At 67.5% G+C, this 57,671-nt stretch carries 47 protein-coding genes (2 of these 47 only partly in view); 18 read left to right on the top strand and 29 right to left on the bottom strand.

Annotation, left to right across the window (positions count from 1 at the left end; all coding sequences use genetic code 11):
* The 6 genes in view from ACX12F_RS08355 to ACX12F_RS08330 are tightly spaced (at most 40 nt apart) and all read right to left on the bottom strand, a layout consistent with a single transcriptional unit that may run on beyond the window.
* Nucleotides 1-3,043, bottom strand: the 5' portion of a protein-coding gene (locus ACX12F_RS08355) for a non-ribosomal peptide synthetase (protein WP_459369132.1). 1,334 nt of this gene lie to the left of the window's left edge; 3,043 of the gene's 4,377 nt are visible here — the first part of the coding sequence; its start codon is at nt 3,041-3,043; the stop codon falls past the left edge of the window.
* Nucleotides 3,040-8,100 carry a non-ribosomal peptide synthetase gene (locus tag ACX12F_RS08350; RefSeq protein ID WP_459370277.1) on the bottom strand — a complete coding sequence of 1,687 codons (5,061 nt, stop codon included), beginning with the start codon at nt 8,098-8,100 and terminating at the stop codon, nt 3,040-3,042. Before ACX12F_RS08350 ends, ACX12F_RS08355 begins: the two co-directional genes overlap by 4 nt.
* 40 nt (nt 8,101-8,140) lie before the next feature.
* Nucleotides 8,141-11,062, bottom strand: coding sequence for a mycobactin polyketide synthase MbtD (gene mbtD / locus ACX12F_RS08345; protein ID WP_459369131.1), 2,922 nt, complete (start codon nt 11,060-11,062; stop codon nt 8,141-8,143).
* A complete protein-coding gene (locus ACX12F_RS08340; RefSeq protein WP_459369130.1) occupies nt 11,062-12,366 on the bottom strand; it encodes a beta-ketoacyl [acyl carrier protein] synthase domain-containing protein in 1,305 nt (434 codons plus the stop codon). The genes mbtD and ACX12F_RS08340 overlap by 1 nt, the downstream gene beginning before the upstream one ends.
* Before the next feature lie 4 nt (nt 12,367-12,370).
* Nucleotides 12,371-13,129, bottom strand: a complete 759-nt coding sequence (locus tag ACX12F_RS08335; protein ID WP_459369129.1) for a thioesterase II family protein — start codon at nt 13,127-13,129, stop codon at nt 12,371-12,373.
* Complete coding sequence (locus tag ACX12F_RS08330) at nt 13,126-16,653, bottom strand: non-ribosomal peptide synthetase (protein ID WP_459369128.1); 3,528 nt, start codon at nt 16,651-16,653, stop codon at nt 13,126-13,128. The genes ACX12F_RS08335 and ACX12F_RS08330 overlap by 4 nt, the downstream gene beginning before the upstream one ends.
* A 104-nt stretch (nt 16,654-16,757) precedes the next feature.
* Here ACX12F_RS08330 and ACX12F_RS08325 point away from each other — a divergent pair, with 104 nt between their 5' ends.
* The 3 genes from ACX12F_RS08325 to ACX12F_RS08315 are packed head-to-tail and all read left to right on the top strand — an operon-like array spanning nt 16,758 to nt 20,501.
* Nucleotides 16,758-18,404 carry a (2,3-dihydroxybenzoyl)adenylate synthase gene (locus tag ACX12F_RS08325; protein WP_459369127.1) on the top strand — a complete coding sequence of 549 codons (1,647 nt, stop codon included), beginning with the start codon at nt 16,758-16,760 and terminating at the stop codon, nt 18,402-18,404.
* A 50-nt stretch (nt 18,405-18,454) separates the two neighbouring features.
* The gene (locus ACX12F_RS08320) at nt 18,455-19,117 is read left to right on the top strand and encodes a VC0807 family protein (protein ID WP_459369126.1); all 663 of its coding nucleotides are present in this window, start codon (nt 18,455-18,457) and stop codon (nt 19,115-19,117) included.
* Nucleotides 19,118-19,160: 43 nt separating this feature from the next.
* Nucleotides 19,161-20,501: an acyltransferase family protein gene (locus ACX12F_RS08315; RefSeq protein WP_459369125.1), complete on the top strand. Its 1,341-nt coding sequence runs from the start codon at nt 19,161-19,163 to the stop codon at nt 20,499-20,501.
* Here the strand turns inward: ACX12F_RS08315 and ACX12F_RS08310 are convergent.
* Entirely contained in the window at nt 20,488-21,060 is a 573-nt protein-coding gene (locus ACX12F_RS08310) for a VldE C-terminal domain-containing protein (RefSeq protein WP_459369124.1), read from the bottom strand. The two genes, ACX12F_RS08315 and ACX12F_RS08310, sit on opposite strands and share 14 nt — an antisense overlap.
* Before the next feature lie 233 nt (nt 21,061-21,293).
* Between ACX12F_RS08310 and ACX12F_RS08305 the strand changes: the two genes are divergently transcribed.
* The gene (locus tag ACX12F_RS08305; protein WP_459369123.1) at nt 21,294-21,782 is read left to right on the top strand and encodes a MarR family winged helix-turn-helix transcriptional regulator; all 489 of its coding nucleotides are present in this window, start codon (nt 21,294-21,296) and stop codon (nt 21,780-21,782) included.
* A 1-nt stretch (nt 21,783) separates the two neighbouring features.
* On the opposite strand, the gene ACX12F_RS08300 is transcribed toward ACX12F_RS08305, so the two are convergent.
* Complete coding sequence (locus ACX12F_RS08300) at nt 21,784-23,127, bottom strand: salicylate synthase (protein WP_459369122.1); 1,344 nt, start codon at nt 23,125-23,127, stop codon at nt 21,784-21,786.
* Between the two features lie 94 nt (nt 23,128-23,221).
* A complete protein-coding gene (gene hemW / locus ACX12F_RS08295) occupies nt 23,222-24,364 on the bottom strand; it encodes a radical SAM family heme chaperone HemW (RefSeq protein WP_459369121.1) in 1,143 nt (380 codons plus the stop codon).
* Nucleotides 24,365-24,397: 33 nt separating this feature from the next.
* On the opposite strand from hemW, the gene ACX12F_RS08290 reads away from it, so the two are divergent.
* The 7 genes from ACX12F_RS08290 (at nt 24,398) to epsC (ending at nt 31,835) form a co-directional block, all read left to right on the top strand.
* Complete coding sequence (locus ACX12F_RS08290; RefSeq protein WP_459369120.1) at nt 24,398-24,616, top strand: Ms4527A family Cys-rich leader peptide; 219 nt, start codon at nt 24,398-24,400, stop codon at nt 24,614-24,616.
* Between the two features lie 110 nt (nt 24,617-24,726).
* Nucleotides 24,727-26,391 (top strand): nitrite/sulfite reductase, encoded by a 1,665-nt coding sequence (locus ACX12F_RS08285; protein ID WP_459369119.1) that lies wholly within the window; start codon nt 24,727-24,729, stop codon nt 26,389-26,391.
* Nucleotides 26,392-26,408: 17 nt separating this feature from the next.
* The gene (locus tag ACX12F_RS08280; RefSeq protein ID WP_459369118.1) at nt 26,409-27,101 is read left to right on the top strand and encodes a phosphoadenylyl-sulfate reductase; all 693 of its coding nucleotides are present in this window, start codon (nt 26,409-26,411) and stop codon (nt 27,099-27,101) included.
* Nucleotides 27,102-27,139: 38 nt separating this feature from the next.
* Entirely contained in the window at nt 27,140-27,841 is a 702-nt protein-coding gene (locus ACX12F_RS08275) for a sirohydrochlorin chelatase (protein ID WP_459369117.1), read from the top strand.
* 302 nt (nt 27,842-28,143) lie between these two features.
* A complete protein-coding gene (locus ACX12F_RS08270; RefSeq protein WP_459369116.1) occupies nt 28,144-30,060 on the top strand; it encodes a potassium transporter Kup in 1,917 nt (638 codons plus the stop codon).
* A gap of 221 nt (nt 30,061-30,281) precedes the next feature.
* Entirely contained in the window at nt 30,282-31,217 is a 936-nt protein-coding gene (gene cysK / locus ACX12F_RS08265; RefSeq protein ID WP_459369115.1) for a cysteine synthase A, read from the top strand.
* A gap of 33 nt (nt 31,218-31,250) precedes the next feature.
* Nucleotides 31,251-31,835 carry a serine O-acetyltransferase EpsC gene (epsC, locus tag ACX12F_RS08260; RefSeq protein WP_459369114.1) on the top strand — a complete coding sequence of 195 codons (585 nt, stop codon included), beginning with the start codon at nt 31,251-31,253 and terminating at the stop codon, nt 31,833-31,835.
* A 96-nt stretch (nt 31,836-31,931) separates the two neighbouring features.
* Here epsC and ACX12F_RS08255 read toward each other — a convergent pair whose 3' ends face one another.
* The 6 genes from ACX12F_RS08255 to ACX12F_RS08230 all read right to left on the bottom strand — a co-directional run bounded on the left by ACX12F_RS08255 (nt 31,932) and on the right by ACX12F_RS08230 (nt 36,309).
* Complete coding sequence (locus tag ACX12F_RS08255; protein WP_459369113.1) at nt 31,932-32,993, bottom strand: sulfate/molybdate ABC transporter ATP-binding protein; 1,062 nt, start codon at nt 32,991-32,993, stop codon at nt 31,932-31,934.
* A 22-nt stretch (nt 32,994-33,015) separates the two neighbouring features.
* Nucleotides 33,016-33,828, bottom strand: a complete 813-nt coding sequence (gene cysW / locus ACX12F_RS08250; RefSeq protein WP_459369112.1) for a sulfate ABC transporter permease subunit CysW — start codon at nt 33,826-33,828, stop codon at nt 33,016-33,018.
* Nucleotides 33,829-33,859: 31 nt separating this feature from the next.
* Complete coding sequence (gene cysT / locus ACX12F_RS08245; protein WP_459369111.1) at nt 33,860-34,744, bottom strand: sulfate ABC transporter permease subunit CysT; 885 nt, start codon at nt 34,742-34,744, stop codon at nt 33,860-33,862.
* Nucleotides 34,741-35,781, bottom strand: a complete 1,041-nt coding sequence (locus ACX12F_RS08240) for a sulfate ABC transporter substrate-binding protein (protein WP_459369110.1) — start codon at nt 35,779-35,781, stop codon at nt 34,741-34,743. The genes cysT and ACX12F_RS08240 overlap by 4 nt, the downstream gene beginning before the upstream one ends.
* Before the next feature lie 119 nt (nt 35,782-35,900).
* Complete coding sequence (locus ACX12F_RS08235; RefSeq protein ID WP_353651654.1) at nt 35,901-35,993, bottom strand: Ms4533A family Cys-rich leader peptide; 93 nt, start codon at nt 35,991-35,993, stop codon at nt 35,901-35,903.
* A 121-nt stretch (nt 35,994-36,114) separates the two neighbouring features.
* On the bottom strand, nt 36,115-36,309 hold the full coding sequence (locus ACX12F_RS08230) for a hypothetical protein (protein WP_459369109.1): 195 nt from the start codon (nt 36,307-36,309) through the stop codon (nt 36,115-36,117).
* Between the two features lie 110 nt (nt 36,310-36,419).
* Between ACX12F_RS08230 and ACX12F_RS08225 the strand changes: the two genes are divergently transcribed.
* The 4 genes from ACX12F_RS08225 to ACX12F_RS08210 all read left to right on the top strand — a co-directional run bounded on the left by ACX12F_RS08225 (nt 36,420) and on the right by ACX12F_RS08210 (nt 40,809).
* A complete protein-coding gene (locus ACX12F_RS08225; protein WP_459369108.1) occupies nt 36,420-38,471 on the top strand; it encodes a glycoside hydrolase family 15 protein in 2,052 nt (683 codons plus the stop codon).
* A gap of 80 nt (nt 38,472-38,551) precedes the next feature.
* Entirely contained in the window at nt 38,552-38,686 is a 135-nt protein-coding gene (locus ACX12F_RS08220) for a hypothetical protein (RefSeq protein ID WP_459370582.1), read from the top strand.
* A 314-nt stretch (nt 38,687-39,000) separates the two neighbouring features.
* A complete protein-coding gene (gene mddA / locus ACX12F_RS08215) occupies nt 39,001-39,765 on the top strand; it encodes a methanethiol S-methyltransferase (RefSeq protein WP_459369107.1) in 765 nt (254 codons plus the stop codon).
* A gap of 129 nt (nt 39,766-39,894) precedes the next feature.
* Entirely contained in the window at nt 39,895-40,809 is a 915-nt protein-coding gene (locus ACX12F_RS08210) for a zinc-binding dehydrogenase (RefSeq protein WP_459369106.1), read from the top strand.
* A gap of 55 nt (nt 40,810-40,864) precedes the next feature.
* Here the strand turns inward: ACX12F_RS08210 and lepA are convergent, their stop codons facing one another.
* Nucleotides 40,865-42,712, bottom strand: coding sequence for a translation elongation factor 4 (gene lepA / locus ACX12F_RS08205; RefSeq protein WP_459370276.1), 1,848 nt, complete (start codon nt 42,710-42,712; stop codon nt 40,865-40,867).
* Nucleotides 42,713-42,806: 94 nt separating this feature from the next.
* Between lepA and ACX12F_RS08200 the strand changes: the two genes are divergently transcribed.
* The gene (locus ACX12F_RS08200; protein ID WP_459369105.1) at nt 42,807-43,421 is read left to right on the top strand and encodes a type II toxin-antitoxin system PemK/MazF family toxin; all 615 of its coding nucleotides are present in this window, start codon (nt 42,807-42,809) and stop codon (nt 43,419-43,421) included.
* Nucleotides 43,422-43,526: 105 nt separating this feature from the next.
* Here the strand turns inward: ACX12F_RS08200 and ACX12F_RS08195 are convergent, their stop codons facing one another.
* From ACX12F_RS08195 to ACX12F_RS08170, 6 genes are all read right to left on the bottom strand, one after another.
* Nucleotides 43,527-44,135 carry a GNAT family N-acetyltransferase gene (locus tag ACX12F_RS08195; protein WP_459369104.1) on the bottom strand — a complete coding sequence of 203 codons (609 nt, stop codon included), beginning with the start codon at nt 44,133-44,135 and terminating at the stop codon, nt 43,527-43,529.
* Between the two features lie 39 nt (nt 44,136-44,174).
* Nucleotides 44,175-44,606, bottom strand: coding sequence for a CBS domain-containing protein (locus tag ACX12F_RS08190; RefSeq protein ID WP_459369103.1), 432 nt, complete (start codon nt 44,604-44,606; stop codon nt 44,175-44,177).
* A 25-nt stretch (nt 44,607-44,631) separates the two neighbouring features.
* A complete protein-coding gene (locus ACX12F_RS08185; protein WP_459369102.1) occupies nt 44,632-45,255 on the bottom strand; it encodes an MFS transporter in 624 nt (207 codons plus the stop codon).
* Between the two features lie 117 nt (nt 45,256-45,372).
* Entirely contained in the window at nt 45,373-46,212 is an 840-nt protein-coding gene (locus ACX12F_RS08180; protein ID WP_459369101.1) for a transglutaminase family protein, read from the bottom strand.
* Between the two features lies 1 nt (nt 46,213).
* Nucleotides 46,214-47,188, bottom strand: a complete 975-nt coding sequence (locus ACX12F_RS08175) for an alpha-E domain-containing protein (RefSeq protein ID WP_459369100.1) — start codon at nt 47,186-47,188, stop codon at nt 46,214-46,216.
* The gene (locus tag ACX12F_RS08170; protein ID WP_459370275.1) at nt 47,188-48,720 is read right to left on the bottom strand and encodes a circularly permuted type 2 ATP-grasp protein; all 1,533 of its coding nucleotides are present in this window, start codon (nt 48,718-48,720) and stop codon (nt 47,188-47,190) included. Before ACX12F_RS08170 ends, ACX12F_RS08175 begins: the two co-directional genes overlap by 1 nt.
* Nucleotides 48,721-49,070: 350 nt before the next feature.
* On the opposite strand from ACX12F_RS08170, the gene rpsT reads away from it, so the two are divergent.
* Nucleotides 49,071-49,331 carry a 30S ribosomal protein S20 gene (gene rpsT / locus ACX12F_RS08165; RefSeq protein ID WP_459369099.1) on the top strand — a complete coding sequence of 87 codons (261 nt, stop codon included), beginning with the start codon at nt 49,071-49,073 and terminating at the stop codon, nt 49,329-49,331.
* Between the two features lie 92 nt (nt 49,332-49,423).
* On the opposite strand, the gene holA is transcribed toward rpsT, so the two are convergent.
* The 5 genes from holA to ACX12F_RS08140 form a co-directional block, all read right to left on the bottom strand.
* A complete protein-coding gene (holA, locus tag ACX12F_RS08160; RefSeq protein ID WP_459369098.1) occupies nt 49,424-50,401 on the bottom strand; it encodes a DNA polymerase III subunit delta in 978 nt (325 codons plus the stop codon).
* A gap of 43 nt (nt 50,402-50,444) precedes the next feature.
* Nucleotides 50,445-51,803 carry a type I glutamate--ammonia ligase gene (locus ACX12F_RS08155; protein ID WP_459369097.1) on the bottom strand — a complete coding sequence of 453 codons (1,359 nt, stop codon included), beginning with the start codon at nt 51,801-51,803 and terminating at the stop codon, nt 50,445-50,447.
* 30 nt (nt 51,804-51,833) lie between these two features.
* Nucleotides 51,834-53,303 carry a ComEC/Rec2 family competence protein gene (locus ACX12F_RS08150; RefSeq protein WP_459369096.1) on the bottom strand — a complete coding sequence of 490 codons (1,470 nt, stop codon included), beginning with the start codon at nt 53,301-53,303 and terminating at the stop codon, nt 51,834-51,836.
* Nucleotides 53,300-54,118: a ComEA family DNA-binding protein gene (locus ACX12F_RS08145; protein ID WP_459369095.1), complete on the bottom strand. Its 819-nt coding sequence runs from the start codon at nt 54,116-54,118 to the stop codon at nt 53,300-53,302. Before ACX12F_RS08145 ends, ACX12F_RS08150 begins: the two co-directional genes overlap by 4 nt.
* A 301-nt stretch (nt 54,119-54,419) precedes the next feature.
* The gene (locus ACX12F_RS08140; protein ID WP_459369094.1) at nt 54,420-54,734 is read right to left on the bottom strand and encodes a hypothetical protein; all 315 of its coding nucleotides are present in this window, start codon (nt 54,732-54,734) and stop codon (nt 54,420-54,422) included.
* 312 nt (nt 54,735-55,046) lie between these two features.
* Between ACX12F_RS08140 and ACX12F_RS08135 the strand changes: the two genes are divergently transcribed.
* Nucleotides 55,047-56,096 carry an NAD(P)H-dependent amine dehydrogenase family protein gene (locus tag ACX12F_RS08135; protein WP_459369093.1) on the top strand — a complete coding sequence of 350 codons (1,050 nt, stop codon included), beginning with the start codon at nt 55,047-55,049 and terminating at the stop codon, nt 56,094-56,096.
* Nucleotides 56,097-56,153: 57 nt separating this feature from the next.
* On the opposite strand, the gene ACX12F_RS08130 is transcribed toward ACX12F_RS08135, so the two are convergent.
* Both ACX12F_RS08130 and octT read right to left on the bottom strand, forming a co-directional pair.
* Entirely contained in the window at nt 56,154-57,008 is an 855-nt protein-coding gene (locus ACX12F_RS08130; RefSeq protein WP_459369092.1) for a DegV family protein, read from the bottom strand.
* A gap of 2 nt (nt 57,009-57,010) precedes the next feature.
* Nucleotides 57,011-57,671, bottom strand: the 3' portion of a protein-coding gene (gene octT, locus ACX12F_RS08125) for a diglucosylglycerate octanoyltransferase (RefSeq protein WP_459369091.1). Its footprint extends 74 nt past the window's final position; 661 of the gene's 735 nt are visible here — the last part of the coding sequence; its start codon lies beyond the right edge, outside the window; the stop codon is at nt 57,011-57,013.

The raw sequence follows: 57,671 nt of genomic DNA, 5'->3' as shown, positions 1-57,671 counted from the left end.
CGTCGGCCAGTTCGCGAATGCTGGCGCAGTCCAGCATCATCCGGGCGCGCAATGCGAGTCCGCGGCGGCGTGCGGCCTGTACCACCGACAGCGCGACGATGCTGTCCAGCCCGAGGTCCAGGAAGTCAGCGGTGACGTCGAGTGCCGACGACTCGGCCACCTCGAGGACGTCGGCGAACAACTGTGCCACCGCCCGTTCAGTGGCGGTGGCCGGAGCCGCCGCCTGTCCGGCGCCGGATACGGCGTCGATGGTCGCCAACGCCGCGTCGTCCACCTTGCCGTTGACGGTCAGCAGAATCTCATCGACGGCGATGATGTGGTGCGGCACAAGATATCTGGGTAGCCGGGAGGCCAGCATCCGCCTCAGCTCGGCGGCAGCTGCCGCCCCGGCGACATACGCGACCAGCCGCGGCCCGCTGACATGCCGCCGGACGGTGACATGTGCCTGCCGCACGCCGGGATGAGCGTGCAACACCGCGGCGACCTCACCGGGTTCCACGCGGAAACCCCGAATTTTCACCTGATCGTCGGAGCGCCCTTGGAACTGCAGGCCACCAGTGGCGGGATCGCGGCGCACCACGTCGCCGGTGCGGTACATCCGTGCGCCGGCCGCGAACGGGTCGGCGACGAACCGTGCGGCGGTCTCCCCGGCACGGCCCAGGTAACCGCGGGTGAGCTGGCCACCGGACAGGTACAACTCGCCGGTGACGCCGTCCGGCACCGGCCGCAGCCACGCATCCAGGACATAGGCACGAGTCGTGGTGGTCGGGTGCCCGATGGAAGGCATGCGGTGTTCGGTGAACGCCGCTACGACGGCTTCCACCGTGGTTTCCGTTGGGCCGTAACAGTTGTACGCAGACATGCCGGTGCGGTCGCATTCGTCGCGGATGGCCGCCCACGCGTTCGGGTCGACGGCCTCGCCGCCCAGCGCCAGCGCGGTCAGCGGCACCGTGGTCAGCAGGCCTTCGGCTTGCAGCTGGGTGAACATCGACGGCGTGGTGTCGATGAGGTCGATGCCGTACCGGCCGATGGTCGCCACCAGTGCCTCGGCGTCACGCTGCACCTCGTCGCTGACGATGTGCAGACCGTGGCCGTCGAGCAGCGCCGCCAGGGGCTGCCAGGCCGCGTCGAAGGTGAACGACCAGGCATGCGCAACCCGAAGTGGGCGACCGGCTTTCGCGACCGCCGGGTGCAGCACCCGAGCGGCGTGGTCGGCAGCGTACGACAGCACCGCGGCATGCGTGCCGATCACGCCCTTGGGCTTGCCGGTGGTACCGGAGGTGAACACGATGTAGGCACCCTGGCCGGGATGTGTTGGCTCCGGTGTGAAATCGCCGACTGGGGTGTTGCTCGCGGCGGTCACGAGGGCGTCATCCACGATGATCGATGCGTCGGTCTGGCCGAGGATCTCCTCGACCCGATCAACGGGCATCGACGGATCCAGCGGCACGATCATTCCACCGGCCTTGAGCACGCCAAGCATCGCGACCACATAGTCAGGGCCGCGGCGAAGCAGCACCGGCACCGGCATCTCGGTCTCCACGCCGCGCCGCCGCAGTTCTGCGGCGACGTGGTCGGATGCCTCGTCGAGACCGCGGAACGTCAGTGCGCCGCCGTCATACGTCAGGGCCACCGACCCGGGATTGCGGCGCGCAGTGGCGGTGAATTTCTCGTGGATGCCGCCGGTTTCGGTGGCAACGGGCGGGCCCGGTAACGCGGGTGCGGCCAGATGGATTCCGACGTCGCGCAACGGCCGGTCCCAGCAGTCGACGAGGCGTTGCATCACCGCGAGCACCTGCCGGCCGAGACTGTCTGGTGAGAGCAGCCCGGTGGCGCCGTCTTTCGTCTCGACCAGAATGGTCAGCTCGCCGTCGGTCAGGTGCGCCGCGACGGTGATCGGGAAATGCGCCAGGCTCTGCAGTGCCCGGGGACGGAAAGCGGCTCCGCGGACCTCGAATTCGCCGCTGCCGACCAGGCCGCCCGGCGGGAAGTTCTCGTACACCAGGAGGCTGTCGAACAGTTCGCCGACTCCGCCGAGGGACCGGAGTTCGGTGTGCGACAGGTAGCTGTGCTCCCGTAATTCGGCGGCGTCCCGCTGCACCGCCAGGCACTGCTCGCCGACACGCCGCTGCGGGTCCAGTCGGATCCGCAGCGGCACAGTGTTGATGAACAACCCGACCATCGATTCGACGCCGGCCAATTCCCCCGGCCGGCCTGAGACCGTGACGCCGAAGACGACGTCACGCCGGTCCGTGAGCACCGACAGTATTGCCGCCCAGGCCATCTGGGCGAGAGTGCTGACCGTGACGCCGCGGGCCCGCGCCGCCTCGACCAGACGATGCGTCGTGTCGCGGGACGCCTTGATCTCGGTGGTGTGCGGCAGATCGTCGCCGAGTTCACCGGACCCGAGGGCCGGAGCCAGCATGGTCGGGCCGTCCAGCCCCGCCAGGTGCCGCTGCCATAGCCGGCGACTGACCTCGGGGTCGCGGGCCGCGAGCCAGCCGATGTAGTCGCGGTACGGGCGCGGTGCGGCGGGCAGCACCGTGAGGTCGCCGCCTGCGGTGTACAGGGCGAGTAGTTCGCCGACGAACAGTGGCAGCGACCAGCCGTCGATCACGATGTGATGCGCGATGACCGCGAACCGCCAGCACTGGTCCGGCATTTCGATGAGTAGGAATCGGATGGCCGGGCCCTGCTCGAGACTGAACGGCCGGCGCCGTTCGTGTGCTTCGAGGTTGTCGGCGTCGTCGGGCGACTCGGCGGTGAGCTGCCGCCAGGGCAGGTCGACGGCGCTCGGGATCACCTGCACGGTCCGGCTCCCGGCCGGCACGAAGCTGGCCCGCAGGTTCGGGTGGCGCACCAGCAACGCTGCCGCACACTCCCGCAGGAGCGACGCATTGAGGTCGCCCTCGATATCGGCCGACATCGCGATCAGGTAGGGGTCGTCCGCCTGATCGAGTTGGGCCATCGAGTACAGCCCCTGCTGCAGCGGGCTCAGGGCCAGGACGTCTTCGATGACCGGCGCCGGTGGCAGTGTGGTCACTGCGGCTCCTGCGATGCGGTCCACGATGTCGCGAACGACGCGGTCAGCTCGGCCAGTTCGTCGGCGGACAGGCCCGACACCGTCATCGGTGCATGCTCGCGATCTGCACCCTGTGCCCCTTCGGTTTCCGCCGATGACCGGGCATCGATCGCGGCAGCCAACTCGTGGACCGTCGGGTACTCGAAGACCATCCGGGCGGTCAACTTCATCCCGGCGTCACGGCCGCGGGCCGCGAGCTGCACCGCCTTGATGCTGTCGCCGCCCAGGCTGAAGTAGTCGTCGCCGCGGTTGATCTCGGCGTCGACGTCAAGGACCTCGGCCAGCAGTGCGATGAGTGCCCGTTCAGTATCGGTACGGGCGGGCTCCACCACCGTCGACCCGGTTCGCGCTGTGCGCAGCTGGACGGCCTCGATGCGCTCGAGCTGTCCGGTGGCCAACCACCTGCCGCGTTCGCCGGTGGGCGCCGACTCCCGGTAGATGTCGCCGACGACGCCGATGCCCACAGGCTGGCGCCACTCGTCGAGTACCAGCACCCCATCTTGGCCTTCGACGGCTTCGTCCACCCGCAAATCCCGCAGTCGCTGGTCGGCGTTCTCGGCGATGCCGGTGATCACCCGGACCAGCCGGTCCGCGAGACTGCGGGCGGTCTCCGGCGTGTACAGATCGGTGCGGTAGATCAGGTGTCCGCGGTAACTGTCCTGCGTGGCAAAGAAATTCACCGACAGGTCGGCGTGTGCCACGTCGAACGTCGGCTCCAGCGCGGTGAACGTGGTGTCGCCGTCGGCGCGCGCATCGATGAGATGGTCGGTCGGCAGGTCCTCCCGCACGTGCACGACGACGCCGAACAGCGGGTTGCGCGACAACGACCGGGCCGGGCTGACCGCATCGACGACGTGGTCGAACGGCAGGTCTTGGTGTGCGTAGGCCGCCAGCGCGATGTCCCGTGAGCGGACCAGAATCTCGCGCAGGGTCGGATTTCCGGTCAGGTCGTTGCGCAGAACCAGGATATTGATGAAGAAGCCCACCAGAGAGTCGAGTTCGGCCTCGGTGCGGCCGGCCACCGGGGTGCCGAGCGGAATGTCGAGTCCCTCCCCCGATTTCGCGAGCGCAATCGCGACCGCCGACTGCAGCAGCATGAAGTCGGTGATACCGAGTTCGCGGGTCAGCGCGGTCAGTTTGCTGCGAACGTCGGGGTCGATGACGAACGGTACCGACGCGCCCTCACCGGAGAGCACCGGCGGCCGGCTGAAGTCGGGCCGCAGCCCGGGTTCGGCGGGCGGTTCGGCCAACTGACCCCGCCAGTAGTCGCGTTGCGCGGCAAGCATTCCCGACTCATCGGATAGCAGGGTGGCCTGCCAGGCCGCGTAATCCGAGTATTGGATCGGCAGCGGCGCGAATTCGGGTGCACGCTGCTCGAGGCGGGCCCGGTACGCGGTGACGAGGTCGGTGAACAGCACGCCGGCCGACCAGTGGTCGGCGGCGATGTGGTGCACCATGATCGACAGCACGTGCTGCCCGGGGATGGACAGCACCGCGGCCCGGATGGGCCACTGTGCTTCCAGATCGAACACGTAGCGCCGTTCCTGGTCGAGTTCGGCGTGCAGCCACTCTTCGTCGGCACCACGGGCGCGGCGGACCGGCAGCGGAGCCGGATCGCTCACCACCTGGTATGGCACACCGTCGATTTCGGTGTAGGTGGTACGGAGCACCTCGTGCCGCTCGACCAGATCGCCGAGCGCGGCGACGAAGGCGTCGACGTCGCAGGGACCGGTGATCCGGGCCGCGAACGGAATGTTGTTGACCGGGCCGGGGCCGTCGATGCGGTACTGGAACCATTGGCGCAGTTGCGATGCCGACATCTGGCGCGTGCCGGTGTGCTCGATGGCGCGCAGCGGCGGATGGCTGCGCGGCGCCCCGGTGTCGATGCGGGCCGCAATCTCCGAGACGGTGCCCAGCTCGAACACCTCGCGTACGCCGATCTCGGCGTTGCAGCGCGCCCGGATCGCGGCGACCAGCTTGGTGGCCAGCAGCGAGTGTCCCCCGAGTTCGAAGAAGGAATCGTCGGCCCCGGCGTGGTCGACGCCGAGCAGGTCGGCGAACAGCTCGGCGACCTTGCGCTCGGTGTCGGTGGTCAGTTCCCGGAACGCGTTGCGGGACTGGATATCCGGATCGGGCAGCGCGCGGCGGTCGATCTTGCCGTGTGCGGTGATCGGGATTTCGTCGAGGACGACGTAGCCGGCCGGCACCATGTACTCGGGCAGCGCGGCCGCCACCCGGGCCTTGATCCGCTGCACCTCCACCGATTCCAGGTCTCCGCGCTCGGCCGGCGTGAGGTAGCCGACGAGGCTCTTCCCGAGGCCGGGCAGGTCACTGGCCACGACGACGGCCTGGCCGACGCTGGGGTCCACCGCGATGGCCGCGGCGATCTCGCCGAGTTCGATCCGGAAGCCACGGATCTTGACCTGCTCGTCGGCCCGGCCGACGAATTCGATGTCGCCCTCCGCGTTGAGGCGGGCCAGGTCACCCGAGCGGTACAGCCGGCCGCCCGCGGTGAACGGGTCGGCGACGAATCGCTCGGCGGTCAGGCCGGGGCGCCGGTGATAGCCGTGCGCGACATGCGTTCCGCCGATGTAGATCTCGCCGATGACGCCGACCGGCACCGGACGCAAAGCAGCGTCGAGCAGATGCATCTGCGTGTTGATCTTCGGCTTGCCGATCGGCACGATGCGCGTGCCCTGCTTGCCCTCGACGCGGTACCGGCTGGCGTTGATGACCGTCTCGGTCGGCCCGTAGAAGTTGTGCAGCAGCGCGTCGAAGGTGGCGTGGAACTTGTCGGCGACCTCGCCCGGCAGCGCTTCGCCACCGATCGGCACGCGCTTGAGGCTGCGCCATTCGTTGACGCCCGGCAGCGACAGGAACAGGCCCAGCAGCGAAGGCACGAAGTGCATGGACGTGATGCCCTCGGTGCGGAGCAGTTCGGTCAGGTACCCGATGTCATTGAGGCCGCCCGGGCGTGGAATGACCAGCCGCGCACCGCAGGCCAGCATGCCGAACACCTCGGCGATGGACACGTCGAAGCTCGGCGAGGCCACCTGCAGCAGTCGCTCGTCGGCGTCGATCTGATACTCGTCGACGAACCACACGAAGTACTCGGCGACCGGACGGTGCGGTACCGGAACGCCCTTGGGCAGACCGGTCGAGCCCGAGGTGTAAATCAGGTAGGCGGTATTGCCCGCAGTGAGCGGCCGCACGCGGTCGGCGTCGGTGGGGTTGTCGTCCCGCTGGCCCACCAGGTCGGTGATCGGTTCGCGGATCACAAGTTTCGGGTCGCAGTCGCCCAGGATGAAGGCCAGGCGGTCCTCGGGGTAGGTCGGGTCGACCGGCAGATACACGCCGCCGGCCTTCACGACGGCCAGCGCGGTGATCACCAGTTCGGGTGACTTGTCGAGCAGCACGGCGACCCGGTCCTCGGTGCCGATGCCCTGGCTGATCAGCCGGTGCGCCAACCGGTTCGCCTCGGCGTTGAGTTCGAGGTAGGTGTAGTAGCGGCCCTCGTAGGCCACGGCGACCGCGTCCGGGGTGCGCGCGGCCTGGGCCTCGATCAGCGCGGCCAGCGTCGTGTCCGGCGTGCTGAACTGTTCGCCCGTTGCCATTTGGCGCAGCCAGTCAGTGTCGTGGTCATCCATCAGCTCCAGCTCGGCCAGTGCTCGGCTGGGGTCGGCCAGCGCGGACTCCAGCAGCACCACGTAATGCCGTAGCAGTTGGTCGGCCAGTGTGGCGTCGAGGACTTCGGTCAGGTACTCGGCCTCGACCAGCGCTCCGTCGTCGTCGAATTCGACCATGAAGCCCAGCGGCAGCTGCGTCTGCTGGCCGCGGTACCCGGCCCGGCGGCACGTGATGCCGGGCGGGCAGAAGCCTCGGCTGTCAGCTTCGCGGGCGCCGAACGAGACCCGTGCCAGCCGCTCGACGCCGTGGCGGCGGTCCGGGTTGAGTTCGCGCACCACCCGGTCCAGGTTGATCTGCTGATGTGCGAACGCACCATGGGTGGTGTCCTTGGCCTGCGTGACGAAATCGCCGAAATTCTTGCGCGATTCGGGCCGCAACCGCAGCGCCACCGTGTTGCCGTAGTAACCCAGCGCGTCCTCGGTGCCGCCGCTGCGGTTGAGGACCGGGGTCGCGACGAGGAGGTCATGGGCATGGGTGTAGCGGTGCAGCAGAGTGCCGAAGGCCGCCAGCAGCACGGTGTACGGAGTGGCACCGGTCTGGCGGGCCAGCTCGGAAACCCGGGCCACGGTGTCTGCATCGAGACGCCGGGTGACGCGCTGTGAGCGATGACCGGCGGGCACCACAGAGCCGTGCGGGCCCGGAAGTTCCAGCGGCTCAGGCAGATCGGCGAGCACGGACCGCCAGTACTCCAGCGCCTCGGTGTGATCATCGGCGGGCACCGAGGCCGGGATCACCTCGGCCAGCCCTTCGCCGGCCAATTCTCCCTCGTAGGCCCGCGTGAGGTCCCTGAAGAACACCTGCCAGGAGGCGTCGTCCCAGGCAATGTGGTGGGCGGTGAGCAGCATGACGCGCTCGTGCGCCGCGGTGCGAATCAAGCTGATCCGCAACGGTGATTCCGTGTCGAGCTGGAACGGCGTGCCGAATTCCCGCTGCGCCAGTACCTCGAGCCGCAGGGTGCGCGACGCGTCGGAGAGCGCGCTCAGATCATGGGTGCTCCAGCCGGGAGCCAGCTGGTCATGCACCGTCAGGCCGGGTTCGCCGGTGCTATCTGCCCGGTAAGTGGTGCGCAGCACCGGATGACGCGCGGCAACGGCATTCACCGCATCCTGCAGCCGCTGGTGGTCCAGGTCGCCGGTGATGGCAAAAGACACACAGACATTGAGCAGCGCACCCGAGGGTTCGGCGGTCTGCACGAACCACATCCGGCGCTGGCCGTCGGACAGCACCGGCCCGGCGGCCACGCCGTCGTGCGCCTGGTTCTGAGACTGCAGGCCGCGCTCGGCAAGCTTGCGCCGCAACAGCTCCAGGCGCGCGTCGTCCGGCCCGTTCATTCCTCGCGTGCGCAGCTCCCGGATGTCGGTCTCGGTCACGCTAGCTCTCCACCTTTTCTGATCTATCGGTTAGCAAATCCACCAGTTCGATACCGGTGATGCCGCTGAGCAGTCCGGCCAGCGGCACGGACCGGCCGGTGCCCCGGCGCAGTCGCTTGCGCAGGTCCAGTGCCAGCAGCGAATCCAGGCCCAGGTCGAACAGGGCCGCGGTCAGGTCTATGCCGGCGGGGTCGCCCAGTTTGAGCACCACCGACAGTTCATGACGGACGACGTCTTCGGCGTCGGCGCCGCCTTCCACGGAGACCGGAACCTGCTGCGGTGCCGGCGATTCCGCGGCCACCGGAGCCGCGCCGAGCAGCGTCGCCAACCGCTCGGCATCGGCGCTGAAGATCAGCGGGGCGGGTGCGCGGGTGCCCAGGGCCGCCTCGATGGCGACGTCCGGGTCCATTTCACGCAGCCCGGCGCGCTCGATCCGCGCCACCTCCTCGGTACCGACGATGCCGCCACCCGGCCACAGCCCCCACCGCACGGCCACACAGTCGATCCCCTCGGCACGGAACTGCCCGGCCATCACATCCTGCATGCGGTTCACGGCCGCATAGGCGACATGGCCGAGCCCGCCCCATAGTCCGGACACCGATGAGCACACCAGGATTCGGGCATCGGATCGCAGCGGCCAGTGCTCGGCCAGCCGGGCCAGCCCGGCCACCTTGGCGGCCGCGGTGTCGATGAATTCGTCAGCGCCGACCGTCGAGTCGAACACCGCCGCGCCGGCGGCATGGACCACGAGCGTCGCACCGTCACCGGCATGGGCGGCCGCCGCGGCAGAAATCTGCTCGGACGACGTGATGTCGCATTGCACCGACACCACCTCTGTGCTCTGCGCGAACTCAGCCAATTGCTGCGCATCGGTACCGCTGCGGCTCACCAGCACGATGCGCCGGGCACCCGCGGCGGCGAGGGTCCGCGCGAAATGCAGCCCGACGGCGCCGTTGCCGCCGGTGACCACCACGTTGTCGAGGAGCCCGGGCGCCGGTGCTTCAGCGTCCGGCAGGGCCTGGAGACCGCGTCGGTACTGCCGCGAATCACGCAGCGCTACTTCGGTTCCCGTACCCAGCATGGTGTCGATGACGGCGGTCGCCGACGGGGCGTCGAGTTCCCAGGATGCCAGGTCGAGGTGGCGGAAAGACTGATCCGGATGGTCGAAACCGATGCTGCGGTGCATGGCGGCCAGCGCCGCCTGGGCCGGCAGCGCCACCGGCTCGTCGTCGCGCACGTGCTCGCCCCCGACGGTCACCAGCCACACATCGTTGCACTGCGGCCCAATGGCATTCGGGTAGTCGCACAGCCCACCGCGGATCAATTCGGCCATGTCCCTGATCGCCGCCTCGGTATCGGGGTGATCGAGCATCGGTGCGACGACGATCAGCAGATCAGCCTCGGCCGGCTCCACCAAGAGCGTGCCGAGATTGGCCCGCACCCCGTCGCGGAGGCGGTCGCCGAGCGCAGCGCGCGGTCCCGCGAGCTCCAGCACCGCGGCGCGCCGGATGATCAGAGGCACGGTCTCTTCCGGCTGCGGCTGCCAGTGTTCGGCAGCGACCGTGAGGGCCGTCACCGGCGGCAGTGGTTCCGGGGCGGCCCAGAGGTGCATCGCCGCCATCGGCGCATGTGGAAATCCGCGCAACATGGGTTGGTTCGGCTCGACGTGCCCGGCCCAGTCGTAGTCCGGGTCGGCCACGGCCACCGTGGCGATGTTGTCGGAGAGCACGTCGGCCAGCGCCTCGTCGCGGCGTCCCGAGCCGACGATCAGCGGTGCATCGGTGTCGGCGAGTGCGTGCAGCAACGCGGGATGCGCCGATATCTCGATGAATGCCTCGACGCCGCTGTCCCGCGTCGTCACGGCGGCCCGGTCGAACCGCACGGTGTTCCGCAGGTTGCGGTACCAGTAGTCACCGAACTCGGTACCCGCATCGACAGCCTGCCCGGTCACCGATCCGATGAACGGTACTGTCCCCGAACGGAACTCGGCCTCCGGCGCCCGGGTCGACAGGCTGGCCAGCAGTTGAGTCCGCAGCGGGTCCAGCGCACTGGTGTGGGCGGGGAAGCTCATGGCGATGACGCGCGCGAAGCGGCCGCGGGACTGCATGTCCGACACCAGGTCTGCGACGGAGCTCCGGTCCCCGGACACCACGACCGAGGCCGCCGAGTTGACCACCGACAATTCCATCCAGCCGGCGGCGGCCGAAACCGCTTGCTGTGCTTCGTCGATACTCACGCCCAGGCTCGCGGCGCCGAAGTCGCCGGCCAGGCCGTCCAATGCCCCGGCCCGAGCGATGACCACTGCGACCGCCTCGCCCAGCGTCATGGCACCGGCGACGTATGCCGCGGCGATTTCACCGAGGCTGTGGCCCAGCGTGCAATCGGGCGCGATGCCCAGTGCCTGCCAGACCGAGGTCAGCGCGACGGCATGCGTGAACTGCGCGCTCTGGCTGTGGATTTGGGCCCACTCCCGGTCGACGGGATCGACCAGGAAGTTCAGCGGTGAGTCGATCCCCGCGGCGTCGAACATCTCGGCACAGCGGTCGGCCGCGGCCCGGTACACCGGAAGCTGCCGATATGCGTCGGTACCCATCGACGGCCACTGGCCGCCGTTGCCCGGGAACACGAACGCCGTCCGGGGAGCCGCGGTCCGAGAGGAAACCGCCACCAGCGGGTGCTCCTCCCCCGCTGCCAGCGCCCGCAGTGCGGCTGCCAATTCGGTGGCGTCATGGGCGCGCACGACGGCCCGGAACCGGCGACGACGGCGCAGCCGCAACAGCGTCGCCGCCACCGCGCCGATGCCTATGGCGCCGATTCGATCCAGGTAGTCGGCGACACCGGTCGCCTCGGCCGCCAGCAATTCATGGGTATGGGCGCTGAGCAGGACGGGTACGCGACCGTCGGGAAAGTGCGACAGGCTCATCACGCCACGTCCTCCTCGGGCATCGCGACGATGACGTGTGCGTTGGTGCCGCTCATCCCGAAGGCCGAGACCGCGGCGAGACGCTCGCCGCCGCGCGCCGGCCACGGCGTGTGGTCGGTGGCGAGCGTCAGTCCCTGCGCACTCCAGTCGATTTCAGCACTCGCCTGCGCGGTGTGCAGGCTGGCCGGGATGGTGGCGTGCGCGGCCGCAACCAAAACCTTGGCCAGGCCGAGGGCGCCGGCGGCGGCCTGGCTGTGTCCGACGTTGGACTTCACCGAGCCGAGGACCGCGCCCTGCCCGGGTGCGGTGGCACCGTACGTCTGGGCCAGCGAGTTCAGCTCGGTCCGGTCGCCGAGTTTGGTGCCGGTGCCGTGCCCTTCGATCATCCCGATCTGGTCGGGCCGGGCGCCGGAGAGCTCGAGCGCGCGGCCGAACAGCCGCGCCTGGGCAGACCCGCTGGGCGCGGTCAGCCCGGTGCTGCGCCCGTCCTGGTTGAGGCAACTGGCCCGTACCTCCGCGAGCACGCGGTGGCCGTTGCGCTGCGCCGACGACTTTCGTTCGAGGACGAACATTCCGGCACCTTCGGCCCACACGGTGCCACTGGCCTGCGCGCTGTAGGGGCGGCAGTACCCGTCGTCCGAGAGAGCGTGCTGCTTCGCGAATTCGACGAAGTAGCCCGGCGACCCCATCACACACACCCCGCCGGCCAGGGCCATGCCGCAGTCGCCCGTCCGCAGGGCCTGCACTGCGGTGTGGAACGCCGTCAACGCCGACGAACACGACGTGTCGATGGTGAGTGCGGGCCCATCGAGCCCTAGTAGGTAGCCGATGCGCCCGGAGATCACGCCCAATGACGTCCCGGTGATCAGATGTCCGCTCAGGTCGGAGTATTCGGCGAGGTCGGGGCCATACCCGGTGCCGGAGGCGCCGATGTAACACCCCACGTCGTGGCCGGCCAGGTCGTCCGGGTTGATCCCCGCGTCCTCCAGCGCCCGCCACGTCACCCGCAGCGCGACCCGCTGCTGTGGGTCCATCGCCACGGCCTCGCGCGGCGAGATGCCGAAGAACGAGGGGTCGAACAGCGCTGCGCCGGAAAGGAATCCGCCGCGGTTGTGGATGCGTTTGAAACCGTCGCGGCGCGAGCCGGCGAGCAGGTCACACACCGGCCAGCCGCGGTCTTGCGGGAATGCGCCCAGCGCCTCCCGCCCGGAAGACAGCAGTTGCCAATAACTTTCGGCGTCGTCTACGTCTCCGGGGGCTTCAACCGCCATTCCGACGATGACCACCGGATCTTCGGCACCCATCGAGTCAGCGCGCACTGATCACGTCCGCGAGCGCGTCCAGGTGGTCGTTGAGGTAGAAGTGGCCGCCGTCGAACTCGGTCAGGGTGAAGGCGCCCGACGTGTGGTTCTCCCAGCGCCGCAGCATGTCCTGGTCGATGCGGTGGTCGTCGCGTCCACCGAGGGCGTGGATGTCGGCGGCGATGCGGCCACCGCCCAGGTACCGGTTGAGCGCCGCGTAGTCGGCGCCCACCGCCATCAGCAGCAGTTCCACGAAATCCGGGTCGGCCAGCAAGCGGGGGTCGGTGCCACCGAGATCGACCATCTCGGCCAGCATTTCGCGAGGATCGGTCGGCAGCGGCGGTGCGTCGACGACATCGCACGGCGCTTGGCCGGCTGACGCCCACACGCTGTGCACCGCAGCGCCGTGCTGTTCGGCGACCCGCGCGAACTCGAACGCCACCACCGCACCCATGCAGTGCCCGACGAGGCGGAGCGGGCCCGCGCCCGCCCAGTCACCTGCGGCGAAGAGGTCGACGGCCAGCTGCTCGACCGTCGGGTGCGGCGGATGCGCCAACCGATCGGCACGGCGCGGGTACTGCACGACGTAGGTGTCGACCCCCTTACCCGACAGCGTGGTTGCGAGGTCCCGGTAGGCCACGGCGGCACCGCCGGCATGTGGGAAGACGACGACCGCCCCGTTGTCAGCGGAGCCCGGGTAGCGCTTGATCCACGGCGCGAAGGCCCCCGTCATCTCAGTCCCGATGGCGGTGTTGATCTCGGTCATGAGACGACCGCCGGATCCAGCGCGGACAGCACGTCGTCGTGGTTCATCTGTGCAATCTCCAGGTAGAGCTCGGCAACCAATTCCAGCCGTCCGCTGCCGTTCTCGCGGCCGATGAGCCGCTGGGCCAGCGCCCGCACGGTGCGGGCGGCGAAGATGTCCGGTACGCCGACGGTCGGGGTGTCCAGCCACTTCCGGAGGCGCGCCACGGTGGCGGTCGCCAGCACCGAGTCACCACCGAGCTCGAAGAAGTCGTCGTGAACGCCGATGTCACCGGCAACCGTCAAGACATCCGAGACGATCGCTGCCAGCGCCCGCTCGAGAGTGGTTTCCGGGAGCGCCCGTCCGGCGCCTTCAGCTGTCTGAACGAGTGCCGCAAGTTGACCGGCCGCGGCCCGACGGTCGGTCTTGCCGCCGACGGTGAACGGAATCGCCGTAACCACCTGCATCTGCCGCGGAATCATGTGCGGCGGGACGAGTTCGGCCACAGCCGTGCCGATCTGCTCCACGGTGAGGTCCGGGTCTTCGACCGACACCAACGCTGCCAGTACGTCGTGGCCGCGATCGTGCCCGCAGACCACACCGGCCACCGCGGCCCGTACCCCGGGCACGCGCTGCAGCGCGGCTTCGACGTCACCGAGCTCGATGCGGTACCCGCTGATCTTCACGCGGTGATCGGCACGCCCGACGAACTCGAGCATCCCGTCCGGCCGATAGCGCGCCAGATCTCCTGAGCGGTACCAGGTTCGGCCCGCGTAGCGCACGAAGCGGTCGGCGGTCAGGTCCGGCCGGCCCCGGTAACCCGAGGCGATGCCCCGGCCGGTGAACCACAGTTCGCCGGCCACCCAGTCGGGGCAGTCCTGGCCGGCCTCGTTGACCACTCGGCAGGCGTTGTTGGTGAATGGCACGCCATAGGGCACCGCCGACCAGGCGTCCGGCAGCTCATCGACCTCGAAAATGTTTGCGTGGATCGCGGTTTCGGTAGCGCCACCGAGTCCGGCTACCTGAACCCCGGGCGCCTGCGCCTGCAGGTGCCGGACCATGGCGGTCCGGACCCAGTCGCCGCCGGTGAGCACCACCCGCACGGTGTCCAGACGCCCGGCACCCACCTCGACGAGCATCTCCAGCCAGCCCGGCAGGAAGTTGAGCACCGTCACGCCGTGCTCGGCGATGAGAGCGGCCCAGCGGTCGGGATCGCGGCGGTACGGCTCGTCGACCACGACGATGCTGCCGCCGGTGGCCAGGGTGGCGAACATGTCGAGCACCGACAGGTCGCATTCCAGGGTCGCGAGCGCCAGGCAACGGTCGGCGGGTCCGATGTCGAAGTGCCCGTAGAGGAATTCGACAGTGTTCATGGCCGCGTCGTGGGTGACCTCGACGCCCTTGGGCTCACCGGTGGAGCCGGAGGTGAACAGCACATAGGCCAGGTCGTGCGGATCGGTGGCCGCGGGCACGAACGGCCCCTGCGCGCGACGCCCGATGCGCAGCGCCTCGGTCACGGTGAGCGACGGCTTCCACGACGGCGCCAGATCACCTGCCTTCCCGTCGCTGCGCTCGCCCCCGCTGCAGTACAACGCCATTCGGACGCCGCCGGTGGCAAGGATCTTCTCGGTACGGTCGGCTGGCTGGTCGACCCCGATGGGCAGGTAGACGCCGCCCGCAGCGAGGATGGCGAGCAGGGCGATGATCTGCTCGGCGCCCTTGGGCCCGAGCACCGCAATGGTGTCTCCGGGGGCGATGCCGGCGATCTGCAGCGCGGACGCCACGGCCGAAACTTCCTCGGCCAGTTCGGCATACGTCCACTGGCGGGCTTCGCTGATCATCGCCGTGGCGGCCGGCCGGGCGGCAGCCGAGGAGAAGAAGCCGGTGTGCAACGCCGCGCCACTGGGCGCCGCGGTACGGCTGTTGGCCGCGTCGCGGACCGCGCGCTGCGTTGCGGACAGCGGTTCCTGGGTGGGCGCCTCCCACGCGGTGTCATCGGTGGCCAGCCGCTCCAGCTCGGCGATGTGCCGCGCGAACATCGCGTCGATGACGCCCTGTGGGAACGCGTCCTCGCGCACATCCCAGTTGACCAGGACACCGCCGTTGAATTCGGTCACCTGGGCGTCCAGCATCACTTGCGGCCCTTGAGAGTTGATCCACACCGGGGCGCCAAAGGTCTCGATCACTGCCGCACCGAACAACTCGCCGAGGCCGAGGGCACTGGTGAACACCACGGGCGCAAGCACCTGCGTCCCGCGGTGTCGGCTGAGGTCCCTGAGGACCTCCAGCCCGGAGTACCCGGAATGTGCTGCGGCACTGCGGAATGCCCCCTGCAGCACGGCGGACCGCTGGGTTGCGGTGGCCGCGTCGGTCAAGTCGACGTCGAGCAGCAGCGACGACGTGAAGTCCCCCACCAGGCGGTCGACGTCGGCGTGGCGTTGTTCGCGCCCGAACAGTGGCACGTTCAACAGGAAGCGCTGGCCGGCCGACCAGCAGGCGAGGGCGTCGGAGAACGACGCGGCCAGGGCCATCGCCGGCGTGATGCCGCGCCGGCGTGCGGCGGCGTACAGCGCGTCGCGCACCTCGGGGGCCAGCCAGTGCCAGCGCCGGGTGGTGTGCCGCGGGTCGTTCTGCTCGGCGGTCGGTACCAGCGGCAGGCGCGGCGGATCAGGCAGCTCGGGGAGCCGGTCGCCCCACCACCGCCGATCGGCTTCTGCCTTGGAGTCGGGCTGCGCCGCTGACTGCGCCACGGCCAAGCGGTATTCGCGGTACGTGTAGGCCAGCGGAGCCAGTCCGACACCGCAGTACAGCGCCGCGAGATCAGCCATGAGGGTGCGGTAGCTCATGGCGTCGGCAGCCTGCATATCCAGGTCGACGTGCAGACGGGTGGCTCCGTCCGGAAGCAGAGTCAGGCTCAGTTCAAAAACCTGGCCGGCCAATTGCTGGTGTGCCTTACGGCGTTGGGTCTGCGCCAGTTGCGCTGCGATCTGGTCGGCAGGCAGGTGCCGCAGGTCGGTGACGGTCACCGGGAAGTCGCCGTCGAGCTCGGCGATGCGCTGGGTGCCGTCAGGCAGGAACTCGACCCGCAGCATGGGATGCCGTGCCGCCAATGTCGTTGCCGCAGCGGTCAATCGCTGCGCGTCGACCCCACGGCCGTCGAACTCGACATAGAGGTGTCCGGCGACGCCGCCCAGTTGCTGGTCGTCTTCCCGGCCGATCCACATGGCGTGCTGCATCGGGGCCAGGCCGAACGGCTGGTCATGGTCGGCGCCCCACGCTGAATCAGCTTGCGCTACCACCAAATCCGTGCGCTGCAGACCCCCCGCCGCGGACAGTAGTGCGGACCAGGCCGTAATGGTCGGCTCGGCGGCCAGGGCCGCGAAGTCGATGTCGATGCCCTGCTTTCGCCAGCGCCCGGCCAACGACATCATGCGGATCGAGTCCAGCCCCTGACCGATCAAGTCGGCGCCTGGATCCAGGGAGTCGGCACGGACACCGAGCAGTTCGGCAACTTCCTCGCGGATGGCCTCCGAATTCACTGCCACGACGCCCACAAAATCCTCCCAAATACCTAAAGACAGGCTGTCCTAATTTTGATTAGGCTACCCTATATTGCCGCTGCCTCCATGCCTACCCCGAGGGACCCGCCGTGACGCGCACCACTGCCTCCACCGAGGCCACCCAACATTTGCTGGATGGTTTCATACCGGTTCCGGACGACCGCGCTGAGCACTACCGGCGAGCGGGCTACTGGGCTGGAAAACCGCTGTACAGCCCGCTTTCCGACGGTGCACGGCAGTGGCCGGACCGCGTCGCCGTCATCGATCCGTCTGCGTCCTACACGTTTGCCCAACTCGATCAGCTGGCCTCTGAGGCGGCCGCCGGATTCGCCGCGCTGGGGATCGGAGTCGGCGACCGGGTGCTGCTGCAATTGCCCAACACCGCCAACTTCCCCATCGCCCTGTTCGGGCTACTGCGCATCGGCGCCGTACCCGTCATGTGCCTGCCCGCCCACCGCCGCGCCGAACTCGGCCATTTCGCGGCGGTCAGCGGCGCAGTCGCCCTCGTCATCGCCGACCGGTTCGGCGGTTTCGACTATCGCGACATGGCCCGCGAGCTGGTCACCGAGCACCCGAGCCTCCGGCACGTGATCGTCGACGGCGAGGCCGATGAATTCATCAGTTGGACTTCGCTTTTCGGAAGAGCTCCGGTACCGGCGCCGACAGTCGACACTGCCGAACCCGCGCTGCTGCTGGTGTCGGGCGGCACAACGGGCGCGCCGAAGCTCATCCCCCGCACCCACGACGACTACTACTACAACGCCACCGCCAGCGCCGAGCTCTGCGAAATGACCAGTGCGGATGTGTATCTGACGGTGCTGCCGGCGGCACACAACTTCCCACTGTCCTGCCCGGGAATGCTCGGCGCGCTGTCCGTCGGCGCGGCCACCGTGTTCACCACCGACCCCAGCCCCGAGTCCGCGTTCGCGACGATCGCCCGGCACGGCGTCACCGTCTGCGCATTGGTGCCCGCGCTGGCCAGCCTCTGGACGCAGGCCTGCGATTGGGAAACGCAGCGCCCCACCACGTTGCGACTGCTCCAGGTCGGCGGCGCCAAGCTGTCCGCACCCGACGCTGCGGCGGTCCGCGCCGCGCTGACCCCCGGCCTGCAACAGGTTTTCGGCATGGCCGAGGGGCTCATCAACTACACCCGCCCCGGCGACGACCCAGAACTGCTCGACCACACGCAAGGGGCACCGCTGTGCCCCGACGATGAGCTGCGCGTCGTCGACGACGACGGTGCCGACGTGCCACCGGGCGGCGAAGGCGAGCTTCTGGTGCGTGGGCCGTACACCCTGGGCGGCTACTACCGGGCGCCGTCCGACAACGAACGGTCGTTCAGCCCCGATGGCTTCTACCGTAGTGGGGATCGGGTGCGGCGCCGGGCCGACGGCTATCTCGAGGTCACCGGACGCATCAAGGACGTCATCCATCGTGGCGGCGAGACCATCTCGGCGCTCGACCTCGAGGAGCACTTGCTCACGCACCCGGCGATCCAGGCTGCGGCTGCGGTCCCGCTACCCGACCCGTATCTTGGCGAAAAAATCTGTGCTGTGGTCGTTTTCGGCGGACCAGCGGTCAGCCTCAGCGATCTCAACGCCTACCTCGACGGCCGCGGGGTCGCGGTGCACAGCCGCCCTGACACCCTCGTCGCGCAGCCGTCACTGCCGGTGACCGCGGTCGGCAAGGTCGACAAGAAAACCATCGCGCGCGCGATTGCCGCCACCATGACCTGACCAGCACATCCCTCGCGAGCAGACGCAAAAAAATAAGGAGCCTGTCCTCAATGTCAGATACCCCGAAGACCCTGCGCGAGTACATCGTCAACACGGCGATCAACACCGTGCCCCCGCTGGTCGCGTACTACGTGCTGCGCATGTTCGACTTCGAGCCGTACCTGGCGCTGGTCGGAGCGATCATCACCGCGGCTCTGCAGGGCGCGCTGACCATGGTGCGCAAGCGGCAGGTCGAGCCCGCGAACGTCGTGGTGATCATCGGCGCCGCGTGCTCGCTCACCATCGCGCTCACCACCAAGAACCCGCGCATTGTCCAAGCGCTCGAGCTCGTCCCGATGTCCCTACTGGTCTGGTCATTCGCCATCAGCGGACTGCTGCGCAAGCCGAATTCGAAGAAGGTCGCCGGCGTCATCTCCCCCGCGCTCGCCGAGACGGCTCTGCCCGACCGCGGCTGGACCGAGCAGAGCATCCAGGACTGGCACCGGCTGCACACGCAGATGTGCGTCGGGCTCGGGCTGCTCTGCGGTTTCTATCCCGTGTTCGCCCTCTACATGATCTTCAACTACCCGGTGGATTTCTCACAGTTCGTCATCGTCGCGACCGGCCCAACCCTCGTGGTGCTCTGCATCGTGTTCGCGGTGGCCCGCATTCGCCGGTTCATCGACCGGCACGACGTTGCCGCCGCCGCGGTGATCCGCACGGGCTCTGAGTAGTCACACTCATCCGCGCCGCCCGGCGCTCGGGCATCATCAGCTCATGGCGAGACTCCTGCCCGACTTCCGGACCGTGATCGACCGCACCGCGCCCGACCGCGACCGCAGCATCGATGTGGCACGGCTCGGTGCGCTGCTCGTGGTGATGTTCGGTCACTGCGCGCTGCTGCTCGCCACGATCACCGCTGATGGTGTCCAGATCGGCAACACCTTGGGTGCGCTTCCCAGCCTGGAACCGGCCACCTGGGTACTTCAGGTGATGCCGTTGTTCTTCTTTGCCGGAGCCGCCGCCGGCGTGCACAGTTGGCGAGACGGAAAACCCTGGGGCACATGGCTTTTCACCCGCGCGCAGCGGTTGTGCCGGCCTGCGCTGTGGTACCTGGGTGCCTGGACCGTCGCCTTGATCGCGGTGCGGTTCACCATGGGTGCCGAATCCGCGGCCGCGCTGGGCAACGAGGCGGTGGCACTGCTCTGGTTCCTAGGTACCTATCTGATCGTGCTGGCATTCGTCCCCGCAATGGCCCGGTTGCAGTCGGGACGATCTGCCGCGCTGGTGGTCGCTGCCCTGCTCGCGGTGGCGGCGCTCGGCGACTGGGCCCGGATCAGCACGCACACGTTGGCGGCCGGCGCGGCGAATCTGATTGTGGTCTGGTTGATCCCGATGGTCATCGGTGCGGTCTACGCGCACCGATTCGTCGCCGCTGGCACGGCCCTCATCGTGGCCGCCGGCACGCTCGCCCTCCAGGTGCTGGTTGTCGAACTCGGCCCGTACGACGTGTCACTGGTGGTCACCGGTGCCGAACGCATGTCCAACGTAACCCCGCCTACGCTGTTGCTCGCCCTGCAGTGCATCTGGATGCCGAGCCTGTTCATCGCCTGCTCCGGCGCTGTCCGCCGGTGGGCGCAGCGCCCCCGGGTCTGGTACCTGATCGTGGTGGGCAACAGCGGGGCCATGACGCTGTATCTGTGGCACATTGCGGCCATCGCGATCGCGACGTTCGGCCTGCATGCGGCAAACCTCGATGCCTACGATCCTGCGGCCCCCTACTTCTGGCGCAACATCGCGATCCGGGCGCTGGTCTTCGCGGTGGTGATGACGGCCATGTTCCTGCTGCTGTCGCCGCTCGAGCACAACCCGTTGTGGTGGTGGGATGCCCGCGTCCGGGCGACAGGACGCGCGTCGACCCTGGCAGGTGTGCTGGTCTGCGCTGCCGGGGCGGCGCTATTGCTGATGGCCAAGTACGGGCTGGGCACCGAATCGGGCTGGATGCTGTTGGCGCTCTTCATCGTTACGCTCGTCGGTGCCCGGATCAGCGCGGGACGACCGCCGGCACGCCACGACGTCGCCGAGAACGGCTCCGCCCCCGGGCTCAGTGCGCGCTGACGAACGTCACGGTCGGTGTCGGTGCACCCTCGACGAGCGTCGGCCCTGACGCGGACATGACGTAGGCCTCGCCACCCGTCGGATAGCCGCCGCCATTGGTCGAGATGTGCACGTGGGTGTAGCGATTGGCGTCCGGGCCCCCGTAGTCCGGCATCCGGTGCGCGGAACCGTCCGGGAAATACATCACCTGGCGCCAGATCACGTGGTTCAGATCGAACCGCTGCGCGTTGGCCAGTATGTAGGTCAGGATGCGGTCCCCGAGCGCCTTGCCTGCGGACGACCCGTAGTCGGGCACCATGATGTCCAGCGCCAGGCCTTCGGGATGCCAGCGCAGCGCGTCCGGGCGGACCCCGATCATGGTGTGGATTTCCGGGAACGTCGCGCTGATGGCCCGTTCCGCGAGGACGGTGTCGACCTGCAGGCCGCGCTCGGCCGCGATACCCACCGGCAAAGCGATGGTGCGCGCCATGGCGCGCGAACTCTCGGCCGCCTCGGCGACGATCAGCGATCCCGAGTGCGCAGCGGTGGGCTCGGCCAGCACGACCTGCGCGCAGCACACATCCGCCTCCGCGGCCGCGGTGATCGGGTGGGGTCGCGGTGCCCGCGGCAAGAAACGCCGCGGCCGGCATCACCAGCGCCGCCACCGCCACCGACCAGCGGTGCCGGGTGCGCGTCGCGCCAGCTAATCCGAGCTTGTCCACCGGTGCACCATACCCCGCAGGTCACCGTTTGGTAACGGCTTCATAATTGACAGGCGGGCAAATTATACTTGCCCACTGAGGAGGTGACACGGTGACAGCATGGTCGAGAAGTACCGGCGAGCCGTCGGTCGACGCCATCGCCGATGCCCTCGTCACCGCATCGCGCCTGCTCCTGGATATCACCGCCCGCTCGGTTGCCGTTGTGGACGACACGTTGACGGTCCCCCAGCTTCGGGTTCTGGTGATCCTGTCGTCGCGCGGAGCGACCAATCTGACCACGCTGGCCGGTCAACTCGACGTACAGCCGTCGACCATCGGCCGAATGGCCGAGCGCCTGGTCACCGCCGGCCTGATCGACCGGCGTCCCCACCCGAGTTCCCGCCGCGAGATCGTCGTCGAACTGACTCGCCGGGGACGCGCTGTGGTCGACACCGTCGCCGCACGCCGTCGCGCCGAGATCGCCCGGGTCATCGAGACCATGCCGGCCCGCGAACGCCAGGGCATGGTCCGCGCGCTGCACGCATTCACCGAGGCCGGTGGCGAACCGCCCGCCGATACCCCCGCCGGGCTGGACTTCTAGGTCAGCTGCGGGGCACCAGATACGGCGCGAGCGTCGTCAGCTTCTCGCACGTCTCCTCGAACTCACGTTCCGGCGTCGACTCGGCGATGATCCCGGCGCCGGCCCGCAGCCACGTGTGGCCGTCCGCCTCATAGGCCGACCGCAGCGTCAGGGCCGCGTCCATGCCGCCGTCGGCGCTGAACATCACGACCGCGCCCGAGTACAGGCCACGCGGTGACTCGTCGAGTCGCATGATCGCTTCGACACTCTCGGCCTTGGGGATTCCGGAGGCGGTCACCGCCGGGAAGAGCGCCTCCAGCGCATGCATCCGGGTCATCTGTTCCGACAGTTGCCCGGACACGGTCGAACCGAGGTGCTGAACGCTGCCGCGCTCGCGTACCGTCATGAAATCGCTGACGACGGTGGTGCCGGCCTTGGCCACCTCGGCTATCTCCTCCTGCGAACTGCGCACCGAAATCGCATGCTCGACAATCTCTTTCGAGTTCGATTCCAAGTCCTCGCGGGCCGCGCGGTCGTGATCCGGGCCGCGGCCGAAGGCCCGGGTCCCGGCCAGCGGTTCGGTGATCACGGCACCGTCGGCACGTACCGCGGCCACCAGCTCCGGACTGAAGCCCAGTGCGCGAATCCCGCCCAGCCGCAACAGGAATGACCGTACCGGGGTGTTGTTCGCCCGGCCCACGCGGTATGTCGCGGGGAAGTCGACCGCGAACGGCACCTCGAATCGGCGCGACAGGATCACCTTCTGGTAGTCGCCGGCAACGATCTCGGCGACTGCCGCGGCCACCCGCGCCGGGTAGTCACTGCCGTCGACACTCACGTCGACGGCACGGGTGGCCCCGGCTGCTGGAATCGGCTGCTGCAGCAGCCGATTGAGAGTCTCGACGACGACGTCCCCGTCGCCTGACACGCGCACCTCACCGCCGGTGACGGCCACCTGGGTCTGCGCGCTGAAGACCCGCGCCAGCGGCGTGCCCGCCGGGAGACGTTGTTGCAGCCCGAACCGGTACGCGCCGAATTCGAAAGCGACCCAACCGAACAGCCGGTCGGTCTCCAGGAGTAGCCGATCGACGGCGTCGCCGAGAACCTCTCCGGGCCGGCCGCTCCACAGCTGGCGAGTGACCGCGCCGCCGGCGCCGACGATCCGCAACTCGTCACAGTCGAGTTCGATGGCGGTGCGCACTCCGATGGCCAGCACCCACTCGCCCGAATGCTCGTAACCGACGTAGTCGGCGCCGGAGCGCTCCGGTAGTTCGGCTGCCAGTTGCGCGATCAGATCGGCCGGGGAGACATCGGCGGGCAAGGCAATTCGCGTCACCGACGCCGCGTCTAGAGCTTCAGCAGTCACAAAAGTTAATTTAGCCTAACCTCACCCAAAAAACATCGCCCGCCCTGTGATTCATGCCCCAGCGCCTGCTTTTGCTTCCGCCCTCGCGACAGCTTCAGTCCAGGACTGTGCGCACCACGGCGTCGGCCAACAAGCGACCGGGATCGGTCAACACCAGACGGTCGTCGGTGACCGCCACGAGGCCGTCGGCCACCGCATCCTGCGCCCGATCCCGCTCAGCGGGGGTGAGCACCGCCACCGGCAAACCGGAACGCAGCCGCAACCGCAACATGACGTCCTCGACATGCCGGGTGGCGTCGTCCAATTCCTCGAAGTCCGCGACCGGCAGCTGGCCATCGGCCAGCGCCTCGGCATAAGCGTTGGGGTGCTTGACATTCCACCACCGTCGGGTCCCGACGAACCCATGCGCGCCGGGTCCGGCGCCCCACCACTGGCCGCCGTCCCAGTAGCCCAGGTTGTGCCGGCATTCGCCCCCGGGGCGGCTCCAGTTCGACACCTCGTACCAGTCCAGCCCGGCTTGGCTGAGGTGCGCGTCCAGCAGCTCGTAGCGGGCGGCGAGCACGTCGTCGTCGGGCGCGAGGATCTCGCCGCGCCGCACCCGCCGGGCGAGAGCGGTGCCGTCCTCCACGATCAGCGCATAGGCCGATACATGGTCGACACCGGCGTCGATGGCCGCATCCGCGGAACGGCGCAGATCGTCGTCGGACTCCCCCGGCGTGCCGTAGATGAGGTCGAGGTTGACGTGCGCGAACCCGGCTGCCAGGGCTTCCCGCGCCGCAGCCGGGGCGCGGCCCGCGGAATGGGTCCGGTCCAGTGCCGCCAGCACGTGTGGCGCCGTGGACTGCATGCCCAGGGAGACCCGGGTGTAGCCCGCCTCCAGCAACTCGGTGAAGAACCGGGGCGACGTCGACTCCGGATTGGATTCGGTGGTGACCTCGGCGCCGGGATCGAGGCGGAAATTTGCCCGCACCGCGTCGAGCACCGCGCGGAGCCCGGAGCCACCCAGCAGCGAGGGCGTGCCGCCGCCGACGAACACCGTGTCGACCGGCAGGTCCACCTGGGCACCGGCCACCGACAACTCGGTGCGCAGCGCGGCCAGCCAGCCCTCCGGATTGGCTCCGCCCAGCTCACCGGCGGTATAGGTGTTGAAATCGCAGTATCCGCAGCGGGTCGCGCAGAACGGCACGTGGATATAGATGCCGAACGGCCCGGTGCGGCTGGTGTCGGCATCTGTCATCAGACAAGTGTCGCACCGCGCGACCGGCTGGTTATGTCCGCAGCCCGGCAGCCAGCGGACCTGGGCGAGCGGAAGCGACGGGATAGTTTTTTGTTCGCGCTGATTCCGAATCTGGCCCAGTTAGGCCGAATGCCCTGTTCGTGGCAGAATGGCCGGGTGTCCGCCAGCCTCAACCGCACCCTCGGTTCCGCATTGGTAATGCGGCGGCATGTCGACTTCAAGCGCGTATGCAGCTGTTGCTGTCTGCCTTGATGCCGCAGATCTGACCTCAGAATCTTCAGCTGGCACAGGATCGGCAGTGCCGGACAGCCCCGGTGTACGCGTGATCCGACGCCTGCTCTTGTGCGAAGGAAACCACCCCCGTGACAACAGCAAAACCCGCCAAGACCCGCGACGAAGGCCAGTGGGCGCTGGGCAATCGTGAGCCGCTGAATGCCAATGAGGTGTTCAAGCTGGAAGACGACGCGCTGAACGTGCGGCAACGCATCATCGACGTCCATTCCAAGCAGGGTTTCGAGTCCATCAGCAAGGACGATCTGCGTGGGCGCTACCGCTGGATGGGTCTGTACACCCAGCGCGAACAGGGCTATGACGGCACCTTCACCGGCGACGACAACGCCGACATGCTCGAGGCCCCGTATTTCATGATGCGGGTGCGATGCGACGGCGGCGCCCTCACCAGTGCGGCGCTGCGGACCATCGGCGAGATTTCGACCGAATTTGCGCAGGACAGCGCCGACATCACCGACCGCGAAAATATCCAGTACCACTGGATCCGGGTCGAGGACGTGCCGGAGATCTGGCGTCGCCTCGAATCCGTCGGCCTGCAGACCACCGAGGCCTGCGGCGACTGCCCGCGTGTGGTGCTGGGTGGGCCGCTGTCCGGTGAGTCCCTCACCGAGGTGCTCGACCCCAGCTGGGCCGTCGACGAAATCGTCAGCCGCTACATCGGCAACCCCGAGTTCTCCAACCTGCCCCGCAAGTACAAGACCGCCATCTCGGGTCTGCAGGACGTCGCCCACGAGATCAACGACATCGCGTTCATCGGCGTCAACCACCCCGAGCACGGCCCCGGTCTGGACATCTGGGTGGGCGGTGGGCTGTCCACCAACCCGATGCTCGCCCAGCGCCTCGGCGCCTGGGTGCCGCTGGCCGAGGTGCCGGACGTCTGGGAAGCCATCACCAAGGTCTTCCGCGACTACGGCTACCGCCGCCTGCGCTCCAAGGCCCGCCTGAAGTTCCTGATCAAGGACTGGGGCGTAGAAAAATTCCGGGACGTTCTCGAACAGGAATACCTCGGCCGCAAGCTCATCGACGGTCCCGCCCCGGAGCAGGTCCCCCACACCATCGACCACGTCGGCGTGCAGAAGCTCAAGAACGGCCTCAACGCCGTCGGCGTCGCGGCCATCGCCGGCCGCTCCTCGGGCACCATCTTGACCAAGGTCGCCGACCTGGCCGAGGCCGCGGGCTCGGACCGGATCCGGCTGACGCCGTACCAGAAGCTGATCATCCTCGACGTGCCCGACGACAAGGTCGAAGAACTGATCGCCGGCCTGGACGCCCTGGGCCTGCAGACCCGGCCGTCGCACTGGCGCAAGAACCTGATGGCCTGCACCGGCATCGAGTACTGCAAGCTGTCGTTCGCCGAGACCCGCGTCCGGGCCCAGACGCTGGTGCCCGAACTCGAGCAGCGACTGGCCGACCTGAACGCCGAACTGGATGTCCCGGTCACCATCAACCTCAACGGCTGCCCGAACTCGTGCGCGCGCATCCAGATCGCCGACATCGGCTTCAAGGGGCAGATGATCGATGATGGCAACGGTCCCGAGGAGGGCTTCCAGGTGCATCTGGGCGGCAGCCTGGGCCTGGACAGCGGTTTCGGCCGCAAGCTGCGTCAGCACAAGGTGCTGGCCACCGAGCTCGGCGACTACATCGACCGTGTTGTCCGCAACTTCGTGAAACAACGCGAGGCCGGCGAGCGTTTCGCCCAGTGGGCCATTCGGGCCGACGAAGCTGATTTGAGGTGAACCTAGACGTGAGTGGCATGACTGCAGTCGAACTGAGGGCACTCGCCGAGCGCGGGGCACAAGAACTGGCCGACGCCAGCGCCGAGGAACTGCTGCGCTGGGTCGAGGACAATTTTTCCGGCCAGTACGTGGTGGCTTCCAACATGCAGGACGCCGTGCTGGTCGAGATGGCGGCCAAGGTCCATCCCGGCGTCGACGTCCTGTTCCTGGACACCGGCTACCACTTTGCCGAGACCATCGGCACCCGTGACGCGGTCGAGGCCGTGTACGGCGTGAACGTGGTGAACGTGACCCCCGAGCACACCGTCGCCGAGCAGGACGAGCTGGTGGGCAAGGACCTCTTCGCCAGCGACGCCGCCCGGTGCTGCAGCCTGCGCAAGGTGGCGCCGCTGTCCACGGCGCTCAAGGGCTACTCGGCATGGGTCACGGGCATCCGCCGGGTCGAGGCGCCGACGCGCGCCAATGCTCCGCTCATCAGTTTCGACGAGGCGTTCGGTCTGGTGAAGATCAACCCGATCGCCGCGTGGAGCGACGAAGACATGCAGGCGTACATCGAAGCCAACGGCATTCTGGTCAATCCCCTTGTCGATGAAGGTTATCCGTCCATCGGCTGCGCACCGTGCACCCAGAAGCCGGTCGAGGGCGCGGACCCCCGCAGTGGCCGCTGGGCCGGTCTGGCCAAGACCGAATGCGGTCTGCACGCGTCCTGAGGCCGCCCCGGGGCGAGCGCAGCGACGGGAAGGAACAAGTGCAACTGATCCTCACAGCGCACGGCAGTGCCGACCCGCGGTCCGCGGCGAACGCCCGCGAGGTGGCCCGTACAGTGGCCACCTCGCGGCGCGACGTCGACGTCAAAGTGGCGTTCTGCGAACAGAATTCGCCGAATCTGCGGGACGTGCTCGCCGGCTCCCCCACCGGCGGTGTCGTCGTGCCGCTGCTGCTGGCCGACGCCTACCACGCCCGCATCGACATCCCCGCGATGATCGCCGACGCCAATCCCGCCGTTCGGCAGGCCGACGTACTCGGTGAGGACGACCGGCTGATTCACGTCCTGAGCCAGCGGCTCACGCATTCCGGCGTGTCCCGGCTCGACTCCAGCGTCGGTGTCCTGGTAGCTGCCGTCGGCTCGTCCTCGGCTGCCGCCAACACACGGACCGGCGCCGTGGCCACCGGCCTGACCGCCGGCACCCGCTGGCAGGCTACGACGGCGTTCGCGACGGGGCCGCAGGCCAACCTGGCCGAAGCCACTGAGCTGCTCCTGGATCAAGGCGCGACGCGGCTGGTCATTGCGCCCTGGTTCCTGGCCCATGGCCGCATCACCGACCGGGTCGCCGAATTCGCCGCAGCACAAGGGATTCCGATGGCACAGCCACTGGGCTCGCACCGAATGGTCGCCGAAACCGTACTGGACCGCTTCGACGACGTCGTCGCCGCTCGGCGCGCCGCGTAGCCCGCAGCCGGCTGAATCCCGGCAAGACCGCGGCCGTCGCCGTATGAATTTCGTATAGATCGTGGCATCGCAGCGATGGCGCCGGTTGACTGTCGCTCATGCGAATTTCTGGGACGACTCATGTCTGACCTGCTGCAACTGCTGTCGATGATGGCGCTGCCGGCGTCGGTCCTACTGATGTGCCGGCGCGCCAACCGGCGCAACCCGCGGTCCCGCGCGGTTCGAACCTGATCGCACACCACGGCTGCGTCGCCTACGATCCGGACCGTCGACCAACGATCCGGACCAAGGAGGCACCGCGCGTGGGCACACACGCCGACACCGGTCGGAGCGGGCTGGGAGCGGGCCTGGCCGTCAGCGCGCTGGGCGTCGTCTTCGGTGACATCGGGACGAGCCCGATCTACACCATGCAGACGCTGTTCAACCCCGATGACCCTCATCCGGTGCCGATCAGCCGAGACAACATCTACGGCGTCGTCTCCCTCGTGTTCTGGTCGGTGATGCTGATCGTCACGATCACGTACGTCAGCTTGGTGATGCGGGCCGACAACGACGGCGAAGGCGGCGTCATGGCGCTGATCACGCTGGTGAGACGATCCTCGAACAAGCTCGGTAAGCGCACCGCGACAACCCTTGCCGCGCTCGGAATTCTCGGCGCCGCACTATTTTTCGGTGACTCGATGATCACCCCGGCGATCTCGGTGCTGTCTGCCGTCGAAGGCGCGAAAACCATCGACCCGGGTCTGGCCGACTGGGTGGTGCCGATCACCGCGGTGATCATCATGGCGCTGTTCAGTGTCCAACGGCACGGGACCGCCGTCGTCGGCAGGTTCTTCGGCCCGGTGATGATCCTGTGGTTCACGGTGATCGGCGCGTGTGGCGTCGCCGGGATCACCAGAGAACCCGAAATTCTGCGCGCGCTGAACCCGATGTACGCGCTGGGGTTCATGGCGGGCCATTTCGGCATCGCGTTCTTCGCGCTGGCCGCCGTCGTGCTCTCGGTGACGGGCGCCGAGGCCCTGTACGCCGACATGGGCCATTTCGGTCGCAAGCCGATCACCATCGCCTGGCTACTGCTGGTCTTCCCGGCGTGCATGCTGAACTACTTCGGGCAGGGCGCGCTCCTGCTGCAGAACCCGACCGTGCACGACGCCCCGTTCTTTCTCCTGACGCCCGAGTGGGGCCGGCTTCCGATGGTGCTCCTGGCCACGGCGGCCACCGTGATCGCGTCGCAGGCGGTGATCACCGGAGCGTTCTCCGTCGCTGCGCAGGCCGCCCACCTGGGCTACCTGCCGCGGCTGCGGATCCTGCACACGTCGGCATCGACCATGGGCCAGATCTACGTGCCCTGGATCAACACCATGCTGTTGGTCGCGGTGCTGACCCTGGTCTTCGCCTTCCGCAGCTCGGCGGCGCTGGGCTACGCCTACGGAATGGCGGTCACCGGGACCATCACCATCACCACCCTGCTGTTCCTCAACATCGCGCGCGCCAGGTGGAACTGGCCGCTGTGGTCGGTGATCGCGATCGGGGCTCCGCTCCTCACCGTGGACCTGCTGTTCCTGGCCGCGAACATGACGAAGCTCGTTCACGGTGCCTGGCTGCCGTTGCTGATCGGGTTGATCACGTTCACGGTGATGACCACGTGGCAGGAAGGCCGCGCGGTGGTCACCCGGGCCCGCGACGAGGTCGAAGGGCCGCTGCGCCAGTTCGTCGAATCGATCGTCACCAGCGACCCGCCGCTGACCCGGGTGCCGGGCACCGCGGTGTTCCTCAACCGCGGTATCGAAACCGCGCCGCTGGCCATGCGCGCCAATGTGAAGTACAACCGCATGCTGCACGAGCACGTGGTGGTGTTGTCCCTGGTGACAGCGACGGTACCGAGGGTCCCCGATAGCGGCCGAGTGGCGGTCGATGATCTGGGCCACAGCGACGACGGCATCATCCACGTCACCGCCACCTACGGATACATGGACCGGCCCGACGTGCCCGCCGCGCTGGCACTGCTCGACTCGGCCCTCACGGAAGGTCCGCTGGATCTGGCGGGGGCGACCTACTTCCTGTCCAAGGTCGATCTGGTGATGGGCAAGGAGCCGTCGATGGCCCCATGGCGGACAAGGCTTTTCATCGGTACGTCGTACATCACATCCGACGCCGCAGCCTACTTCCAGCTGCCTCTCGACCGCACGGTCGTGCTGGGGTCCCGCATCGAGGTGTGAAATACCCACCCGTGGGTAACGCGTTGTCCCAAGCAGATAGATTTTGTGATGATCGAAACCCTTGACGGAACACCTGCTATTCAGCAGATTCGGCAGGTGCCAGTCGCGGCGTGACGGTCGTGCGCGACACCACGGTGCCGCGTGGGGCACCCACAATTTCACCAGCAGGTCCCTTGCGAGCCCGCCTACGCGGTGAGCTTGCGTATGACGAGAGGTTGTCGATGGGCAAGATCTACGCCAATGTCACCGAATTGGTCGGGCGCACCCCGCTGGTCCGGCTCAATCGGTTGACCGAGGGCGCTGGTGCCGAGGTCGTCGCCAAGCTGGAGTTCTACAACCCCGCCAACAGCGTGAAGGACCGCATCGGCGTGGCGATCGTCGACGCCGCGGAGAAGTCCGGCGAGCTCAAGCCCGGTGGCACCATCGTCGAGGCCACCAGCGGCAACACCGGCATCGCCCTGGCCCTCGTCGGCGCGGCCCGCGGCTACAGGGTCATCCTGACCATGCCGGAGACCATGTCCCTAGAACGCCGGGTGATGTTGCGCGCATACGGCGCCGAGATCGTGCTGACGCCGGGCGCCGAGGGCATGGCCGGCGCGGTCGCCAAGGCCAAGCAGATTCTGTCCGAGACCCCGAACTCCGTGGCCGCCGACCAGTTCGCCAACCCGGCCAACCCCGCGATCCACGAGCAGACGACCGCCGAAGAGGTCTGGGCCGACACGGACGGTCGAGTCGACATCTTCGTCGCCGGCATCGGCACCGGCGGCACCCTGACCGGCGTCGGGCACGTTCTCAAGAGCCGCAAGCCGGACGTGCAGATTGTCGGCGTCGAGCCCGTCGACTCCCCCATCCTCACCGGCGGTCAGGCCGGACCGCACAAGATTCAGGGGCTCGGCGCGAACTTCGTCCCCGAGGTACTGGACCGCTCCGTGTACGACGAGATCATCGACGTCGCGTTCCCGGACGCCATCGAGGTGGCACGAGCGCTGGGCACCGAAGAGGGCATTCTGGGTGGCATCTCGGCGGGCGCCAACGTGTGGGCGGCGCTGGAGCTCGCCAAGCGTCCCGAGAACGCCGGCAAGCTCATCGTGGTGATCATCCCTGACTTCGGCGAGCGGTACGTCTCCACGGCGCTGTACGAGCACATCCGGGACTGACCGGGCGAGCGAAGCGACAGGAAATAGATAAGGATGACGCTGCTCTCTAGGCTCCGCGAGGACCTGGACAACGCCCGCAGCCACGACCCGGCAGGGCGCGGAGACATAGAGAACGCCCTGGTGTATTCGGGCCTGCATGCCATCTGGTCGCACCGCCTGGCCCACCGACTGTGGGCCCGGCCGGCATGGCGCGGACCGGCGCGCGTGCTGGCTCAGGTGACCCGCTTCCTCACTGGCATCGAGATCCACCCGGGGGCGACCATCGGCCGGCGGTTCTTCATCGACCACGGCATGGGCGTAGTGATCGGCGAGACCACCGAGATCGGCGACGACGTCATGCTCTACCACGGCGTGACGCTGGGCGGCCGTAGCCTCAACAAGGGCAAGCGCCACCCCACCATCGGCAACCGGGTGACCGTGGGCGCCGGTGCGAAGGTGCTCGGCCCCATCCTGGTCGGCGACGACTCCGCCATCGGCGCGAATGCCGTTGTGACCCACGATGTTCCGGCCGACTCGATCGCGACCGGCATCCCGGCGATCGTGCGTCCGCGCACGGAGAAGCAACGCGAGCCCGCCGTCGACCCGACGAGCTACATCGACCCGGCGATGTACATCTGACGTTCAGCGGCGTTGACCCTGTACTCAGGGTCCTCCCTACTCGCACTTTTGCGCCCTGGCGTCAGGGTCAACGCTTAAGCACCGCGCCCCTGGGGATTACGCCCGCGCGAGAACAGCCTCGACTTCTTGCGTTTGGCCCGCGATCGGCGGGATACGCGTCGCACGGACGTACACGGTGTCGCCCTCGATGAGGCGCAACGCTTCGGCGTCACCACGGGTGATCTGGGCGGTGAAGGGCGTGTGGTCCGCTGCCGTCGTCAGCTCGACGCGAACCTCGAAGCCCAGCACGACAACTCGGTCGACCTTGGCCCGGAGCACGCCGGTGGCCGCCACATTGCCCTCGGCCTGGGAAATGGCCATGTCGGGGGTCCGGCCCACGCGGATGTCGTGCGGACGCACCAGTGTCCCGTTCAGCGTCGACACCGCGCCGAGGAACGACATCACGAACGGATTGCTCGGGCTGTCGTAGACCTCGGTCGGGGAACCGACCTGCTCGATACGGCCCTTGTTGAGCACCGCGATCCGGTCGGCGACGTCGAGCGCCTCGGCCTGGTCGTGGGTGACCAGCACCGTGGTCACATGCACCTCGTCGTGCAGGCGGCGCAGCCAGGCCCGGAGGTCGTCGCGCACCTTGGCGTCGAGAGCACCGAAAGGCTCGTCGAGCAGCAGCACCTTGGGGTCGACCGCGAGGGCTCGCGCCAGCGCCATGCGCTGACGCTGACCGCCGGAGAGCTGGCTGGGGTAGCGCGTCTGGAAGCCGCTGAGGCCCACCACCTCCAGCAGATCGTCGACCTTGGCCTTGACCTCCGCCTTGGGCTTCTTGCGGATCTTCAGCCCGAATGCGACGTTCTCGCGGACGGTGAGGTGCTTGAACGCCGCGTAGTGCTGGAAGACGAAACCGATGCCGCGGCGCTGCGGCGGCACGCCGGTGACGTCGTTGCCCTTGATGGTGATGGTGCCGGTGTCCGGGGTGTCGAGCCCGGCGATGGCCCGCAACAGCGTCGACTTGCCCGAGCCGCTGGGGCCCAGCAGCGCGGTCAGCGACCCCTCGGGCACGTCGAAGTCGACGTTGTCCAAGGCCGCGAAGTCGCCGTATCGCTTGTTGGCACCGCGCACCGTGATGGCCGGCGTCCTGCCCTGCTTGTGCTCGTCGCTCATGTTCGGTTCTTCCTATCGAAAGCTATTGTGCCGCCCGGGCACGCCGGGCGTCGAGGATCACCTGCACGATCAGCACGATCACCGCGACCGCCATGAGCACTGTCGACATGGCGTACGCGCCGTATTCGGCGCCGCGGTTGTACCGATCGGAGACCAGCAGGGTGAGGGTCTGAGATTGGCCGGGCAGGTTGGAGGACACCATGATGACGGCGCCGTACTCGCCCAGCGTGCGGGCGACGGTCAGCACGATGCCGTACGTCAGGCCCCAGCGGATGGACGGCAGTGTGATCCGCCAGAACGTCTGCCACCACTGCGCGCCGAGGGTGGAGGCCGCCTCTTCCTGGTCCGTGCCCAGCTCGTGCAGCACCGGTTCGACCTCGCGGATCACGAACGGCACGGTGACGAAGATGCTGGCCAGCACGATGCCGGGGAACCCGAAGATGATCTTGAATCCCCAACTGTGCTCGACGAATCCGAGCAGACCCGCCGATCCCCACAGCAGGATCAAGGCAACGCCGACGACGACGGGCGACACCGCGAACGGCAGATCGATCACCGCCTGTAGCACGCTCTTACCGCGGAACCGGTTGCGGGCCAACACCAACGCGGTCGGCACCCCGAACAGCACGTTGAGCGGCACCACGATGGCGACGACCAGCAGTGTCAGTTGCAAGGCGGAAATGGCTGCCGGCGTGGTGATCTGGGCGAAGAACTCACCCAGGCCGGGCTGGAACGTCCGCCACAGGATCAGGCCGACGGGCACGACGACGAGCACCGTGATGTAGGCCAGCGCCAGGTACCGGGTCAGGTAGCGAACCACCGGTGACAATGTCATGCGCGATCCGCCTTCGGCTTCTCGTCTGCCGTCATGAGGCCAGCTCCTGACGTTTGGCCGCACGCGAACCGATGATCCGCAACACGAACAGCACCACGAACGAGATCACCAGCAGCACAACCGAGATCGCGGCCGCGCCGGTGGGGTCGTCGTTCTCGATCAGGGTGCGGATCCACTGCGACGACACCTCGGTCTCGCCGGGCACCGCGCCGCCGATGAGCACCACCGAACCGAATTCACCGATGGCCCGCGAAAAGGCCAGACCGGCGCCCGAGAGCAGTGCCGGCAGCAGGGCCGGCAGCACCACCTTGGTGAAGATCACGAAGTTGCCCGCGCCCAGCGACGCGGCCGCCTCTTCGGTCTCCTGGTCCAATTCGAGCAGCACCGGCTGCACCGACCGCACCACGAACGGCAGTGTCACGAACAGCAGCGCGACTCCGATGCCCCACTTGGTGTGCTGCAGATGCAGATGCACCGGACTGGCCGGACCGTAGAGCGCCAGCATCACGAGGCTGGCCACGATGGTCGGCAGCGCGAACGGCAGGTCGATGACCGCGTCGACCAAACGCTTGCCCACGAAATCGTCCCGGGTCAGCACCCAAGCCACCAGGAGGCCGAAAACCAGGTTGATGAGCGCGACAGCTGCCGAGACCTCCAGCGTCACCCGGAAGGACGCCACGGCCGAGTTCGACGTGATCGCGGTCCAGAAGTACCCCCAGCCACCGCGGGCGGACTGCACCAGGATGGCGGCCAGCGGCAGGAGCACGATCACGGACAGCCAGATGCTCGCCGCTCCGACCCGCAACGACGTGCTGCCAAACGCCTTCTTCACGCCGGACTCCGGCCCGGTCGAGCCGCCATTGCTGGGGGTCTCGGGCCGGGCCGGGATGCCGTCGAACGTAGACGTGGTCGTCATCCAGTGGCCTGCTTGTAGATCTTGGTAATGCTGCCATTTTCCTTGTCGAACAACGCCGGATCGACCGTCTTCCATCCACCGAGATCAGCGATGGTCCACAGCTTCTCCGGGGTCGGGAAGTCCTTGGCAAACTCGGCACTCACCGCGGGATCGACCGGACGGAACCCGGCCTGCGCCCACGCCTTCTGCCCCTCCGCGGTGTAGAGGAAGTTCTTCAGCGCATTGGCCTTGTCCTGGTGCGGACCGGAGGTCACGACCGCCACCGGATTCTCGATCTTGAACGTCTGAGTCGGGTTGATGTGCTGGACGTCCTTGCCCTGACGCTCGACGTTGATCGCCTCGTTCTCGTAGCTGATCAGTACGTCACCGGTGCCGTGCAGGAACAGGTCGGTGGCTTCGCGGCCCGAGCCCGGACGGGTCTTGATGTGCTCGGTGACCAACTGCAGGATGTAGTCGAGGCCGGCCTGAGCGTCCTTGCCCCCGTTGCTCTTCGCGGCGTACGGCGCCAGCAGGTTCCACTTGGCCGAACCCGAGCTCAGCGGGCTCGGGGTGACGACCTCGATGCCCGGCTTGAGCAGGTCGTCCCAGTCCTTGATGCCCTTGGGGTTGCCCTTGCGGACCACCAGCGACACCACCGAGCCGAATGGGACGCCCTTGGTGGCATCGGCGTTCCAGTCCTTGCTGACCTTGCCGGCCTTCACCAGACGGGTGACGTCCGGTTCCACCGAGAAGTTGACGATGTCGGCGGGCGCTCCCGACTCGACCTTGCGCGACTGGTCACCGGAGGCGCCGTAGGACGTCGTGACAGCGACGCCCTTGCCTTCGGGGGTGGCGGCGAACGCCGGGATGATCTTGCTCCAGCCGGGCTCGGGCACGGCATAGGCCACCAGGGTCAGGGTGGTGTCGGCACCCGACTGCGCACCACCACCGCCGGCGACGTCGCTCGCTCCGCCACCGCAGGCGGCGAGCACCGCAGTGCTGGCCGCGACGGCAGCGACCGCGGTGGCGGGCCGCCAGCTCTTGATGATCTTGTGCATTGATGGGCCTTCCTTGCGGGATTACGGATGAACTACTCCGTCACACGGCAAGGTGATGAATCAGCACGTGGGCATAGCAGAAGCCAGCGCCGACCCCAGTAACCGCGGACGGAAACGGGTCAGCGACAACAGGCGACGTCAGCAACAGCGCGGGTACCCACGGCAATGAGAGCCAGGATGTGACCCTCGGTAGTGCCGGACGCTGCGTACATGGCGGGAAGAATATCAGAGGTTGCCTGGCAGCTACTGCTCAGCGAGTCAGCAGCCACGTGACGATCACCAGCACCACCAGCAGCACCAGGATCAACGTCACCCGTGACTGCGGCAGTCCGTTCACAGCGCTTCCTCCTCGAGGTGGCGGGCCCGGTGCAGCAGGGTGATGGTGTAGCCCAGAGCCACGTCAAGTAGCACTGCCAGGCCATATGCCAGGGCCAGCACAACAGGCATCACGATGACCGTCTGCAGCACGAACGACAGGCCGGACAGCCAGAGCTCAACGCCGTCCCACCAATTCAGAATGCCGCTCATCAATTCCAGCCTACGGTGTGTGCCGTTTCGAATCGCGGTGGGTTGAATCTGCGGGGCCTCGCCGGGGCGTTAGGTGGACGGCGGGCGCACATCCAGTCGATGATGTGCGGATGGTGCTGCCACACACTGACAAGTCGGGACAGTCCAGCGTCCCGGGCCAGATTGCGGAGAACGACAGGGCCTCCCACCTCAATGGGATTCCTCATCTCGCCGCCGCGGGCGACGATTCGTTGACCGGCGGTGCGATCTCAACAGCAGTGCGGACGCCGTTTCCGCCGATCGCGGACTACGCGTTCCTCTCCGACTGCGAGAACACCTGCCTGATCTCCTCGGCGGGGTCGGTGGAGTGGATGTGCGTGCCGCGACCTGACTCCCCCAGCGTGTTCGGCTCGATCCTGGACCGCAGCGCCGGCCACTTCCGACTGGCCCCGTACGGAGTGACTGTGCCCTCGGCGCGGCGGTACCTGCCGGGCTCACTGATCCTGGAGACCACTTGGCAGACGCACACCGGCTGGGCCATCGTGCGCGACGCCCTCGTGATGGGTCCGTGGCATGACATCGAGACCCGCTCTCGCACGCACCGCCGTACTCCGATGGACTGGGACGCCGAACACATCCTGCTGCGCACCGTCCGCTGCGTCAGCGGCACCGTCGAGTTCGTCATGAGCTGCGAGCCGTCGTTCGACTACCACCGCGAGAGCACGTCGTGGGAGTACTCGGCCGCCGCGTACGGCGAGGCGATCGCCCGGGCCAACAAAAACCCCGAAGCTCACCCCACGCTGCGTCTGACCACCAATCTGCGGATCGGTCTCGAGGGCCACGAGGCCCGTGCCCGGACCCGCCTCACCGAGGGCGACAAGGTGTTCGTCGCACTGTCGTGGTCCAAGCACCCGGCGCCGCAGACCTTCGACGAGGCCGCCGACAAGATGTGGAAGACCAGCGAGGCCTGGCGCCAATGGATCAACATCGGCGACTTCCCGGACCACCCCTGGCGGTCGTATCTGCAACGCAGCGCGCTGACCCTCAAGGGCCTGACCTACTCCCCGACCGGCGCCCTGCTGGCGGCCAGCACCACGTCGCTGCCGGAAACGCCGCACGGCGAACGGAACTGGGACTACCGGTACTCGTGGATCCGCGACTCCACCTTCGCGCTGTGGGGCCTGTACACCCTGGGCCTGGACCGTGAAGCCGACGACTTCTTCTCGTTCATCGCCGATGTCTCGGGCGCGAACAACGGTGAGCGCCACCCCCTTCAGGTGATGTACGGGGTCGGGGGTGAACGCAGCCTGGTCGAGGAGGAACTGCACCACCTGTCCGGCTACGACTACTCGCGGCCCGTCCGCATCGGCAACGGCGCCTACAACCAGATGCAGCACGACATCTGGGGCACCATGCTCGACTCGGTGTATCTGCACGCCAAATCCCGTGAGCAGATTCCCGAGATGCTCTGGCCGGTGCTGAAAAACCAAGTGGAAGAAGCGATCAAACACTGGAAGGAACCCGACCGCGGCATCTGGGAGGTGCGCGGCGAACCGCAGCACTTCACCTCCAGCAAGATCATGTGCTGGGTGGCGTTGGACCGCGGCTCGAAACTTGCTGAGCTGCAAGGGGAAAAGTCGTACGCGCAGCAGTGGCGCGCCATCGCCGATGAGATCAAGGCAGACGTCCTGGCGCACGGCGTCGACAAGCGCGGCGTGCTCACCCAGCGCTATGGCGACGACGCACTGGACGCGTCCCTACTGCTGGCGATCCTCACCCGCTTCCTGCCGGCGGACGACCCGCGGGTGCGCGCGACGGTGATGGCCATCGCCGAAGAGCTCACCGAAGAGGGCCTGGTGCTGCGCTACCGCACCGAGGAGACCGACGACGGATTGTCCGGCGAGGAAGGCACTTTCACCATCTGCTCGTTCTGGCTGGTGTCGGCGCTGGTCGAGATCGGCGAGGTCAGCCGGGCCCGGCATCTGTGCGAAAAGCTGCTGTCGTTCGCGAGCCCGCTGCATCTGTACGCCGAGGAGATCGAGCCGCGTACCGGTCGGCACCTCGGCAACTTCCCGCAGGCGTTCACGCACCTGGCGTTGATCAACGCCGTCGTGCACGTGATCCGCGCCGAGGAGGAAGCCGACAGCAGCGGCGTGTTCCAGCCCGCCAACGCACCGATGTGACTTGCGATTTCGGCGTGATTCGTAGCGATGAGCGTGACGAATCACGCCGACATCATCGCTAGAAGGTCAGCTCGAAGTCGATGACGGTCGGGGTCGGCACGGGAGTGCGACTGGTGGGGACGGCTCACGAGAAGGCCAGTGTGCTGTCATTCGTGTTGGCCGGGCATGAACCGTTTGAGGTCGGCAAGGCGCTCAACGCCGAGGGCTCGACCTAACCCTCACGAGCAGTCGCAAATGCCCCTGACACGCCGAGCGTGCAGGGGCATTTGTGCCTGCACGACTCCCCCGAGAAATACATATCCACCTGCGGGTTTCCGCTATATATTGGAGGAGTGACCAGGGGCTGCGGCGCCAGGTGTGATGCTTCGGACCGGCGGTCTGCCGGCCCCTCCGCCATCGCTGCGGCCAGACTGCCGCGCATCATTCGTTTCCGCCATCCAGGCCGCGTCTAGGGCCTTCCCCGACGCTGCGCGCAAGTCGACCGGTGCGGACGACGTCACCGGAACATTTCCGAGAATCGGAGGACAGGATGAAGCGCTATCTGACACTTGGCTACGGCGCGCTGTGTTACGCGGTGTTCCTGGTCTCGTTCCTCTATGCCATCGGCTTCGTGGGCAACGTGGTGGTGCCCCGCACCGTCGACCACGGCATCGCCGCATCGATCGGCGAGGCCGTTGTGGTCAACCTGATCCTGCTCGGCCTGTTCGCGGTGCAACACAGCGTGATGGCGCGGCCGGCGTTCAAGCGAATGTGGACGCGCGTCGTGCCACCGTCCATCGAACGCAGCACCTACGTCCTGATGTCGAGCCTGTTGCTGGGCCTGCTGTACTGGCAATGGCGGACCATGCCGCAGGTCATCTGGCACGTCTGGGCACCGGCCGGACGCTACGTGCTGCTGACCCTGTTCTGGGCCGGCTGGGCGCTCGTGCTCGTGTCGACGTTCATGATCAACCACTTCGATCTGTTCGGGCTGCGGCAGGTGTACTTGGCCTGGCGCGGAGAGCCCTACCGCGACTTGGCTTTCCGGAGCACACTGTTCTATCGGGTGGTGCGGCACCCGATCATGGTCGGCTTCATCGTGGCGTTCTGGGCCGCCCCGACGATGACGGCGGGACACCTACTCTTCTCGCTGGCCACCACCGGCTACATCCTCGCCGCGGTCCGGTTGGAAGAACACGATCTGATGGCGTCGCTTGGCGACGAGTACCGGAACTACCGCGACGAGGTGCCGATGCTGATCCCCGGCCTACCCCACCACGGCGGACACTCCGCCGGCCCACACCACGCGGTATAGCTCGCCATGAGGCACGAAACCCCGTAATTCTCTTGGGAATTACGGGGTTTCACTCGGTGTTGAGCGAATGGAGATTGATCACGCCGAACTACCGGGAATAGCGGCCAACCGTTGCGGGTTGGCCCGTTCATGCGCGCTCTCGTCTATGCCCCCGACGCTCCCGCCAATCTCCGGTTCGACGAGGTCGCCGAACCCGTGGCCACCAAATCTCAGGCCCTGATCGCGGTGCACGCGATTGCGCTGAACTTCGGTGAGCTCCACTTCATCGACCAGATGCGCCGTCCGGGCGAGGTCCCGGGTTGGGACAGCGCCGGCGTGGTGGTGCAAGCCGCGGCCGACGGCTCCGGACCGCGGGTGGGAGCCAGGGTCGTCGGATTCGCCGGCGAGGCGGGCTGGGCCGAGCAGCGCGTCGTATCGACCGACAATCTGGCCGAGCTGCCCGAGTTCGTCGAGTTCGAGGATGCCGCGGCTCTTCCGGTGGCCGGGGTGACTGCACTGCAGGCCCTGCGCGCTCTCGGCCCGGTCGTCGGGCGCCGGGTGTTGATCACCGGGGCGTCCGGCGGCGTCGGTCGATTCGCCGTACAACTGGCAGCCCGGGCCGGCGCCCACGTAGTGGCCGCCGTCGGCAGCGCGCCGCGCGGCGAAGGTCTGCAGGAATTGGGCGCAGCCGAAGTGGTGGTCGGACTCGACGCGGTGACCGAGCCGGTGTTCGGGGTCCTCGACAACGTCGGCGGAAAGTTGTTGGCGCAGGCCTTCAGCCTCGTGTCAGACGGCGGCTCGGTTCAGTCCATCGGGATGGCTTCCAATGAACCCACCACGATCAACTTCGAGGCGGAGCGGCGCATCGGTAATCGAAAACGGTTGGAGCCGTTCACCGTTCGCGCGCCGTTCCACGCCGATCTCAGTTACCTGCTGACACTGCTGGCCGACTGCGAGATCGATCCGCAGATCGGACTGCGGGACTCGTGGGAGAACATCGCCGGGGCCGCGCAGGCCCTACTGGGGCGCAGGGTCGCCGGCAAGGCCGTGTTGCAGGTCGCCTGACTCGTGAATAGTGCACGATTTTCCGCGGCTGCCGCGGAAAATCGTGCACAAATCACTACTTCTTGGGCTTGTCGCTCGCCGCGTCGGAAGACAGGGCCGCGACGAAGGCTTCCTGCGGCACCTCGACCCGGCCGATGGTCTTCATGCGCTTCTTGCCCTCCTTCTGCTTCTCCAGCAGTTTGCGCTTACGGGTGATGTCACCGCCGTAGCACTTGGACAGCACGTCCTTGCGGATGGCCCGAATGTTCTCGCGGGCAATGATTCTCGAACCGATGGCCGCCTGCACCGGCACCTCGAACTGCTGACGCGGGATCAGCTCCTTGAGCTTGGTCGTCATCTTGTTGCCGTACGCGGCCGCACCGTCCTTGTGGACGATGGCCGAGAACGCGTCGACGGCCTCGCCCTGCAGCAGGATGTCGACCTTCACCAGGTCGGCCTCCTGCTCGCCGGCCTCCTCGTAGTCCAGGCTGGCGTAGCCGCGGGTGCGCGACTTCAGTGAGTCGAAGAAATCGAAGATGATCTCGCCGAGCGGCATGGTGTAGCGAAGCTCGACGCGCTCCGGGGACAGGTAGTCCATGCCGCCGAGCTCACCGCGCCGCTGCTGGCACAGCTCCATGATGGTGCCGATGAATTCGCTGGGCGCGATGACCGTCGTCTTCACCACCGGCTCGTAGACGGCGCGCACCTTGCCCTCGGGCCAGATGGACGGGTTGGTCACGACGAGCTCGGTGTTGTCCTCTTTGACCACCCGGTACACCACGTTGGGCGCCGTCGAGATGAGGTCGAGGTTGAACTCGCGCTCCAGCCGTTCGCGGGTGATCTCCATGTGCAGCAACCCGAGGAAGCCGCAGCGGAACCCGAAGCCAAGGGCCACAGAGGTTTCCGGCTCGTAGGTCAGGGCGGCGTCGTTGAGCTGCAGCTTGTCGAGCGCCTCTCGCAGCACCGGATAGTCCGAGCCGTCGACCGGGTACAGGCCCGAGTAGACCATGGGCCGCGGCTCGCGGTAACCGGTCAGCGCTTCGGTGGCACCGTGGCGGGCCGACGTCACGGTGTCGCCCACCTTGGACTGGCGGACGTCCTTCACACCGGTGATCAGATAGCCGACTTCCCCCACGCCGAGGCCGTCGGAGGCCTTCGGCTCAGGCGAGACGATGCCGACCTCGAGCAGCTCGTGCGTCGCCCCGGTGGACATCATCTTGATCTTCTCGCGGGGATTGAGCTTGCCGTCGACGACGCGCACGTAGGTCACCACGCCGCGGTAGATGTCGTAGACCGAGTCGAAGATCATGGCCCGCGCGGGCGCATCCGCATCGCCAACGGGCGCCGGGATCAACCGCACCACCTCGTCGAGCAGCTCACGCACGCCCTCACCCGTCTTGCCGGAGACGCGCAACACATCGGACGGTTCGCAACCGATGATGTGGGCGATCTCACCGGCATACCGATCGGGGTCGGCGGCGGGCAGGTCGATCTTGTTGAGCACCGGAATGATCGTCAGGTCCCGGTCCAGCGCCAGGTACAGGTTGGCCAGCGTCTGCGCCTCGATGCCCTGGGCGGCGTCGACCAGCAGCACGGCGCCCTCGCAGGCCTCCAGCGCGCGCGACACCTCGTAGGTGAAGTCGACGTGCCCCGGGGTGTCGATGAGATGCAGCACGAACTGCTCGCCGTTGACCTCCCACGGCAGCCGCACGTTCTGCGCCTTGATGGTGATACCGCGCTCGCGCTCGATGTCCATGCGGTCCAGGTACTGGGCCCGCATGTCCCGGTCGGCGACCACACCGGTGATTCCCAACATGCGGTCGGCCAGCGTGGACTTGCCGTGGTCGATATGGGCGATGATGCAGAAGTTCCGAATCTGCGCCGGCGCAGTGAACGTCTTGTCGGCGAAACTGCTGATGGGAATCTCCTGGTGACGATGGGTCTGCGCGTATCACGCGCGGCTACCAGGGTATCTAGCGAGGACCCCGGCGGCTAAATCGCGGCCCCGAAACTCCCCTATGCTCGATGGCATGGCGTCGCAGTGGAGGACGTTCCAGCGTCTGGCGGAACAATTGGTGTTCAACGAGGCGCCCAAGCTCATCCGCACCTTGCAGCAGCCCGACGGGTTGTCCCGGACCATCCAGCAGGGCATCCGGTTCGGCATCGAGGTGGGTCTCACCGCGCTCGGCGCGGTTTCGACGGGGCCGCAGGCGGCCATCACCGCCGGACGCCCGGTCACCGAGAACATCGTCCCCACCGCGCACCGCGCCCGGCGCGTCGTCTACTCACCCAACCTGGACGGCCAGGCCGATCCGGGCGAGATCGTCTGGACCTGGGTCGTCTACGAAGACGACCCGACCCGCGGCAAGGACCGCCCGGTGCTGGTCGTGGGCCGCGATCGCAGCACCCTGCTGGGGCTGATGCTATCCAGCCAGGACCGGCACCAGGGCGACCCCGACTGGGTCGCCATCGGCTCCGGCAGCTGGGACTACGAGGGACGCGCCAGCTGGGTGCGCCTCGACCGCGTGCTCGACGTGCCGGAGGAAGGCATCCGCCGCGAAGGCGCGGTCCTCGAACGCGACAAGTTCGAGATCATCGCCGCCCGCCTCCGCGCCAGCTATTCCTGGAGCTAGGCCCCTTCCCCCTTTTCCGCGAGCGTGCGTGTTTGCGTGGCAACATGCCGCTTTCTGCGGGCACGCAGGCGGCGCTCGCGCCCGTCGAGAGTGCGTTGAACGCACCTACCGAGGCCGCCGCCACATCGGAATCAGGCTGGGCCCGTCGTTCGGCAGCACCATCTCGCCGGTGACCTCGAATCCGAACCGCTCGTAGTACGGCACGTTCACGGGGTTGCTCGACTCCAGATAGGCCGGTGCATGTTCGGCGTCGACCCGGTCCAGCCGGGACTTCATCAGGGCCTGGCCGAACCCGCCGCCGCGAACGAGAGGGTCGCTGCCGATCACCGCCAGATACCAATGCGGCTCCTCAGGATGATGCTTTTTCATCAGTTCGGAAGCCGCCTGCCCACGCAGCACGGCCGCGCCCAACGTCAGCAGCATGATGGGCGCGATCCGCAGTTCGTCGCGGCGCGTCTGCTGCCACGTCCCCGGCGGGTCCCACAACGCCGCCGCGCCGATGCCGTCCGCCGACGAAGCGACCTCGATGCCGCCATGGTCCAGATGCTGGTACTTGGCGAGCGCCGCGAACAGGCGCGGCAATCGGCGACGACGCGCCCCGTCGTCGGGAATCATCCATGCCATGACCGGGTCGTCGGCGAAGGCACGGGCGAGGGTGTGCGACAAAGCCCCGACGTCGGAACGGGTGGCCGCGCGGGTCTGAATTTCACGCATGCCGCCAGCTTGCCGCGAATCGTCACGCTGATGGGAGATTCAGCCCCCCTGAGTGATGTAGTCCTGCAGGTGCTGCTGCTCGGTCTCGAGCTCCTCCATCCGGGTCTTGACGACGTCGCCGATGCTGACGATGCCGGCCAGCCGGCCGTCGTCGAGGACGGGCACGTGCCGCACCCGGTTCTGGGTCATCAGCACCACGAGGTGGTCGACGGTGTCGCGCGGCGTGCAGGTCGCCAGAACGGTCGTCATGATCTCCGAAACCGGCTGGCCCAGTAGGCCGCCGCCACGCTTGTGCAGCTCGCGGACCACGTCGCGTTCGGACACGATGCCGGCCAGGCCGTCGGGTCCGATCACCACCATGGCCCCGATGTTGAGCGCCGCCAGGCTGGCCAGTAGTTGGGACACCGTGGTTTCGGGGGCGATGGTCGCTACCGCGGCACCCTTGTTGCTCAGTACGTCCGCGATCCGCATTGCGCGCCTCCGATCGTGATTCACCTCACACCAATAGTAGTCGGGCGCACACGTACAGAAGGGATTTAGCGCACCTGTCAGATATCAGTGTGAGTACGTCGAAGCCGTCTCGGCGAGGCTCTTGCCCGCAGTCTCGGGCGCGAGCCACTGCGACAGCGCGGCCCCGACAAACGCGACCCCGGCAGCGACCAACATGCTCACCGACATTCCCAGTACTCGCCGCCGATCGCGATATACCCATCAGAAAACGGATGATCAGCAACTGAAGCGCTGAGGTGATGAAGAACTGACCGAGCGCCACAAAAAATTGCAGGAACGACGCGATCACGAACAAACCCATGTCGATGAGGAACATGGGTTTGCGGCCGAACTTATCGGTCATCCAACCGCCGATCGGGGCGCCGACGAAGATGCCGAAAAGAGTGCCGGCAGCAATCAGCCCGATCCGCAGATCGCTGACGCCGAGGTCGGACTGGATCAGGACGGTCGCCGGCCCGATGATGCCGAGGATGTAGCCACCGAGGAACATGCCGCCGATGAGCACAGCGGTGAGCCTGATGAGAAAACGACGCCGGAACTCCGGCGTGCTGGTGGTGACGCCTTCGGCGTCCTTTCCAGCGAGGCTCGTGTCGGTCGTCTCAAGCACCACGTGCCTTCCCACGTTCTGTTTATGACGCAAATAGTGCAACGAACCGCGCCATATGCAACAGCGTGGGTTAGGTCACATAGTGTGTCAAGGTGAGAGCTTCGGCACCCTCGCCCGGTTTCAGGCCAGCCGGGTGATCTCCACGACGACATCCAGATCGGTCGACCCCTCGCCCGAGTAGATGCCCTTCAGCGGTGTGACGTCCGCATAGTCCCGTCCCACTGCGACGGTCACGTACTGCTCGTTGATCTCGACGTCGTTGGTCGGGTCGTAGTCCCACCAGCCCCCGGTCCACGCCTGCACCCAGGCGTGGCTCTGCCCTTCGATGGTGTCGCCGATCTCGGCCCGGCGCTGCGGATGCAGGTAGCCGGACACGTACCGCGCCGGAATCCCCATGGTGCGCAACAAGATCAGCGTCAGGTGCGCGAAGTCCTGGCACACCCCCTTGCCTTCCCGCAGCGCGTCCAGCCCGGACGAATGCACGCCGGTGGTGCCCGGGACGTAGTCCAGTTCGGTGTTGACCCAGTTCGCCGCGGCGGTCACCGCTTCCTGCGGGTCGTAGTACTTCATGATCCGCTGGCCGACCCGCTGCAGCCGCTTACTGACCGGCGTGTACGCGGTCGGCACGAGCAGTTCGTCGAATCGGTCACGCACGCCGCCACTGGCCAGGTCGTCCCACGTGACCAGTTCGGCAGGCATCTCGCCCTTGTCGGTCTCGACGACCGACGACGACGTCACCTCCAGTTCGGTGTGCGGCGCATGCAGATCGAAGGTGGTCACCGCGGTGCCCCAGTAGTCGATGTACCGGTACGAGCGGGTGGCCGGTACGGTCTCCACCCGGTTGAGGATGACGTTCTGCCGTGAGTCCGAGCGTGGCGTCAAGCGAGCTTCGTTGAACGACGCCGTCACCGGTGACTTGTAGGCATACCCCGTGGCATGGACAACTCTGAGCCGCCACATATCAGATCTCACCTTCCTCGATGACCGCCACCGGGTGGCCCGCGTCGGTCCACGCGACCCATGGCGCCGCGTGAAAGTACTCCAGCGCCAACGCCTCTCCGATTTCCCGGCAGCTGCGTTGCAGACCCGCCAGGCGCGCCTCCAGGGAGTCCAGCAGCAGACCCGGCCGCAGGAACTCCAGCTCGCTGCGGGCCCGGCCGAGCAGGCGCTGCGCCTCCCCGGTGGCGCCGACCCGGTCATGCGGCCGGTGGTGCAGTTCATCCAAATGCCGCTCTGCCACCCGGAGCGAGTAGAACACCGACCGCGGAAACAGCCTGTCCAGCAACATGAATTCGACGACACGGCCGGCGTCCAGCACGCCGCGGTAGGTGCGCAGATAGGTGTCGTGGGCACCGGCCGAGCGCAGCACCGTCACCCATGCCGGCGACGACGCACTGTCACCGACGCGGGCCAGCAGCAGGCGCACCGTCATGTCGACGCGCTCGATCCCCCGGCCCAGCATCATGAAGCGGTAGCCGTCGTCACGCGACAACGTCGAGTCGGCCAATCCGGCGAACATCGCCGCGCGGCCCTCCACGAAGCTCAAGAATTCATGTGGCCCGAGTCTTCTGGCCGAGCGCTCACGTTCCGCCAGCGCGTTGTACGTGGTGTTGAGGCACTCCCACATCTCGGTGGACGTGACTTCCCTTGCACCGCGGGCGTTTTCGCGGGCCGCCGAGATCGACTCCACAATCGAGTTGTTCCCGCTCCCACCCCGGCCGAACGCGACCAAGTCGGTCAACGACCACATGTCCAAGGGTGCCGCAGGTGGTTCGATTCCCAAGACCCGCAACAATGTTCGGGACGCCAGGTCGGGGTCGACGCTCGAGTCCTCCAGCAACTGGTGCACGGTGACGTCCAAGATGCGGGCGGTGTCGTCGGCCCGCTCGACGTAGCGGCCGATCCAGTACAGCGATTCCGCGTTGCGTGCCAACATCAGTACATCACCGCCTGTTGCTGTTGCTGTTGCTGTTGGTGGGCGGTTTGCACGGCCTGCTGCGGGGGCCCGTCATCGGCCGCCTGACCGCCAGACGGCAGCGAGCGGACGACTTCGGCGGCGGCGAGTTCACGGTCGGCGGTCGATGCCCGCGATGCCAGCACCCAGGTGTCCTTCGATCCCCCGCCCTGACTGGAGTTGACCACCAGCGAGCCCTCGGGCAGTGCCACGCGGGTCAGCCCGCCCGGCAACACCCACACGTCGTCGCCATCGTTGACCGCGAACGGCCTCAGGTCGACGTGCCGCGGGGCGAGCTTGTCGCCGATCCGCGTCGGCACCGTCGAGAGCTGGACCACCGGTTGGGCAATCCAGCCGCGCGGGTCGGCGCGGACCTTCTTCGAGATCGTGGCGATCTCCTTCTCCGAGGCGTCCGGCCCGAAGACGATGCCGTAGCCGCCGGACCCTTCGACCGGTTTGATGACCAGTTCGCGAATCCGGTCGAGCACTTCCTCGCGCTCTTCGTCGAGCCAACAGCGGTAGGTGTCCACGTTCGCCAGTAGCGGCTTCTCGCCCAGGTAGTACTCGATGATCGTCGGCACGTAGGTGTAGACCAGCTTGTCGTCACCGACACCGTTGCCCACCGCGCTGGAGATGACGACGTTGCCCGCCCGCGCCGCGTTGAGCAGTCCCGCGACGCCGAGCACCGTGTCGGGCCGGAACTGCATGGGGTCGAGGAACATGTCGTCGATCCGGCGGTAGATGACGTCCACCTGGCGCTCGCCTTCGGTGGTGCGCATGTAGACGACGTTGTCGCGGCAGAACAGGTCGCGGCCCTCGACCAGTTCGACGCCCATCTGCCGGGCCAGCAGAGAGTGCTCGAAGTAGGCCGAGTTGTAGACCCCCGGAGTGAGAACCACCACGGTCGGGTCCGCCTCGTTCGACGCCGCCGCGTTGCGCAGGGCCCGCAGCAGGTGCGACGAGTAGTCACCGACCGCCCGGACCCGGTGGGTGGCGAAGAGGTTGGGGAAGACCCGCGCCATGGTGCGCCGGTTCTCCATGACGTACGACACCCCGGACGGCGAGCGCAGGTTGTCCTCGAGCACCCGGAAGTCGCCCTTGTCGTCGCGGACGAGGTCGATACCCGCGACGTGGATACGGACGCCATTGGGCGGGACGATGCCCGCGGCCTCCCGATGGAAGTGCTCGCACGAGGTCACCAACCGGCGCGGAATCACGCCGTCACGCAGGATCTCCTGGTCACCGTAGACGTCGTCGAGATACATCTCGAGCGCCTTCACCCGCTGCTTGATGCCCTTTTCCAGCTTCGACCACTCGGCGGCCGAGATGACCCTGGGTACCAGATCCAGCGGGAACGGCCGCTCCTGGCCGGACAGCGAGAACGTGATGCCCTGGTCGGTGAACGCACGGCCGAGCGCTTCTGACCGGGCCGCCAGTTCGGACGCGTCGGATGGCGCCAGCTCGGCGAAGACGCCCTTGTAGAGACTGCGCACGACGCCGTCGGCGTCGAACATCTCGTCGTACGCATCGGCATAACTGTCGACGTCGTCGTAGCCGCCGAACACACCGTCGTAGCGATTCCCTGGTGTGGTGCGCCGTGTCCGTACGGGGCCACTGTGCGATGTCCGTGGGCTCATGGCAGACATGCTGCATCAACCTGGCAGTTTCGGCAGGGCAACTTGGCATTCACCGATATGCTCGGGTCGTCGCCAGTCAGTGCGCGGGCGCCGCGCTTTGGGGATTTCGCGTGGACGCTGGTAACCTGAACAGTCGCTGCCCGTTGACGGGCGAAGAGCGCAGACTTAAGACCGAGCATGCTCGTCCCAGAGCATGCCCAAATTGAGATTTAGAAGGAACGACACGCGTGGCCAACATCAAGTCGCAGGAAAAGCGCATCCGCACCAACGAGCTCGCACGTCTGCGCAACCAGTCGGTGAAGTCGGCGCTGCGTACGGCCATCCGCGGTTTCCGTGAGGCCGTCGAGGCGGGCGAGAAGGACAAGGCCGGCGAGCTGCTCGTCGCCACCAACCGCAAGCTGGACAAGGCCGCCACCAAGGGTGTCATCCACAAGAACCAGGCCGCCAACAAGAAGTCAGCGCTGACCCTGGCCTTCAACAAGCTCTGATCTGAGCCTGTAAGTTTTCGCGGAACCGCGGCCCGTTGATCGGGCCGCGGTTTTGTTGTGTCCGTCTCAGCTGTGGCGGCACATTCGGCAGCTCAGCTGTCGGCCAGCTCGGCGACGCGGCGCACCGCCGATTCCAACGCGTAGTCCGCGTTGGCCGCGACACCCTTGACGTCCGCGTTCAGCGCCGCGACCACCCGCAGCGCCTCGGCCACGGTGTCCCGGTTCCACCGCCGGGCCTGCTTCTGCGCCTTCTGGACGCGCCACGGCGGCATACCCAACTCCCCCGCCAACCGGTACGGGTCACCCGACAAACCACCGACGCGGGCGATCGAATGCACCGCCTCGGCCAGTGCGTCGGCCAGCACCACATGCGGGACGCCGCCCGCCATGGCCCAGCGCAAGGCTTCGGCGACACCGCTGACGTCGCCCGAGACGGCCTTGTCGGCGATGTCGAAGCCGTTCACCTCCGCCTTGCCGGAGTGATAGCGGCGCACGGCCGCCACATCGATCTGCCCCCCGGTGTCGGCCACCAGCTGTGAGCACGCCGCGGCCAATTCGCGGATGTCCGAGCCGACCGAGTCGAGCACGGCATTGATGGCGTCGTCACTGACCTTCACCTTCAGCGACCGGAATTCCTTGCGGACGAAGTCGGCACGCTCGGCGGCCTTGGTGATCTTGGCGCACGGATGCACCTCGGCGCCAAGCTTTTTGAGCTGATCCGCCAGCGCCTTGGCCCGGCCGCCACCGGAGTGCACGACGACGAGCATGGTGCCGCCCGGCAGGTCGGCCGCGGCATCCGCGATGAGGGCGACGGCATCCTTACCGGCTTCGGCGGCGGACTCCAGGACCACAACGCGTTCCTCGGCGAACAGCGACGGGCTCAGCAGTTCGGCGAGCTCGCTGGTGGACACGTCGCCGGCCCGCAGTCGGTCGACCGGCACATCGTTGTTCATCGCCCCGCCGTGGCCGGCCTGCTTACGCGCATCGCGCAACACGGCCGCCACGGCGCGCTCGACCAGCAGTTCCTCCTCGCCCAGCACCAGATGCAACGCCTCGGTCGATCCACTCACCCGTTGATCGTTTCATGGCGCGCCGACAAGCCCTCGCACGCACTCACACACTCCAAGCCAAACGGAACTTCTCGGCCAGTTCGGCGTCGGAGAGGCCGCCGTAGTTCTGGTGCTCGTAGCCGCGCACACCGAGGACCGCATCGGTGGCCGCGTTGCCGAGGATGTCGCGGACCACATCGCTGCTGCGCAGCGCGTCGAGAACCTCGATCTGCTTCGCCGGCAGTGTCACCACACCGGCGCGCTCGCGTTCGGCTTCGGTCAGGGCACCCGGGTCGACGGTGACTTCGGGTGGCAGCGGCAGTGCACGGGTGATGCCGTCGAGCGCCAGCCCGAGGATGGTTGCCGACGCGAGATACGGATTGGCCGACGGGTCGATGATCTTCACCTCGACATTGGCGCCGTACGGATTACCGGATGCAGCGCTGACGAACCGCACCGCGGCCTCTCTGTTCTCGGTGCCCCAGCAGACGTTGGCACCGGACCAGCTCCCCGGCTGGATGCGTAGCCCGGACACGATGGAGCCGCACAAGACCCCCTGCGCGCCAGGCAAACCGGCCAGCAGCCCCGCCACGGCGGCCTCGCCCGCCGCTGTCATCCCGTGCATCCCCGAACCGCCGGAGAACACCGGCACTCCATCATGCTTCAACGAAAAGTGCTGATGTGCACCAGAACCCACGCTGCCGGCGAAAGGCACCGGCGACAGACTGATCCGCAGGCCGTGGCGGCGGGCCACCCGTCCGATGATGATCCGCGCGAGCACCAGCTGATCGGCGGCGGCCACCGGATCGCGCGGTGCCAGCGAGAACTCGAACTGGTTGGCGCCGTATTCAGGGTGGAACTGTTCGATGGACAACCCTGCGGCGCCGGTCGCGTCCATCACGTCACGGACGAACCCTTCGAATTCGAGTACGCCGGCCAATCCGTACTGCGCCCACAGAACGGACGGCAGCTGCGCGCCGTCAGGGCCGACGACCACGAACTCGACCTCATGCCCGACGGAGGCCGTCAACCCGGCCGTCGCCAATCGCTGCGTAACCCGTTGCAGCACACCGCGACCGCAGTGCGGGTCTCGGTTTCCGTCCTGGGTGAAGAACGCGCCGGGCGCCCAGGCGAGTCCGTCGCCGAGGAGGTGTAAGCCCGCCAGATCGATGCGCACCCGCCGGTCCCCGACCACACCGATCTGATCGCTCATCACGATGCCGGTCTGGTCGATGGCGAACACATGCCACGTCGGGCTCGTGCCCAGCCCATGGTCAGCGAACACCTTCACCCGGCTGAGCGGAACCACCTTCGCTTGCGTCAGGCCCGCGGCGTTGACCACGGTGCCGATCAGGGTCCCGACGCCGGCCGCCTCGAGCGCCGCTATCGTCGCGGCCGCAGGGTCAGGAGAATGGTCGTCCACGTCAATAATTCTGCAACGCGGCGCCAGAGTTCACGGCCGTATCGCATTTCCTCGTCGTCGACGCCACGCGGCCACCAGCAGCGCCACCCCCAATGTCGTCGTGCCGAGCAGGAGAGCGCCGCCCCAACCCGACGGGACGCTCACCGCCGCGCCGGGCACCGCGGCACTCCACCGCGCGACGTGCAGGAGCCACCATAGTTCCGGCCCGGTGAACCGGATGAGCAGTTGCGCTGCGGCAGGCCAGAACCAGCCCACCGCGGCAGCCGCGGTACCGAGAATGGTGATGGGCGCAATAACCGGAGCCACAAGGAGATTGGCCGCCACCGCAACCAGACTCAGGCTTCCCGATATCGCTGCCACCAACGGCGCCGTCACAAGTTGCGCGGCAACGGCCACGCATACCGCGTCAGCGACCGGCTTCGGCCAGCCGCGGCCCACCAGCCGGCGCGACCAACCCGGCGCGATCACCACGAGCCCCGCCGTCGCCACCACCGACAGCGCGAATCCCGCATCCACGGAGAGCGGCGGCGAGATCACCATCAGCACCAGCACACTCGCCGACAGCGCTGGGATCGCCTGCCGGCGCCGATGCACCAGCAGGCCCATCAGCATCACCGAACCCATTGCCGCAGCGCGCAATACGCTCGGGGACGGCTGCACGATGACGACGAACGCAAACAACGTCAATGCCGCCAACGCCACGGCGATCCGCGGCCCGACCAGCGCCGCGCTCAGCAGAACCGCGCCGCACACGATCGTCACGTTCGCTCCCGACACCGCGGTCAGGTGCGTCAGTCCGGACCGCCGGAAGTCCGCTGTAGTGTCCGACTCGACCGCCGACACGTCGCCCAGGACCAGCCCCGGCAACATCGCAGCCTGATCCGGCGGCAGCGCCAGTCGAGCGGCCTCGCCGAACTCCGCCCGCACGTGCGCCGCCGCGCGCTGGCCGGTCGAGGCCGTCCCGAACCGCGGCGCGCCCACCGCGGCCAGCACAGCCACGGACAGGTCGCGCCTCTTGGGCCGGGTGACCCTGGCCCGGAACGCCATCGGGCGGCCCACGCCGACCTCCGAATACCCGACAGCAGGCGCGAAAACCATGACCCGCCCTGATGATTCGACGCCCTGAAGCCTCTGCAACGAGGCCATGAACATCAGGCGGCCGCCCTGGATGGTCTTCGGGGACTCCGATGGCGTGACCGTGACCGTCACGGTCGTGCCGAACCGGGAAGCCAGCGGATGGGTGTCGACCGCATGCACGCGCACCGTCGCGACGATCGCGAAGGCCGCCCCCACCGCCGCCACGGCGAGCACTGCGCGCCAGCGCAGGTCGCCCATTCGCAGCCCGACTCCCACGACGCCCGCCACCGCGACCACCAGCGCCGCCAGCGCCGCCCATGGGCCCCACCACACCCCGACTGCTGTCACCGTCCAGCACGTCAGGGCGGCCGGCACCAACCGCAGGTCGATGCCGGGGACGTCCGGCGCGGGACTGCCCGTCACACCTTGACCAGTTCACGTAGTTTCTCCAGCCGACCCGGCCCGATGCCGTCGACCTCACCCAGCTGATCAACGCTCGTGAACCGGCCGTTGGCCGTACGCCACGCCACGATCGCTTTCGCCATGACCGGACCGATACCGGGCAACGCGTCGAGCTGCTCCTCGGTAGCGGTGTTCAGATCGACCGGCGCTTTGGGGCCAGTGCCCCTTCCATCACCGGACGGCCCCTTCTCCGGCGGTGCGGACGTCGCGCCTGCCGAACTGCGCATCACCGCCGGCGCACCCACCGGAGCGGTGATGCCGACCAGGATCTGCTCGCCGTCGGCCACCTTGCGAGCCATATTCAGGCCGACGAGGTCGGCGCCGGCCAGCGCTCCCCCGGCGGCGGTGACCGCGTCGGCGATCCGCGCACCGGCAGGGAGCGTCACCAGTCCCGGCTTGTGGACCAGGCCGGCGACGCTGACCACGACGTCCTCGGCCTTCGCCGGGGGTGCGGGCGCTCCCGGTGTGCTGGACGAAACCATCTGCACCGGAGGCAGTTTCGCCGCGGTCACGGGCGGCTTGTCATCACCGAGCACCGCGATCACGGTCACCAGGACCGCGACCACGCCGACCACCGCAAGCGCGATCACCCCGGCGCGCCCGGGGTCGGCGCGCACCGACGCCAGCCACCCCGGCCCACCTGACAGCGTGTCGGGCAGCCATCGCGACAGCGAGGTGTCGTCGTTCTGGTCTGGTTCTCCGTCGGGGTCCGTCGCGTCTCCTGGCTGTGCGGTCAGCCGCCGCTGCGCCCAGTCGACCGGTGTCTGAGTGACCATGTCCGCGACGTTAGGCACCGCCACCGACCGGAACGCCGCGAAAATGCCGCCGCGCGGGCCGCCTGTGGATCAATCGCGATCTGTGGATGATGTCGAGATGCAGCGAGGATTGACCAGACACGCCTGCATACTTTGAAAAAGTCGAGCGTGTCGCGTGGGCATGGCAATCTTCGTTGCAAAAGTACAGGCAAGACAGGCATTGCTCTCTGCCATCAAACTTGCGTGATATGCATCGAGTAATTGACCGTTTACGCTACTATTTTACCTGCAAATTGTGGTCCAATTACTCCGTCGGCATCATTCATCGATTGCAGTTGAGATCAACGTACGCAGTTTTATAGCGAATGAGATTGCCGACGTTCCCGGTCGGGCCTCGCTGTATCCAGGAGTGCTTGACAGCAGTGCCCTCCCGCACCGCGATGACCGTACATTGCTCGATGGGTGCGTTACCGATCTTGTTGACTATCGGCCGAAGTCCTTGTGCTTCCAGCTCACTGATCGTGGCCTGGGCCGGCGCCTGCACCTCGGGCGCAGCCAGCGCCGGCGCCGCCGAGCCCAGATTCAACACGATCGCTACAGACGCAACCCCGGCGCTCCTGGTAATACCGCCGCCCAACAATTCGATTTCCTTTCCCGCATTTAGAACCGTTCATCTGCGTTTATCTCAGAATTCAATTCTAGCCAGGATCGAACGCGTGTCGAGATACTCATATGCGACGCATAATGATCGCCATGTCAATTTCATATTTGATTCATAGCCGTTTCAGAGATCGCCGGCTCATGGTGTCCGGATGAGAGCGCTTGTCAATTTGTCTTGCATCTCGACAATGCGACGACGAATCGCCTGGCCGCCCGGACCCCCGACGCCCGGTAGACACCTGCGGCATAGTGTCTAGCGAAAGCGCACAGCCCCAACGAGGAGGCCTCCATGACCACCGATCGACCACTCCGCGTCATCCAATGGACCACCGGCAACATCGGTAAACGGTCCCTGCACGCGATCATCGCTCGTGACGACATGGAGCTGGTGGGTGTGTACGCGTACGGCGCCGATAAGGTCGGTGTCGACGCCGCGGACCTGGCCGGCTGGCCGGAGCCGACGGGCATCAAGGCCACCAACGACATCGAGGAACTGGTCGCCCTGGGGCCCGACGCCTGCTGCTACAACCCGATCTGGCCCAGTATCGACGAACTGGTGCGCCTGCTCGAGTCCGGCATCAACGTCTGTTCCAGCGCGGCCTGGATCACAGGTGGCAAGCAGTCGCCCGAAGATCTGGCTCGCATCCAGAAGGCCTGTGAGGCAGGAAATTCCACGATCTTCGGCAGCGGCGCACACCCTGGTCTGACCAACATGATGGGCATGGTGCTGTCCAGCGCGTGCGAGAGCGTCGACGAAATCCGCATCACCGAGTCGGTCGACTGCGGCGTCTACGAATCGGCGGGAACCATGGCCGCGATGGGCTTCGGCAAGGACCCGGAGACCCCCGGGCTGGCCGAGAGCGTGCGCCTGGAGAGCGAAGTGTTCGCCGAGTCGGCCGCGATGATGGCCGACGCCATCGGCGCCAAGCTGGACAAGATCACGTTCGACGTCACCTTCACCCCCGCGACCGAAGACTCCGACCTGGGGTTCATGCAGATCCCGAAGGGCACCGTGGCCAGCGTCTACGGCTATCACCGTGGCTGGGTCGGTGACAAGAACGTGGTCAGCGTCGGTTTCAACTGGATCATGGGCGAACACGTGACGCCGCCGAAGCCCGTCGCGCACGGCCATGTGATCCAGGTGTTCGGCGTGCCCAACATGCGCACCGTCGTGTACTGCCTGCCGTCGAAGGACTGGAGCGAGGTCAGCCTCAACGGGCTCGGCATGATCTACACCGCGCTGCCGGTCACCAACGCGGTGCCCGCGGTGGTTGCCGCCGCGCCGGGCATCCTGACACTGAAGGACCTGCCGCCGGTCACCGGACGGTTCGCCGGCTAGGGAAAAGCCGTTCTCAGCCGGTTGACCAACCACCGGGGTGCGGTTGGCCTGCCCGGGTCACTGCCCCGGGTGGCGCTGCTCCTGCATGTTGACGATCACACCGACAGCCCCGGAGCCGACGTGCACCGCCAGCACCGGCCCCATGTCGGTCACCACGAGTGATTCGACCTGGGGCAGACGGGAAGTCAGGGCGGCGCCGATCGACGCGGCGTCGTCGTGATTGTCGACGTGGTGCACGGCGATGGATGCGGGCCGGTCACCGACCAGCGCGGCCACCCGCTCGATCAGCGCGGCATGCGCCTTGGCCACGGTCCGAATCCGCTGATCCAGCACCAGCCGGCCGTCGATGTCCAACTGCAGCAAAGGCTTCAGCGACAACGCGGTGCCCAACCACGATGCGGCCGTGCCGATGCGGCCACTGCGGCGCAGGTTGTCCAACCGATGCACGACGATGAAACCGTGCTGCTTGCCGGACTCCGAACGGGCCTGCGCCTCAACGGCATCAAGGTCCGCGCCGGCCGCCGCGGCCCGGGCCGCGGCGAGGGCGACGAACCCGACCCCCATGGCCGCCGATCGTGAATTGACCACGCGCACGGCAGGACCCAGTTCCCGGCCGACGGCCGCGGCGGCGCTGAACGTGCTCGACAGGCCGGCCGACAGGTGCACCGCCACCACACCGTCGCCGCCACTGTCGGCCAGCGCCTGCGTGTAGACGTCGGTCAGATCCGCGGGCGCCGCGCCCGCGGTGGACACGTGCGACCGGTCCTGGATGTCCTGCGGAATCGGGTCGACCCCGTCCTGGTAATCGATACCGTCCTGCAGCACGTGCAGGGGGACCACCCGAATGTCCCAGCGCTTCAACTGATCTGGGTCAAGCCGGGCCGACGAGTCCGTGACCACCACCACGGTCATGACTAGTCGTCAGTCCGCTGCGACACCACACCGGCCTCGGCCAGCCCCTTGAGCATGAGTTCGGCAACCGCGCGGTGCGCCTCGAAGTTCCAGTGGATGCCGTCCGGATTCGCCCGGCCCGACATCACCTCGTCACCGACGGCGGCCTTGAGGTCGACGACCGGAATCTGCTTCGCGTCAGCCCAATCGGTGATCGCCGCCGCCGTGGCGTCGCGCCACCGGTGCGAGCTCCCATAGGTCTCCGCGATGTGCACCGACGGAACCGTCGCGACGAACGGAATACCGGGGCGGTTGAAATCGATTGCCCCGCGGGTTTCTTCGAGGTATTCGACAGTCAGGTGCGCCGGCAGCGCGGGCCGGGCGATCGGCGACAGCCGCGGCTGCAGCCAGCCGTAGCCGTCCCGCACGATGCGGCGCAGCCACGACGGACGCACGTAGCGGATGAGCTCCCGCAGCGCTGTCGGCAACGGCGACGGCAAGGAGTCCATGCCGCACGTCGCGAAGATCACCGCGCCGGCCTTCGGCAGCGCCGCCCAGGAACGCGGATCCTGGGTCGCCGCCCACCACACGTCGCGGCAGGTCCAGCCGATCCGGCCGATCAGCTCCAGGTCCCAACCAAGTTGGGAGGCAACGATGTTCGGCCAGATGCGCGGATCATCGGAC

The organism is Mycolicibacterium sp. HS_4_1, assembly GCF_054515875.1.
The sequence above is the reverse complement of the archived record's forward strand: the minus strand, read 5'-3'. Positions and strand labels throughout refer to the sequence as shown.

Excerpts from the sequence above, each read along its gene's own strand:
- ACX12F_RS08350 (WP_459370277.1), bottom strand. The coding sequence starts at position 8,100 with ATGAACGGGCCGGACGACGCGCGCCTGGAGCTGTTGCGGCGCAAGCTT.
- mbtD (WP_459369131.1), bottom strand. The coding sequence starts at position 11,062 with ATGAGCCTGTCGCACTTTCCCGACGGTCGCGTACCCGTCCTGCTCAGC.
- ACX12F_RS08340 (WP_459369130.1), bottom strand. The coding sequence starts at position 12,366 with ATGGGTGCCGAAGATCCGGTGGTCATCGTCGGAATGGCGGTTGAAGCC.
- ACX12F_RS08335 (WP_459369129.1), bottom strand. The coding sequence starts at position 13,129 with ATGACCGAGATCAACACCGCCATCGGGACTGAGATGACGGGGGCCTTC.
- ACX12F_RS08320 (WP_459369126.1), top strand. The coding sequence starts at position 18,455 with ATGTCAGATACCCCGAAGACCCTGCGCGAGTACATCGTCAACACGGCG.
- ACX12F_RS08315 (WP_459369125.1), top strand. The coding sequence starts at position 19,161 with ATGGCGAGACTCCTGCCCGACTTCCGGACCGTGATCGACCGCACCGCG.
- hemW (WP_459369121.1), bottom strand. The coding sequence starts at position 24,364 with ATGACAGATGCCGACACCAGCCGCACCGGGCCGTTCGGCATCTATATC.
- ACX12F_RS08290 (WP_459369120.1), top strand. The coding sequence starts at position 24,398 with ATGTCCGCAGCCCGGCAGCCAGCGGACCTGGGCGAGCGGAAGCGACGG.
- ACX12F_RS08280 (WP_459369118.1), top strand. The coding sequence starts at position 26,409 with ATGACTGCAGTCGAACTGAGGGCACTCGCCGAGCGCGGGGCACAAGAA.
- cysK (WP_459369115.1), top strand. The coding sequence starts at position 30,282 with ATGGGCAAGATCTACGCCAATGTCACCGAATTGGTCGGGCGCACCCCG.
- epsC (WP_459369114.1), top strand. The coding sequence starts at position 31,251 with ATGACGCTGCTCTCTAGGCTCCGCGAGGACCTGGACAACGCCCGCAGC.
- ACX12F_RS08255 (WP_459369113.1), bottom strand. The coding sequence starts at position 32,993 with ATGAGCGACGAGCACAAGCAGGGCAGGACGCCGGCCATCACGGTGCGC.
- cysW (WP_459369112.1), bottom strand. The coding sequence starts at position 33,828 with ATGACATTGTCACCGGTGGTTCGCTACCTGACCCGGTACCTGGCGCTG.
- cysT (WP_459369111.1), bottom strand. The coding sequence starts at position 34,744 with ATGACGACCACGTCTACGTTCGACGGCATCCCGGCCCGGCCCGAGACC.
- ACX12F_RS08240 (WP_459369110.1), bottom strand. The coding sequence starts at position 35,781 with ATGCACAAGATCATCAAGAGCTGGCGGCCCGCCACCGCGGTCGCTGCC.
- ACX12F_RS08235 (WP_353651654.1), bottom strand. The coding sequence starts at position 35,993 with ATGTACGCAGCGTCCGGCACTACCGAGGGTCACATCCTGGCTCTCATT.
- ACX12F_RS08230 (WP_459369109.1), bottom strand. The coding sequence starts at position 36,309 with ATGAGCGGCATTCTGAATTGGTGGGACGGCGTTGAGCTCTGGCTGTCC.
- ACX12F_RS08225 (WP_459369108.1), top strand. The coding sequence starts at position 36,420 with ATGGTGCTGCCACACACTGACAAGTCGGGACAGTCCAGCGTCCCGGGC.
- ACX12F_RS08220 (WP_459370582.1), top strand. The coding sequence starts at position 38,552 with ATGACGGTCGGGGTCGGCACGGGAGTGCGACTGGTGGGGACGGCTCAC.
- mddA (WP_459369107.1), top strand. The coding sequence starts at position 39,001 with ATGAAGCGCTATCTGACACTTGGCTACGGCGCGCTGTGTTACGCGGTG.
- ACX12F_RS08210 (WP_459369106.1), top strand. The coding sequence starts at position 39,895 with ATGCGCGCTCTCGTCTATGCCCCCGACGCTCCCGCCAATCTCCGGTTC.
- ACX12F_RS08200 (WP_459369105.1), top strand. The coding sequence starts at position 42,807 with ATGCTCGATGGCATGGCGTCGCAGTGGAGGACGTTCCAGCGTCTGGCG.
- ACX12F_RS08195 (WP_459369104.1), bottom strand. The coding sequence starts at position 44,135 with ATGCGTGAAATTCAGACCCGCGCGGCCACCCGTTCCGACGTCGGGGCT.
- ACX12F_RS08190 (WP_459369103.1), bottom strand. The coding sequence starts at position 44,606 with ATGCGGATCGCGGACGTACTGAGCAACAAGGGTGCCGCGGTAGCGACC.
- ACX12F_RS08180 (WP_459369101.1), bottom strand. The coding sequence starts at position 46,212 with ATGTGGCGGCTCAGAGTTGTCCATGCCACGGGGTATGCCTACAAGTCA.
- ACX12F_RS08175 (WP_459369100.1), bottom strand. The coding sequence starts at position 47,188 with ATGTTGGCACGCAACGCGGAATCGCTGTACTGGATCGGCCGCTACGTC.
- ACX12F_RS08170 (WP_459370275.1), bottom strand. The coding sequence starts at position 48,720 with ATGTTCGACGCCGACGGCGTCGTGCGCAGTCTCTACAAGGGCGTCTTC.
- ACX12F_RS08145 (WP_459369095.1), bottom strand. The coding sequence starts at position 54,118 with ATGGTCACTCAGACACCGGTCGACTGGGCGCAGCGGCGGCTGACCGCA.
- ACX12F_RS08135 (WP_459369093.1), top strand. The coding sequence starts at position 55,047 with ATGACCACCGATCGACCACTCCGCGTCATCCAATGGACCACCGGCAAC.
- ACX12F_RS08130 (WP_459369092.1), bottom strand. The coding sequence starts at position 57,008 with ATGACCGTGGTGGTGGTCACGGACTCGTCGGCCCGGCTTGACCCAGAT.